General features: G+C 32.9%; 49 protein-coding genes (2 of these 49 cut by a window edge). 30 read left to right on the top strand and 19 right to left on the bottom strand.

Annotated features, from left to right (window positions below):
• From VB796_RS18650 to VB796_RS18675, 6 genes are all read left to right on the top strand, one after another.
• Positions 1-1,325 carry the 3' portion of a sodium:solute symporter family protein gene (locus tag VB796_RS18650; protein WP_323348099.1) on the top strand. Its footprint begins 502 nt before the window's first position, so 1,325 of the gene's 1,827 nt are visible here — the last part of the coding sequence; the start codon falls outside the window, past its left edge; it ends in the stop codon at positions 1,323-1,325.
• 39 nt (positions 1,326-1,364) lie between these two features.
• Complete coding sequence (locus tag VB796_RS18655; protein ID WP_323348100.1) at positions 1,365-2,594, top strand: glycosidase; 1,230 nt, start codon at positions 1,365-1,367, stop codon at positions 2,592-2,594.
• Positions 2,595-2,989: 395 nt separating this feature from the next.
• The gene (locus tag VB796_RS18660; protein WP_323348101.1) at positions 2,990-4,165 is read left to right on the top strand and encodes an AGE family epimerase/isomerase; all 1,176 of its coding nucleotides are present in this window, start codon (positions 2,990-2,992) and stop codon (positions 4,163-4,165) included.
• A 126-nt stretch (positions 4,166-4,291) separates the two neighbouring features.
• Positions 4,292-6,694, top strand: a complete 2,403-nt coding sequence (locus tag VB796_RS18665; RefSeq protein ID WP_323348102.1) for a S8 family peptidase — start codon at positions 4,292-4,294, stop codon at positions 6,692-6,694.
• A 289-nt stretch (positions 6,695-6,983) separates the two neighbouring features.
• Complete coding sequence (locus tag VB796_RS18670) at positions 6,984-7,940, top strand: hypothetical protein (RefSeq protein WP_323348097.1); 957 nt, start codon at positions 6,984-6,986, stop codon at positions 7,938-7,940.
• 241 nt (positions 7,941-8,181) lie between these two features.
• Positions 8,182-9,054: an AraC family transcriptional regulator gene (locus tag VB796_RS18675; RefSeq protein WP_323348103.1), complete on the top strand. Its 873-nt coding sequence runs from the start codon at positions 8,182-8,184 to the stop codon at positions 9,052-9,054.
• 51 nt (positions 9,055-9,105) lie between these two features.
• Here the strand turns inward: VB796_RS18675 and VB796_RS18680 are convergent, their stop codons facing one another.
• The 13 genes from VB796_RS18680 to VB796_RS18740 form a co-directional block, all read right to left on the bottom strand.
• Entirely contained in the window at positions 9,106-9,951 is an 846-nt protein-coding gene (locus VB796_RS18680; RefSeq protein ID WP_323348104.1) for an IS5 family transposase, read from the bottom strand.
• Positions 9,952-10,086: 135 nt separating this feature from the next.
• Positions 10,087-12,798, bottom strand: coding sequence for a PKD domain-containing protein (locus VB796_RS18685; RefSeq protein WP_323348105.1), 2,712 nt, complete (start codon positions 12,796-12,798; stop codon positions 10,087-10,089).
• Between the two features lie 450 nt (positions 12,799-13,248).
• Entirely contained in the window at positions 13,249-14,646 is a 1,398-nt protein-coding gene (locus VB796_RS18690) for a 3-oxoacid CoA-transferase (RefSeq protein ID WP_323348106.1), read from the bottom strand.
• 15 nt (positions 14,647-14,661) lie between these two features.
• Positions 14,662-15,420 (bottom strand): 3-hydroxyacyl-CoA dehydrogenase, encoded by a 759-nt coding sequence (locus VB796_RS18695; RefSeq protein ID WP_323348107.1) that lies wholly within the window; start codon positions 15,418-15,420, stop codon positions 14,662-14,664.
• A 244-nt stretch (positions 15,421-15,664) separates the two neighbouring features.
• Positions 15,665-15,889, bottom strand: coding sequence for a hypothetical protein (locus tag VB796_RS18700; RefSeq protein ID WP_323348108.1), 225 nt, complete (start codon positions 15,887-15,889; stop codon positions 15,665-15,667).
• Positions 15,890-15,915: 26 nt separating this feature from the next.
• A complete protein-coding gene (locus VB796_RS18705) occupies positions 15,916-16,668 on the bottom strand; it encodes a cyclase family protein (protein WP_323348109.1) in 753 nt (250 codons plus the stop codon).
• 24 nt (positions 16,669-16,692) lie between these two features.
• Entirely contained in the window at positions 16,693-17,595 is a 903-nt protein-coding gene (locus VB796_RS18710; RefSeq protein WP_323348110.1) for a fumarylacetoacetate hydrolase family protein, read from the bottom strand.
• Between the two features lie 177 nt (positions 17,596-17,772).
• The gene (locus VB796_RS18715; RefSeq protein ID WP_323348111.1) at positions 17,773-20,664 is read right to left on the bottom strand and encodes a TonB-dependent receptor; all 2,892 of its coding nucleotides are present in this window, start codon (positions 20,662-20,664) and stop codon (positions 17,773-17,775) included.
• A gap of 516 nt (positions 20,665-21,180) precedes the next feature.
• Positions 21,181-21,792 carry a helix-turn-helix transcriptional regulator gene (locus VB796_RS18720; RefSeq protein ID WP_323348112.1) on the bottom strand — a complete coding sequence of 204 codons (612 nt, stop codon included), beginning with the start codon at positions 21,790-21,792 and terminating at the stop codon, positions 21,181-21,183.
• A 299-nt stretch (positions 21,793-22,091) separates the two neighbouring features.
• A complete protein-coding gene (locus VB796_RS18725; protein ID WP_323348113.1) occupies positions 22,092-23,414 on the bottom strand; it encodes an MFS transporter in 1,323 nt (440 codons plus the stop codon).
• A gap of 272 nt (positions 23,415-23,686) precedes the next feature.
• Positions 23,687-24,346, bottom strand: coding sequence for a hypothetical protein (locus VB796_RS18730; protein WP_323348114.1), 660 nt, complete (start codon positions 24,344-24,346; stop codon positions 23,687-23,689).
• Positions 24,347-24,356: 10 nt separating this feature from the next.
• A complete protein-coding gene (locus tag VB796_RS18735; protein ID WP_323348115.1) occupies positions 24,357-24,920 on the bottom strand; it encodes a hypothetical protein in 564 nt (187 codons plus the stop codon).
• An 85-nt stretch (positions 24,921-25,005) separates the two neighbouring features.
• Entirely contained in the window at positions 25,006-25,581 is a 576-nt protein-coding gene (locus VB796_RS18740; RefSeq protein WP_323348116.1) for a Crp/Fnr family transcriptional regulator, read from the bottom strand.
• Positions 25,582-26,137: 556 nt separating this feature from the next.
• Between VB796_RS18740 and VB796_RS18745 the strand changes: the two genes are divergently transcribed.
• From VB796_RS18745 to VB796_RS18820, 16 genes are all read left to right on the top strand, one after another.
• Positions 26,138-26,659: a phosphoheptose isomerase gene (locus VB796_RS18745; protein ID WP_323348117.1), complete on the top strand. Its 522-nt coding sequence runs from the start codon at positions 26,138-26,140 to the stop codon at positions 26,657-26,659.
• A gap of 429 nt (positions 26,660-27,088) precedes the next feature.
• Positions 27,089-27,706, top strand: a complete 618-nt coding sequence (locus VB796_RS18750; RefSeq protein WP_323348118.1) for a hypothetical protein — start codon at positions 27,089-27,091, stop codon at positions 27,704-27,706.
• A 51-nt stretch (positions 27,707-27,757) separates the two neighbouring features.
• Entirely contained in the window at positions 27,758-28,045 is a 288-nt protein-coding gene (locus VB796_RS18755) for a YciI family protein (protein ID WP_323348119.1), read from the top strand.
• Between the two features lie 849 nt (positions 28,046-28,894).
• The gene (locus tag VB796_RS18760; RefSeq protein WP_323348120.1) at positions 28,895-29,317 is read left to right on the top strand and encodes a single-stranded DNA-binding protein; all 423 of its coding nucleotides are present in this window, start codon (positions 28,895-28,897) and stop codon (positions 29,315-29,317) included.
• Positions 29,307-30,428, top strand: a complete 1,122-nt coding sequence (locus VB796_RS18765) for a tyrosine-type recombinase/integrase (protein ID WP_323348121.1) — start codon at positions 29,307-29,309, stop codon at positions 30,426-30,428. Before VB796_RS18760 ends, VB796_RS18765 begins: the two co-directional genes overlap by 11 nt.
• A gap of 10 nt (positions 30,429-30,438) precedes the next feature.
• The gene (locus tag VB796_RS18770; RefSeq protein WP_323348122.1) at positions 30,439-31,590 is read left to right on the top strand and encodes an ISL3 family transposase; all 1,152 of its coding nucleotides are present in this window, start codon (positions 30,439-30,441) and stop codon (positions 31,588-31,590) included.
• A 32-nt stretch (positions 31,591-31,622) separates the two neighbouring features.
• Positions 31,623-32,051, top strand: a complete 429-nt coding sequence (locus tag VB796_RS18775; RefSeq protein WP_323348123.1) for a transposase — start codon at positions 31,623-31,625, stop codon at positions 32,049-32,051.
• 205 nt (positions 32,052-32,256) lie between these two features.
• The gene (locus tag VB796_RS18780) at positions 32,257-32,445 is read left to right on the top strand and encodes a hypothetical protein (protein ID WP_323348124.1); all 189 of its coding nucleotides are present in this window, start codon (positions 32,257-32,259) and stop codon (positions 32,443-32,445) included.
• A 102-nt stretch (positions 32,446-32,547) separates the two neighbouring features.
• On the top strand, positions 32,548-34,545 hold the full coding sequence (locus tag VB796_RS18785; RefSeq protein ID WP_323348125.1) for an adenylate/guanylate cyclase domain-containing protein: 1,998 nt from the start codon (positions 32,548-32,550) through the stop codon (positions 34,543-34,545).
• Between the two features lie 598 nt (positions 34,546-35,143).
• Positions 35,144-35,473, top strand: coding sequence for an NHLP leader peptide family RiPP precursor (locus tag VB796_RS18790; protein WP_323348126.1), 330 nt, complete (start codon positions 35,144-35,146; stop codon positions 35,471-35,473).
• A gap of 37 nt (positions 35,474-35,510) precedes the next feature.
• Positions 35,511-35,828 (top strand): NHLP leader peptide family RiPP precursor, encoded by a 318-nt coding sequence (locus VB796_RS18795; protein ID WP_323348127.1) that lies wholly within the window; start codon positions 35,511-35,513, stop codon positions 35,826-35,828.
• A 55-nt stretch (positions 35,829-35,883) separates the two neighbouring features.
• Positions 35,884-36,201: an NHLP leader peptide family RiPP precursor gene (locus tag VB796_RS18800; protein ID WP_323348127.1), complete on the top strand. Its 318-nt coding sequence runs from the start codon at positions 35,884-35,886 to the stop codon at positions 36,199-36,201.
• Between the two features lie 53 nt (positions 36,202-36,254).
• Entirely contained in the window at positions 36,255-36,572 is a 318-nt protein-coding gene (locus VB796_RS18805) for an NHLP leader peptide family RiPP precursor (RefSeq protein WP_323348128.1), read from the top strand.
• 196 nt (positions 36,573-36,768) lie between these two features.
• On the top strand, positions 36,769-38,619 hold the full coding sequence (gene lanM, locus VB796_RS18810; protein WP_323348129.1) for a type 2 lanthipeptide synthetase LanM: 1,851 nt from the start codon (positions 36,769-36,771) through the stop codon (positions 38,617-38,619).
• A 161-nt stretch (positions 38,620-38,780) separates the two neighbouring features.
• Complete coding sequence (locus tag VB796_RS18815) at positions 38,781-39,611, top strand: hypothetical protein (RefSeq protein ID WP_323348130.1); 831 nt, start codon at positions 38,781-38,783, stop codon at positions 39,609-39,611.
• A 74-nt stretch (positions 39,612-39,685) separates the two neighbouring features.
• Positions 39,686-40,429 (top strand): DUF3667 domain-containing protein, encoded by a 744-nt coding sequence (locus tag VB796_RS18820; protein WP_323348131.1) that lies wholly within the window; start codon positions 39,686-39,688, stop codon positions 40,427-40,429.
• Between the two features lie 55 nt (positions 40,430-40,484).
• Here VB796_RS18820 and VB796_RS18825 read toward each other — a convergent pair whose 3' ends face one another.
• Together VB796_RS18825 and VB796_RS18830 are read right to left on the bottom strand one after the other, a co-directional pair.
• A complete protein-coding gene (locus VB796_RS18825) occupies positions 40,485-41,201 on the bottom strand; it encodes a LytTR family DNA-binding domain-containing protein (protein ID WP_323348132.1) in 717 nt (238 codons plus the stop codon).
• A gap of 284 nt (positions 41,202-41,485) precedes the next feature.
• Entirely contained in the window at positions 41,486-42,571 is a 1,086-nt protein-coding gene (locus VB796_RS18830) for a histidine kinase (RefSeq protein ID WP_323348133.1), read from the bottom strand.
• Positions 42,572-43,017: 446 nt separating this feature from the next.
• Here VB796_RS18830 and VB796_RS18835 point away from each other — a divergent pair, with 446 nt between their 5' ends.
• The 8 genes from VB796_RS18835 to VB796_RS18870 all read left to right on the top strand — a co-directional run bounded on the left by VB796_RS18835 (position 43,018) and on the right by VB796_RS18870 (position 54,299).
• Positions 43,018-43,770 (top strand): hypothetical protein, encoded by a 753-nt coding sequence (locus tag VB796_RS18835; RefSeq protein WP_323348134.1) that lies wholly within the window; start codon positions 43,018-43,020, stop codon positions 43,768-43,770.
• 87 nt (positions 43,771-43,857) lie between these two features.
• On the top strand, positions 43,858-44,511 hold the full coding sequence (locus VB796_RS18840) for a helix-turn-helix transcriptional regulator (RefSeq protein ID WP_323348135.1): 654 nt from the start codon (positions 43,858-43,860) through the stop codon (positions 44,509-44,511).
• A gap of 128 nt (positions 44,512-44,639) precedes the next feature.
• Entirely contained in the window at positions 44,640-45,161 is a 522-nt protein-coding gene (locus tag VB796_RS18845) for a cyclic nucleotide-binding domain-containing protein (protein WP_323348136.1), read from the top strand.
• Between the two features lie 28 nt (positions 45,162-45,189).
• Positions 45,190-46,761, top strand: a complete 1,572-nt coding sequence (locus VB796_RS18850; RefSeq protein WP_323348137.1) for a TolC family protein — start codon at positions 45,190-45,192, stop codon at positions 46,759-46,761.
• Between the two features lie 12 nt (positions 46,762-46,773).
• Entirely contained in the window at positions 46,774-48,039 is a 1,266-nt protein-coding gene (locus tag VB796_RS18855) for an NHLP bacteriocin system secretion protein (protein ID WP_323348138.1), read from the top strand.
• 18 nt (positions 48,040-48,057) lie between these two features.
• Positions 48,058-50,253 (top strand): NHLP family bacteriocin export ABC transporter peptidase/permease/ATPase subunit, encoded by a 2,196-nt coding sequence (locus VB796_RS18860; protein WP_323348139.1) that lies wholly within the window; start codon positions 48,058-48,060, stop codon positions 50,251-50,253.
• 8 nt (positions 50,254-50,261) lie between these two features.
• Complete coding sequence (locus VB796_RS18865) at positions 50,262-53,168, top strand: NHLP bacteriocin export ABC transporter permease/ATPase subunit (protein WP_323348140.1); 2,907 nt, start codon at positions 50,262-50,264, stop codon at positions 53,166-53,168.
• A 9-nt stretch (positions 53,169-53,177) separates the two neighbouring features.
• Complete coding sequence (locus tag VB796_RS18870; protein ID WP_323348141.1) at positions 53,178-54,299, top strand: DUF7005 family protein; 1,122 nt, start codon at positions 53,178-53,180, stop codon at positions 54,297-54,299.
• Positions 54,300-54,535: 236 nt separating this feature from the next.
• Here the strand turns inward: VB796_RS18870 and VB796_RS23795 are convergent, their stop codons facing one another.
• From VB796_RS23795 to VB796_RS18885, 4 genes are all read right to left on the bottom strand, one after another.
• Complete coding sequence (locus tag VB796_RS23795) at positions 54,536-54,835, bottom strand: integrase core domain-containing protein (protein ID WP_416233530.1); 300 nt, start codon at positions 54,833-54,835, stop codon at positions 54,536-54,538.
• Positions 54,823-55,473, bottom strand: coding sequence for an IS3 family transposase (locus VB796_RS18875; RefSeq protein WP_323348147.1), 651 nt, complete (start codon positions 55,471-55,473; stop codon positions 54,823-54,825). The genes VB796_RS23795 and VB796_RS18875 overlap by 13 nt, the downstream gene beginning before the upstream one ends.
• A gap of 8 nt (positions 55,474-55,481) precedes the next feature.
• Positions 55,482-55,778, bottom strand: coding sequence for a helix-turn-helix domain-containing protein (locus tag VB796_RS18880; protein WP_323348142.1), 297 nt, complete (start codon positions 55,776-55,778; stop codon positions 55,482-55,484).
• A 210-nt stretch (positions 55,779-55,988) separates the two neighbouring features.
• Positions 55,989-57,671 carry the 3' portion of an ATP-binding protein gene (locus VB796_RS18885; RefSeq protein ID WP_323348143.1) on the bottom strand. 45 nt of this gene lie beyond the right edge of the window, so only the last 1,683 of its 1,728 coding nucleotides appear in the window; the start codon falls outside the window, past its right edge; its stop codon occupies positions 55,989-55,991.

Here is a 57,671-nt window from a genome sequence, read left to right on the forward strand (position 1 = left end):
TTGCTCCAGAATATGTAGCTCATTTTTACGGAATAATTTTTACATTATTTACAGTTTTTTATTCGCTTTTAGGAGGAATGAAAAGTATCGTTTGGGCAGATTTGATACATTATGTTATTATGGTTTTTGTGTCAATCGCAGTGGCAATAATAGCTATGCAGGCTTTGGCATCACATCAATTAATAGTACCCCAAGGTTGGGATGATATTTTCTTTGGCAGAGACTTAAATTTAGATTGGTCTGGTATCATTAAAGATGCTAATGCAAAAATCAATAATGACGGCTTTTCTCCGTTTGGATATTTCTTCGCACTCATGACAGCAAAAGGTATTTTAGCAAGTTTAGCAGGGCCAGCACCGAATTATGATATGCAAAAAATTCTATCTACCAAATCTCCAAGAGAAGCTGCCTTAATGAGTATGATTGTAAATGTAGTATTGTTGCCCACTCGCTATTTATTAATTATCGGAATTGCGATTTTGGGTTTATTATTTTTTAAGGACATTGATATTTCTACTGCAACAGGAGCTGATTTTGAACGAATTTTGCCTGCAGCTCTAAATACATTCATTCCATCAGGGCTTTTAGGACTTATCTTGGTTGGATTAATGGGGGCATTTATGGGGACATTTGCAGGAACATTCAACGCTGCTCAAGCATATATGGTGAATGATATTTATCTAAAGTCTATCAACCCCAAGGCTTCAAATAGTCAGATTTCCAAAATGAATTATTTAACAGGTCTATCAGTGGTATTTATTAGTATCATGTTAGGCTTCTTGGCTAAAGATGTTAATAGTATTTTGCAATGGATTGTATCAGCACTTTATGGAGGATATATTTCTGCAAATGTGCTTAAATGGCACTGGTGGCGATTTAATAGTTATGGTTTTTTCTGGGGGATGTTTGCAGGAATTGCTTCTGCCATGATTTTACCAACTATTTTTCCAGAAGCTTTACCATTATATTATTTTCCTATTATTCTTTTACTTTCTGGAATAGGTGCAATCTTAGGAGCATTGTTAACCCCTGCAACAGATATTGAGGTATTAAAGGAATTTTATAAAAATATCCGTCCATGGGGGTTTTGGAAACCAATTGAGGATTTAGTGAAAATAGATGAACCAAATTTTGAGCCAAATCGTGAATTCAAGTCTGATATGTTTAATGTATTGGTAGGAACAATAGCACAAACTTCAATTACAGCTTTACCCGTTTACATCGTTTTAATGATGCCTTTACATATTGGAGTGTCTGCGGGCATATTAGCTATTTGTTCGTTAATTCTTTGGAAAACATGGTATATTAAATTACCTAAACATTAATTAAATTCTGTATAAAACCTTAAACGCATTAATTAAGTTATGAGTATTTTTAAACAAAGACTACAAAAATTAGAAACTAATTTTGAATCATTAATTACTAAACCTAATCAAAAAGTTTCATTAGGAAACGGTATTTATGACCGCTACGAAAACGCAATTCTTACTGCTCAACATATACCATTGGCGTGGCGATATGACCTAAACCCAGAAACAAATCCATATTTGATGGAACGTTTTGGGATTAATGCAGCCTTTAATGCGGGAGCAATAAAATGGAATGGCAAATATATCCTTGCTGTTAGGGTTGAAGGCTTAGACCGAAAATCGTTTTTTGCTATTGCTGAAAGTAATAATGGTATTGATAACTTTAGATTTTGGAAGTACCCTATCCGTATGCCTGAAACTGAAAATCCAGACGGAAATATTTATGATATGCGATTAGTGGCTCATGAAGATGGATGGATTTATGGGCTTTTTTGTACTGAAAGAAAAGACCCTAATGCTAAAATTGGCGATGAATCGTCGGCAATAGCTCAAGCAGGTATGGCTCGTACTAAAGATTTAATTAATTGGGAGCGTCTCCCTGATTTAAAAACCCCATCTCCTCAGCAAAGAAATGTTGTATTACATCCAGAATTTGTAAATGGGAAATATGCTTTTTATACCCGTCCTCAAGATGGTTTTATTGAGGCAGGAACGGGTGGGGGTATAGGATTCGGTTTTGCTGATTCAATGGAAAATGCAATAGTTGAAAAGGAGTTTATTGTTGATGAAAAACATTATCATACCGTTTATGAGGTTAAAAATGGTCAAGGTCCAGCACCAATAAAAACGACTTATGGTTGGTTGCATTTAGCTCATGGTGTTCGTAACACTGCGGCTGGCTTACGATATGTCTTGTATATGTTTATGACAGATTTAACTGAACTTACCAAAGTAATTTACAAACCCGCTGGCTATTTTATTGCTCCAGAAGGGATTGAAAGAGTCGGCGATGTGTCCAACGTAACTTTTGCTAATGGTTGGATTTTAGATGATGATGGAAAGGTCTTTATTTACTATGCGTCCTCGGATACTCGTATGCATGTTGCCACTTCTACTATCGACCAATTAATTGATTACGTAATGAATACATCGCCAGATGGACTTCGTTCTGCAACGTCGGTTGAAACTATTTATGACATCATAGATAATAATGAAAGTTTTACAGAGTCAAAATATATGCTTGAGGATATTCTTGTTTCAGAAAATGGAGTAACTGTTTCATAGAATTATTGAAGCGTACTTCTTAATTAAAATCAAACTAAGAAGTTTTATAGACCTTCTTGATTATTAAAATGACCAAAAGCTAAATTCTAAAAGTAAATTTTCTCAGAACACAATGAAGATTATTATCCATTTGGGATTTGATTATCGGAGCTGTTTAAACTTTAGGTATCGTTTGAAAATTTGTTTATTTAAAAATGTCTTCATTAAATAATAGACAATCTAAATTAGTAGCGAAAGTTTAAATAGCTTCATTATGATGTTTTATCAAAGTTCTTCGTTTAACGCTATAATTATACACGGGGTTTATATTTGGACTAACATTATCCAATCGTAAGCCAATTTCTGAGGGTTATCTCAATCAGATAAATATCAAACCCCGAATACAGATTAATAAAATGACCCCACAGGAATACAAATTTGAAGTAACTCAAGAATTAGAAAATATACTTGATTATTGGAAAAAATATACAATTGACAATGAATTTGGCGGTTTTTATGGGCAAATTAACGATAGAGACGAAGTTGTACTCAAAGCTGAAAAAGGATTGGTTTTAAACGCCAGAATTTTATGGACTTTTTCAGCAGCTTATGGCAAAAATCCAAAGCTTGAATATATTGAAATTGCTCATCGTGCTTATCAATATTTACGAGATTTTTTTCGTGATAAAATTAATGGTGGGCTTTACTGGTCGGTAAATTATCAAGGATTTCCGCTAAATACTCGAAAGCAAATTTATGGACAAGCTTTTGCCATTTATGGTTTAAGTGAATATTATAAAATCACCCAAAATAACGATGCACTTGATTGGGCAATTGAATTATTTGAGATTATAGAAAAAAATAGTTTGGATACAATTTATGGAGGATATTTAGAGGCTTTAGCAGAAAATTGGCAACCTATTCAAGATTTGAAACTGAGTGAAAAGGATGCGAATGAGAAAAAATCAATGAATACTCATTTACATATTTTAGAAGCTTATTCCAACTTGAAAAGTGTTTATGAAAATGAACACTTAAACAATAGTCTTGAACAAATTTTAAATGTCTTTTTAAAACATATCATCAACGCTAAAACAGGACATCAAGCGTTATTCTTCGACGATGATTGGAGTATAAAATCTGACATTATCTCTTACGGACATGACATTGAGGCATCTTGGTTGTTATATGAAGCTGCAGAAAGAATTTCGAACGAGCAGATTATCAAAAAAGTACATGAGCTTGCCATTAAAATGACCGATTCTGTACAGATTGGCTTATCTCAGGATGGAGGGTTAGCGTATGAATCGGAAGGTGAACACCATGATGCTGATAAGCATTGGTGGGTGCAGGCTGAAGCAATGGTTGGATATCTAAATACATATCAACTATCAAAAAATGACAAATACCTTAAACAATCAATTAAAAGTTGGGAGTTTATTAAAAAATTTCTAATTACAAGTTCTGGGGAGTGGTTTTGGGCTACTCAAGGTACTGAAAATATACCAATGCCAAATCAAGATAAGGCTGGTTTTTGGAAATGTCCGTATCATAATGCTCGAGCTTGTATGGAAGTTATAGAACGTTTATAAATATAAAAATGGTTAGTGGTGAAAGTCGAAGTCTGATAGGTTTCGGCTTTTTTGTTTGGAATATTATTTGCTATATTCATGTTTATGAGGAATAAATACTATTTTATCTCGATATTTTTTTATTTTTTGGCAACTTTTTTATTGCCAAATATAAATATTGATGAGCAAAAAGTAACAACTAATTATGATAGAAAAATAAAAAATCATTCCGAAGGAGTGACAGAAAATATAAAGGATACCGACTTCGGATTGAATGAAATTACATTATTAAAGTCCACTTATCCAGATTTGGATGGCTCAGCAATCAATATTACTCAGAAAGAACACCGTCCAGAGTTATCAGATAATGATATTTCGAGTAGTATTTATCGCTCTTTTCTCGAATCAACTACAACAACTTTTCATGCTACTCAAGTTGCTACTATTATGGTAGGTCGAGGAATTTCGTCTCCGATGAATACAGGAGTTGTTCCAAATGCAAGACTATTTTCTGTTTCTTTTGATAAAACAAGTCCTGAAATTGATAAGTTTTATCTTCAAAATAAAGTCTCAGTTGTTAATAACTCTTTTGGAACAGAAATAGAACCTTTTTATGGAAAAAATGCCGCAGATTATGATGCAATTGTACAACGTATCTCCTCATTATTTTTTATTTTTTCAGCAGGAAATTCTGGCTTTTCGAATAGTGTTAATGGTAAATATGCAAATCTAAAAGGCATCTCAAACTTAACAGGTAATTATAAAATGGCAAAAAATATTTTGACCGTCGGAGCAATTAACCAGTACCAGCAAATAACAGATATTAGTTCAGTAGGTCCAGCTTATGATGGGCGAATAAAACCTGAAGTTGTGGCTTTTAGTAATGGTGGAACATCACAGGCTGCTGCATTAGCTTCGGGGATTGTAGCGATGGCTCAACAGTTTTTTCAAAAAATGTATAAGGAAATGCCCTCGGTTGCTTTATTAAAAGCACTTTTGATTAATTCTTCGGATGATGTTGGAGCTATTGGCATAGACCATAAAACGGGTTTTGGCAGTATAAATGCCTCAGCAATCATTCAGGATATAGAAAAGAAAACTTTTTGGGAAAGTTCTTTATCTACAAACGAACAAAAAAGTATATTTATAAATATTCCTGAAAATATTGAGCAAATCAAAATTACATTGACTTGGTCTGATTTGCCTGCTAATTCAAATGCTCCTAAAGCCTTAGTCAATGATTTGGACCTATCATTAACGACGGAAAATCCAATTTTTACAATTTGGCAGCCTTGGGTTTTAAGTCATTTCCCTCATCAAGATTCTCTACTTAAAAAACCAATTAGAGCTCATGATAATCTTAATAATATTGAACAAATTACGCTTGATAAGCCCAAAGCTGGTAAATACAAGATATTAGTTTTTGGGAATAAAATATTGAGCCCATCTCAAAATTTCGCAGTAGCATATCGCTTACAATTATCAAAACAATTTTCTTGGATATTTCCAGTACGAGATAGTAAAATTATAAATAACCAACCTAAAATTATTCGGTGGAAAAGTACATTGACCGATGTCAGAGCGAAATTAGATTATTCCCTAAATGATGGTAAAACTTGGATAAACTTAAAATCTGATATTAATCTTAAAACAGGTTTTTATAGTTGGGAAACACCCAATATATTTTCAGAAGTTAAACTTCGACTTAGTACCAGCAATCAACAATTTATTAGTGATAGTTTTATTATTTCTCCAATTATCCAAGCTAATTCCCTTTTTTTCTGTGCTGATTCTACTCAATTATTTTGGAATGAACCACAATTTGGGTTAGATGGCGTAAAGTATAATGTTTATCAGTTAGATAAAATGAATAATAGTTGGAAAAGAAAAATCACCCTCACCAAACTAAATACAGTTCTGCATAATACATCACAAAACGATAGTTTTTCCATAGAACCCATATTACCTTCAGGAAAAACGGGGATAAGAAGTGATATTATTAATACTAAAAATTCTGGCGTATCATGTTTTTATAATGATTTTAGTTCTGTTCTGGAGGATGAAAAAGGTAAGCTATTATTAAAGTTGACGACTACTTTAGGGATTAAGAATCTAAATTTTCTAAAAGTAACAGATTCTGGGTTAAAAAACCTATCAACAGTAACAGTTAATCCAAATATTCAAGATTATACTTTTTTTGATATGCAACTTCAAGAAGGCGTTAATAAATATCAGGTACAACTTAATTTTAAAAATGGTAAGACTATTTACTCAGATATTAGCGTTTTATTCTACTCAGATACAAACTCATTTTGGCTTTTTCCCAATCCATTACAACTAAATGAACATCTAATCGTTCAGAGTAACTCCCCTGAGGTCTCATCATTCACACTATTTAATGTTGTAGGTTCAACAGTTTTAGAACAACCTATTTATTATGGAAGAAATCAACTAAATATATCTTCACTTTCTGCTGGGAATTACTATTTCCGCATTTATAATCCAGAATCCCTTAAAATTAAAAAAGGCAAGATAACTGTTATTTTCTGAGTACAAATTGTATCATTTTTATTTATAATAACACCTGTATTAGTAAATACATGAACGCAAAAAATAAAATATAAAAATATAATTAATGATTTTATTTATGATTTAGTTTGATTTGTAGTTATTGAGAATATCTATGTATATAAATTGTACAACAAAAAGGCAAAATAGTATCACTTGTTATAAATTGTATTATAAATGGATAATATTGTATTATATGTCATGTTTGAGAAATGTCTTACTTTGTACTGAGCTCAAAAAAACAATATCTCAATTTTAAAAACAATTTATTATGCTAACTCAAAAGACTTTAGTAAGAACATTATGTTTATTTGTCGGAACATCAATGTCCTTTTTTTTCACAAGTTGTTCAGAAGACATTTCAACTGAACCTAAAAACACCAATAACATCAATACCGTTGTTAATGAAGAAGGTATCTATGGAAATGGTGTAAATCTTCAGCCATCTTATTATAACGGAGGTAATTGTGACTTAGGTTGGAATTTAATGAAAGCTAATACCAAGATTAAAACCGTAAGAATTGAAATTGAACCCAATCAGGTAACGAATGCTAAAAGATGGATTGCTGAAGCTAAAGCAAATGGTTATACCGTGATTGCTACTTATCACAAATCAACTGTTTTAGGTTCAGATAATACCTCAGAATTAACAGCGGCAGCTAACTGGTGGAAAACCAATTACAAAACCTTAGGGGGAAATTTTGTTATTAATCTTACCAATGAATGGGGAAGTCATAACATAACATCTAATGCTTATGCTTCAGCATATAATACAGCAATCAGTATTGTACGTACTGTTTATTCAGGTAGAATAATTATTGATATCCCAGGTTGGGGACAAGAAACAGCAACTGCCGCTGCAGCAGTAAAGGGAACCAATGGAACAAAAATCAATGATACCAACATTATTTTGTCAGCTCATATTTATCCTGGTGCATATAATCAAGGAAAAGGACGCTATATGAATACCTCTGATATAGATGATTTGGCTTCTTCAGGAAGAGTATGTATAATTGGAGAGTTTGGACCAATAGGAGGCTCAGGAGCGGATTGGTATGCAATAACAAATTATGCGAAAAGTAAAGGATGGACAGTTCTGGGATGGGCTTGGGCAGGAGACGGAATAGGAATGAATATGATTACTCCTCAATTCCAAGCTTATACTGCTGGTAGTCCTAAAACATACTCAAAGTCTACTTACTTTAATACAGTTTACAATTTATTGTAGAAGCGAAATACATAAAATAAATAGTCCAGACTCTCTGAGGCAATATTGCTTTAGAGAGTTTTTTTGTAAATTGTAAATACTAATACAATTGGTACAAAAAAAAGATTGTGTATATATAAATACCATAATTGTCTTTTATATTATTGCTTTATAGCGTTAAATAATGCTATTTTATAAATAATACAAGAATTTAAAGTATGATACTATATTATCAAAATCGTAAAAATAATTACTGAATAAAATGACTAAGATTTATCGTGAAATAACCCCATTAACTTCCAATGATTGCTTTATGGTATTTGCAAGAACCAAAAGTAAATTCGATTTTCCCCTCCATTTTCATGAAGAATTCGAACTTAATTTTATAGAAAATGCTAAAGGTGCAAAACGTATTGTTGGCGACAATATAGAAATAATTGATGATGCAGAATTAGTTTTGGTTGGTTCAAACACTCCTCATGGATGGTTTACAAATGAGTGTAAGAGTCAAAATATTCATGAAATTACTATACAGTTTCATAGAGATTTGTTCGATAAAAAATTCTTAAATAGGAATCAGATGAGTTTCATCCGAACGATGTTTGAACGTTCAACAAGAGGGATTTTGTTTTCTTCAGAAACTATCAAATTAATCAGACCTCGATTAATAGATATCGCTCAAACAAATGGTTTTTGTTCGATTATGGAGTTAATGTCAATCCTTCATGACTTATCAGTATCTCGAAATATGAGAACGCTCGCAACATTATCATTTGCTAATGAAAATGCAACTTATGATAGTAGAAGAATCGAAAAAGCATTTGAATATATGAGGAATAATTACGAGAAGGAAATATCATTAGAAGATATAGCCAAAATTGTAAATATGACGGTTGTAAGTTTCAGTAGATTTGTTAAAAAAAGGACAGGGAAGACATTTATTGATAGCTTAAATGATATTCGTTTGGGTCATGCCTCTCGATTGCTTATAGACACACGTTTGTCAATAGCTGAAGTTTCTTATAAGTGTGGGTATAATAACTTATCCTATTTTAATCGAATCTTTAAGAAAAAACATAATAGTACCCCAAAAGAATTTAGAGAAAATTACTCTGGAACACGAACTTTTATTTAAAAAAAAACTGAGTAAGACTTTGTCCTACTCAGTTTTTACGGAAGAAGCTGTTTAAACTTTCTTTTTTTTATTGATTTTACGTAAGAAAATGACTGAGAATGCCATAAAATGAAGGGACATCCAATTTCTGACTGAGAATTCAAACCTCACAAGCAATGCTTTAAAACCATCAATCCAAGCATTTGCGTGTTCAATTACGGTTCTGTCTTCGTATAATAATTCATCGAAAATTGCTGTCCCAATTGGGGCTAATTCAGCTTCTTTATTTCCTGAATTACGAGAATTGGATTTAACATTTGGAATAATATTTTCTTTTTCACAAGCCTCTCGGAACAAAGCTGAATCAAATCCTGGGTCTGCGTTTAAAAATAATCCATCTAAGTTAATGCCAGCCTCTTTTAGCATGGTACAAATTTCGTCAAAGAGAAATTGTATTTCAAATAAGTCATGATGTTGCCCTTCTTGTGGGGTGGACATTGCCAACATAACCCCTTGATTGTCAGACATAAATAAGGAATTGGTTGTTTTGCAAGCCTTACGACCTTGATAACCCACTGCATCCCCACCATTTTTACATGGAGTATGGCTACCATCGAACTCAACACTTGATAAGTCTAAATATTTGCGATTTTCTTTTAAAATATTAATCCAAATTTTAGCCCAACAACCCGACTTTGCCCATTTATTGTAATGGTAAAATACAGTATTCCAACTCAAAATAGTACCACTGAAAAATTGCTTCGTTGGTAATTCTCGCCATTGACAGCCTGTTTTTAAACGATATAAAATGGCTTCAATTATCTCATGAATTGATGCAGTAGGGTCAAATCCTCTACTGCCAACGGTTAAATGTGGGATAATCCACGTATCAATTGTACTTTTACCGAGTATTCCCATTGCGTGATGTTTTATGATTTAGCACCACAAAATTCTCACTTATTTGGGAATACTTTTCAAAAGTTTAAACAGCTTCGAAGTTATCGTATGGAGTTGTCTCATTTATTTAGGCTAAAACGAAACATATCACGATTGTTAATTTGATAAAATAATTTTCCTTGACAAAATGCTATTTCCCACTTTTAAAGTAATTAGGTATAATCCCGCTCCGAGATTTTTATGTAATTCAATCCTCACTTCGTTGTGCTTTTTGGGTAAAAGAGAAAGTGTTTCGCCATGTACTACTTTCCCGAATAAATCTGAGATAACAATATCCGCTTTAGCATAATTTTCGGTAAAGTAATCAATTATTACTGTGCCTTTTGAAGGATTAGGATATACATTAAATTGAATATCTTGATGTTCTTCCGAATCTATTGCTAACGGTTTTTCTATAATTTCACCCATATATTCTAATTCAACGACTATCCCTTTTGAAAAGGTAGGTAAATTTACCACTTGGCTTGAATTTTTTGCCAAAATATCTAAACTATCAAATTGTATTTTACCAGACAAAATATCTGTATAAATAATCTTATATTTTCCATCTTTCAAACCATAAAAAGTAGCCCCAACACCTGATAAATCATCACGTCCATTGCCATCATAAATAATAACGTAAGCTCGTTTTGAACTTTTAAATCCACGTGCTGATAGTGAAGAATAATTAGTAATATTTACATTAAAATTAGTTATTGAACCTTCTTTAACGAAGTCTTTGTCTTTCAAAAAAACAGCTGCACTTTTAAATAAATTAGCCCATTCTGGTTTTGTATAATTATCCCAAAGCCACATTAAATGTGGTACTTGATTCATAATTCCCGTCCAAATAGATATTCTTTGTGTTTCAAAAGGAACATCTGCCGTGTTGATATCAAGTCCGTATTCTCCATTGATAATTGCCGTTCTTGATAGTTTTTGTTTAAAATCTTCATCCTTAGTATTTTGAGCATCCAATAATTTAGTATCGTACAAATGGTATTGAACTACATCCAACCCTTCCAATTTATCCATTTCTAACAGTTGTTTGTCTTCGGCACTGGTTGTGATTATATGTTTAAATGGGTCGATTGATTTGATGTATTTTCCCATCTCATTATGCCATGATAAAATACCTTCTTTCCAAGCGGCTGATTGATTGGGGTGTATCCCCGTAAATTGTACTTCATTAAATAACTCCCAAGCAAATAATTGAGAAGAATACCCCCAACGTGCAACGGTGTAACGCAGTAATTTTTTTACACTTTTTTTAGCTGTTTCATTGTAGAAAAACTCTTCAGCTTTGGTTAATGGCCCTCCTAATTTGGCATTATAAGGATTATCATTCCAGTTAGAATTGACGTTTTCAGAAAACATTCCATGCTGAAAAAGAACCAATTGAAGGTATATGTTTTTACTTTCAGACAATGAGAACAAAGAATCAGAAATTGCAGCAGCTTCTTGACTATAAACCCCGATACCTTTGTTGTAACCATCATTTTTCCACTCTAATGCTTGACGGTTGAAAGGTACTTGCCAAAACCTTACTAAATTAGCTTCTGCATTAGCTAAATTATTGATGATAGTAGAATAATTTTGAATAGAATTCCAACCCACATTTATTCCTAAGGGATAGTAAGGTTGTCCTGAGGTATGGCGATAATATTGATAATTGTCTGGATCTAATTTGATAATCCCCTTTTTTATATCTTGTTGAATATCAATGGTGTATTCCTGAGAAGTGACAGTTCCGTTTTTGTCAGTAAGTTTAAAGTTAAATGTATGAATTCCTGCTTTTGGAGAAGAAAAGCGTAGCATCCAATATTGATTAGTAGTATCTGTTCGCCAAGTATTTTGACTAAAAAAACCTTTCACAAAATAAAAACATGGAACTGTTATTTTTTGTTGGTCTGGTAATGTAACGATAGCATCAATCGAAATTTCTTCATTATCAAAAGCATTTTTATATTTATCTTTAACAACAAATCCAAATTCTACTTTTTGATTTACTTTGGGAACGGCACTTAACAAAAAAGGTTGGCTGATTTTATCATTTTTGGGCAAAACAAAAATTAAAATTTCCTTTCTACTGACTTTTTTATCATTGTCTGTTAGTGTAAGGGTGGTTTTAAAATTACCACTTTGAGTAAAAACTTTGGTCACTTTTTTTCCTGACAAAGTCGTTCCATCACCGAAACTCCATACATAATCAGTGATAATTCCATCATAATCTACTGATTTTGAGGCGTCAAAATCTACACTTTCGCCAACATTAATGATTGATTTTGAAACTGACAGTAAAGGCACGGCTTCTCCTCCGAGTGAATTGGAGTTACTTAATTTTAAATCATCAAGATACACCAGTGCCTCTGCTTCGTTGTCAACACTAACTGCAATTTCTAATCGAGTAAAGTCTTTATTTTTGATTGTTGATAAGTCAACTTTACATTCAACCCATTTATTAGCATCTGGCTTGAAATTGTATTCGGGTGCCCATTGTTCAAATGGAACAATGTTTCCATCCCAAAATTTTGCAAATACTCTTCCAATAGTGGTAGAATAAATTTTGAAGGTAAGTAAATCGTTTTGTCCAATATTACGTTTATTATCAAACTCAAAACTAATGTATTTCCAATTTCCCGTTTCCTTTTTATAAGATACTATTTTGGCACTTGGATTACCATTTTTAACAGGGTTATCAATAATTTTGGCTTCGGTTGCCACAATTTTTGGAGTTGTAATTGACGTTTCAAAATCGGCTAAAACTTGTGTTTTAGCCTGAAAATGAACGAATAGAATCAGAAAAGCGAGAAAATGAATAGATTTCATAATGATGTTAAAAATCAATTGTTTACAGATTTGTAAATTTTAAAGTTACAATCGAAACTATAAGATTAATGACACTATTAAATCATATTATTGTCTAAAAAAGACCATTTGCTACATTTAATATATGAAGAGTAATAAAAAGACTTTTATTTATGTGAACCGCTATTGAAAATTATAACTCAAATTTTGGTAATTTATTCAAAAAATCAACTTGAACGCTTTATTCAGTTAATAGCGTTTTACTTCAAAATCAGCAGTTTTACTTCGTCTTTAACCCTGAGTCTTCAAAATCTTTGACTCAACGTTCAGCGTAATTAGTGGAAAATCTGTTCCAAATAATATTCTATTTTTCAGCATAGTATTGGCATATTGTACTAATTGATTTGGGAGATATGGGCGACTACAAACATTGAGCTACTTAAAATGCTTCGTCTTGCCCAGTCATCTATATTAAAAATCAAAAGTTATATCTGGAGTGTGTTCATCTACTATTAACCGACCTAAGGTTACCTCTTTTATGTATTCAATTGACACGCCAGGTGCTTTTTCTAATAATTTAAAACCTCCTTCAGGAAGAACTTCTAAAACTGCCAGTTCGGTAACTATTTTTTTGACACAATTAATACCAGTTAAAGGTAAAGTGCATTCTGGCAAAAGTTTCGATTTCCCATCTTTACTAAGATGTTGCATAGCGACAATGATATTTTTGGCTGAAGCTACCAAATCCATTGCACCACCCATACCCTTTACCATTTTATAGGGTATTTTCCAATTGGCAATATCTCCACTCTCAGAAACTTCCATCGCTCCCAAAATAGTTAAATCTATGTGCTCTCCTCTAATCATATTAAAACTTTCGGCAGAATTAAAAAGAGAAGCCCCTTTTTGTAAAGTGATTGTTTGTTTGCCAGCATTGATAAAATCTGCATCAATTTCACTTTCATTTGGAAAAGGGCCAATACCGAGTAAACCATTTTCAGATTGTAAAACAACATTAATTTGGGGAGATAAGTAATTGGCAACTAATGTTGGAATGCCAATTCCTAAATTTACATAATACCCATCTTTTATCTCTTTGGCAATTCTTTGTGCTATTTGTTTTTTACTGATACCAAGAGTTTGTAGCTTTTCTAAATTTTGTTCATTCCTATTTTGTTCAGTAACCATCCTTTGTTCAATTTTTTTTGTGTATTGACTTCCTTTGAATATTCTTTGAACGTATATACCAGGAAGTTGTACTTCGTTAGGATTGAGTGTTCCAACCTCAACTAATTCTTCTACCTCTGCGATTGTTATTTTACCCGCAGTAGCCATCAAAGGGTTAAAATTCTGAGCTGTCCCTCTAAAAATTAGGTTTCCTGCCGTATCTCCTTTCCAGGCTTTTATAATAGCAAAATCTGCTTTTAACCATGATTCCATCAAGTATTTTTTTCCTTCAAACTCTTGTAGTTGTTTACCATTTTCAATTTCGGTACCTACGCCAGCTGGGGTAAAAAAAGCAGGAATTCCCGCCCCTCCAGCTCTGATTCTTTCGGCGAGAGTTCCTTGTGGAATTAGCTCAACTTCCAATACTCCCGAAAGTAACTGTCGCTCAAATTCTTGATTTTCGCCAACATAAGAAGAAATCATTTTTTTTATCTGCTTATTTTTCAACATTAGCCCAAGCCCAAAATTATCCGTACCTGCGTTATTTGAAATACAAGTAAGATTTTTTACTTTTTTGGCAATTAATTCAGTGATTGAGTTCTCTGGAATCCCACAAAGCCCAAAACCTCCAAACATTATAACAACTCCATCAGTAACATCTTGAAGTGCTTTCTGTACATTTTCAACAACCTTATTCATCATAATTTTAGTTAAATATTACTTTAAATTCATTCTGATAGCACCATCCAAACGAATGGTTTCTCCGTTAAGCATCTGATTTTCAAAAATATGCTTTACCAATAAACCAAATTCACTTGGCTGTCCAAATCTGGAAGGAAAGGGAACTTGCAAACTGAGTGAGTCTTGAATTTCTTGCGATAAGGATGCCAATAAAGGCGTTTTGAAAATTCCTGGAGCAATTGTCATTACCCGAATTCCAAATCTTGCTAACTCTCTGGCAATTGGTAGAGTCATTGCAACAATACCTCCTTTTGAAGCCGAATACGCCGCTTGCCCAATTTGTCCATCAAAAGCCGCAATAGATGCTGTATTGATAATTATGCCTCTTTCGCCATCTTTATTTGGTTGGTTATTTTGCATTATATTCGCTGCCAAACGAATGACATTGAAAGTTCCAATAAGGTTAATTTCGATAATTTTAGAAAAAAAATTCAAAGAGTGTGGAATACTCTTTCCAATAACTCTTTGAGCGGGACCAATACCTGCACAATTACACACTCCTTGTAAGCCACCAAAGGTATTTATGGCTAAATCAATTGCATTTTGAACTTGCATTTCATTACTTACATCGGTTTTTACAAAAAGCACTTTATCACTTTCGATACTTTTACCAGTTTCTTCATTGATGTCTAAAATGACAACATTACCGCCATTCTCGACAATCATTTGAGCGGAAGCAAGCCCTAATCCTGATGCTCCTCCTGCTACTAAAAATGTATTGTTTTTAATTTCCATGATAGTTTATTTTGGGTATAAAAATTCTACTAAATCTGGGCGGTGTTTCAAAATTGTCCTTTGGTTTAGTAAACCCTTATCCGTGATTTCACCTAAATCAATTGAAAGTGGTTCTTTGGCTATTACATATTTTACCACTTCATTGAAGCTCCCTGTGGCTTCCTGATGAATTTTTGTATAACATTATTCCCTCTCTCTGTCCTTATTCTGGAGTGTGTTAGACCTTCAACAATGTCTCTTTCTCTTAATTCTGAGAGGTCAAGTCCTGCACTAAAATACTTTCCTTCTCCATGAATAATGACACATTTAACTTCATCAGGATAGATATTTGATTTTTTTCAATACCTAAAATGAGCTCATCATTGACTGCATTACGTTTTTCAGGACGATTAATCAATACCAAAAGTAGATTATCTTTTAGCTCTACATTTAGATTTTTATTGGAAAGATTTATATTTTTTGATTTCATTTCAAATCAAAAAATATCTATTGTAGTTATTGAAGTAATGCGACAGCACGAGTCCAACCTGCACTGGCTTTTTCAATTTTCACAGGAAAACAGGCTACTTTGAATCCTTTTGATGGTAGTAAATCTAAATTGGCTAATTTTTCTATTTGGCAATATTCTTTCTCACGTCCAACCAAATGAGCCGCAAATAAAACACCATTCCGTGGGTTTTTATTGAATTCTTGAGCTTGAAAACGAAGAGGAATATCCCAACCCCATGTATCAATTCCCATCACTTTTATGCCTTGGTCAATAAGCCAGTGAGTAGCCTCTGCCGACATTCCTGCCCCTGTTTTGGCATAATCGTCTTCGTGTTTTTTTTTGTCGTGGTTCGTGCGAATTAAAACAATGTCAAACGGTTTTAGCTGATAGTTTATATTTTGTAAAGCCTCTTTTATTTCATTCGTTGTAATCGCATAACCATCAGACTTATCTAAAAAACTTAATACCACGCCATCCGAAAAAAACCACTCTAAAGGTAATTCATCTATGGTTTTGGAGGGTTTTCCATTACACGTTGGCCAATAGTGCCAAGGGGCATCAATGTGAGTTCCTGCATGAGTGGTTAAACTCAAATGTTCGCCTGCTAAAGCTTTTCCTTCTTCAAAATCAGTAGGTTTTACGCCTGCTATTTTTGCCATCATATCAACAGATTCTTCGTGGTTTTCGTAACGGATTGAAAATGGCAATGGGTCTTTAATATTGCTTCCTATTGAGACAGAAAGGTCTATGATTTTCATAATATTCTTAATGTAAAATGATTTCTATACAATTTTGTTTTGTAATGTGCCTAATCCTTCGATGATTAATAAAACTTCATCCTCAGGTTCAAGCCAAGTATGTATAGTTGCCCCCGACTCCATTAAACATCCCCAACCAACTGTTCCTGAACCAATTACATCTCCAGCGAAAAGCATTGTGTCTTCAGACGCTCTTTCTATCATTTGCCCAAAGGTGAAATGTATATCTTTAAAATTACCATCGGATACTAATTTTCCATTGATATATGCTTTCATTGGCATATCAAATCGGTTGTTGGCGATTCTGAATGGCTCTAATTCGTCCTTCGTAACAATATATTTTCCAAGTGAAGTTGCAAAATCCTTACCCTTCGCAGGGCCTAACATACATTTCATTTCTTGAGCTTGAATATCTCTGGCTGTCCAATCGTTCAAAATAGAGTATCCAGCAATATATTCTTCTGCTTCCTCTGCTTTGATGTTCATCCCATTTTTACTAATTATACAAGCTATTTCAAGTTCAAAATCTAATTTTTGACACTTTGAAGGGCGTTTGATATTTTCTTTGTCTCCTTTAAATGACGAATGATTTGAAAAATAGAAGATTGGCATTTCATACCACACATCGGGTACAGGGTCACCAAAACGTGCGGTAGCATTTTTTAAATGTGTTTCGAAAGCAATAAAATCTCTAAAACTATTTGGATTAGGAATTGGAGCAATTAGTTGAACTTTATCAAGAGGGTAATGTGCATCTTGATTCACTGAATTCTTTATTATTTCAATATTAACTTCATAATCCTGTAAAAAAGATAGCATATCAATGGGCAGTTGAGCATGAGCCAAAGACATATCTACAACGCCGTCTTCTTGTAACCAACCTGCTCTTTGCAACCCCGATGGATTTATAAATGAGATAAATTTCATAAATGAAGAATTTTAATAGTTTAAAATTTATATGTATGTTGATTTCACTTTCTCTCAGTATAAATTTTAGAGAAGGTGAATAATAATAATAAAATACCATTGTTTTTCTAACGCTACCTAAAGACGGTTGTTGGGTAAAAACAAAAAAGATGTTAATTTATTTTAATGAAATAACTTCTAAAATTTATAACTAAGCGTCAAGAAATAAGCTCTTGGTAGAATACCCAGTGTGGAGTAAATACCATTTGGATTTTTATTAAGCATTTCTTTAGTAAAGCCTTGCGTATCAAGAGCCGCAGGGAAGCCTCCTGGGGCAGCCCATCCCATAACTCCATAAGTATTTGCTAAGTTATTTATGCTTGCACTTAATTGTATGTGATTTGAAATTGTGTAGCCTGCATTAAAATCTAAAGAACTAAAGTCTGGTAATTGGAAGGCATTTGCAACATTTGCCCAACGCTTACCCATATATTGAAAGATTAAAGATGTATAAAAACGGTCTGAGTTATACGTTGGTGTTATGGTAAACATAACTGGAGCAACATTATCAGTCTTATTGCCAGAGTAGTCAACTTTTACATCATCTGCGGAGCCATTCGCATTTGCTAAATATACTGTAAAGTCTGTGGCTTTTGAATCTTGGAAAATCCCGACTGCTCTCAAACTGAAACGTTTTGAAAAGTTATAATTTGCCTCAATTTCTAAACCTGTTGTTTCAAATTTTTCATAAACTCTTGGCGGACCATAATACGTACCATCCGTATTCTGAAAAACCTGAAAATTGGGAACATTACTCAAGCGTGTATAAAATGGAGTAACAAACAAATTCAATTTGTCCTTTTTAACTTTTAATCCGAACTCAAGCATTTGTGTACTTTGGGCTTCAACGGGTAGTTCTGCGGCAAGATTCTGATTTGAAAAATCTAAAAACAGACCTAAATCGGGAGATTTTCTACCCTGTGAAAAACGACCATAAAACGCTAATTCATCATTCATTTTATAGTTCATCCCCGCTGAATAAGAAACGGTGCTGGCATTTTTAGTATAGCTAATTGTTGGGTTCTTTGACCAAATTCTATTGTCATATAAAGTTAGGGCATTTCCATCAATACCTGTTTGACTATCAGTACCTCTTTTTGGTGTTGAGAAAGAAGCGGAAATATCAAATGTTTCATAACGAATACCCCAATCAAAGTTTACTTTTGAGCCTATTTGCCAATTATGACCAACGAAAAAAGCTAATTTATCGACGGTTGCTTTATTATCATAATAACCTCCAGCCCCATAGTTAGCAATTCCTTTCGAATCTGTAAAGTCAAAAATTTGTCCAGCCAGATTGGTATATTTTATTCCCACCAATTTAGGTTGATTTTCAACAGTGGCAAAAGCTTGTGCCGAAGGAACGGTAGCAACTCTTGTTACCGTTGAGGTTGAATAATACACGCCTGCCGTCAAAGACATATTTTTTAGTTTTTTAGAGATGGTTGCTTGGTCTATAACTTCTGTTAAATCTATATTCGTATATGGATTAGGGTTATAAAACAAAGCATTTTGTAAAACCTCAATACCAGGTAAATTTAGGTTGTTGGGAATAAATCTAATACCACCACTTGTTGGGGTTGGAGGCAATTGAGATACACTTCCATAAGATGCACCTGTTGCAGGGTTATAAAAATTATACGTTCCAAATTTTCCTGCCATACCTGCTACACCATAAAAAGTAACTTGGTCAACTCTAAATGGGAACACAATTTGAGTCGTATTTAGCTCATTGTTCTTAGCGGAAAAACGGATATTATTATTAAATGTCCAGCCTTCACCAAAGGTTTGTTCCCAATTAAGACCAATCGCTTTATCGGCATATCTTCCAACATTACGAGTATTGTAGTTTATATCAGCACCTGCAAATGGAGTTCCCAAAATAGAAAATTGCACATCTTGTACTAAGGTTGATGATGTGTTGTCAAACCCTTTAACAATTTGCGGGTTGTCAAAACCAATAGTTGGTGTCTGCTCAAATTGTGCAGTTCTATCATCCAAAAACTTAGTATAAAGTTTTAATGACCCCGAACGGTAATTTTTAACGATATTTGCTTTAATCTGTCCACCTCTGCTCAATGGGTATCCCGGATATTTTGGTCCATCGGCATATCGATAAAAGCCCCCCACATTAAATGTTAAATCCTTTGTTTTGTTTAGCGGACCTCCTACATTAAAATCACCTCTATAATATGGTTTTTTGCCATTACCTTCTAAACCCATTTTCAATCTAAACTCAGTAGATAAAGCTGTCGTTCCAACTTTTGAAATATAGTTAAATATCCCTCCTGGTGCGTTTGCCCCTAAAATTGAAGCCGTACCACCTCTAACTGCTTCCACTTTCAATATAGTAGCATCAGCTCTTAAAAAACCATCTGCTTTTAGTGTAGGGTCTGTTGCAGTAGCTCCTGGGTTTGCCATAATTGGGAGTCCATCTTCTTGCAAAGAAATGTATGCAGAGCCACCGCCATAATTTAATCCACGAGTATAAACAGATGCGTTGACCTCCCCTCTTGAAGTATTTACATAGACACCAGGAACATTTTTCAGTAAATCTACCGAACTATTCACAGCCATACGTTCAATTTGCTTTGCACCAATACTTGTAATGGCAACAGACGCTTCCATTCTTGTTCTTTTATCCAGTACACCAGTAATTACAACCTCTTCAAGAGCAGTATCATCATCTTCTAAAATAATATTCAGTGTATTCATATCTCCAATACGACGTTCTACCGTCCTGTAACCAATAAAGCTAAAAACTAATATAGAATTTTCGATGATACCTTCAAGCAGATACTTGCCGTCCTTATCAGTAACAGTACCTCTTTTTGTTCCTTTTATAGAGATATTGACTCCTATTAAGGGTTCTCCAGCTTGAGAAGATACTTTTCCTGAAATACTGTTTTGTATAAACTTCACATTAGATGAAATAGCCGTTTGGGTTGCCCCCAACAGTTGAAAAGTACCAACGAGAAATAATAGAATACATAATGAAGTTAATTGCAGAGTGGTTTGTGTTGTTTTCATGACATGATTGTTTATGGATATTTCTACATACTTTTAAATATAGAATGTTCTTTGTCTGGAGACACGTAATTTTCTATTTTTAATCTGTAAAAACTATATCACAAAGGTGATGAAAATCAACATCATGCCGTTAGGCAAAAAACAGGAGTTATTATGCAAAAACAATCAATTTTTATTTTTTCAAGAATAAATAAAGTAATTCTAATTAATCGTACAAGGTGGACTTAATGTTTTGATACTTTGTATTAGGAGTTAGTTATTGGAAATTTGTATTAAAGTCGCTAATAATCAGATTATTACTATTAATGCAAACCTAAATTGTTTTTTTACGGGTTTAAAAATATTAATTTCTATTAATTATCTGGGTATTATGGAATAAGTGGAGAGACTATTTAAGAATTACTATGACCATAAGGTTGATTATTAATGACTTATGGTATTTCGGGATAGTATTTTTATTTTGATAGTATTCAAACAAGCTGATTAATAGAGGATTTCAATTGTAAGCCCTATTTATTAGACTAATCCTCTATATTCAGTTGGGGTAAAACCCGTTTTGTTCTTAAAAAATCGTGCAAAATCACTTGGGTCTTGTTTCCCAATTTTAAAGGCAATATCGCTAATAGATAAGGTAGATTGTTTTAATAAAACTTTAGATTCCAGTAAAACCATTTCATCCAGCAACGTATGGGCTGATTTCCCTGTGATTGATTTTACACACTTTTGTAGATGATTGGGAGAGATTGATAGTAAGTCTGCATATTCAGAAACAAGCGTTTTTTCATATATAAACTGAATGAGAGCATTTTTGTATTGTTGTGTTATTCTGAGTGCTGCGTTTTTATGTTGAATTAAATCTGGTTCTGCAAATCTCTTAAGTTCAACAAAAAGGCATAGTAAGTTCATTTTAATGACTTCAAATTTACCTTTATGATTATTTAAAAACTCTTTTTCAATTCTAAATAAAATATTCAAAATATCCTGCAAGTTTTCTTGAGGTACAACAAGCATAGGGTTGCTTGCAAAGTTCAAAAAACTAAACTCCTGTACAATTGCCCTATGCCCCAAACTATGTTGCAATAAATCAAGTTCAAAATGGCAATAGAACCCTTTTGAATCTTCTGACATTTTTTCGTGCGTTGAGATTTGATAAGCTGGGAGAAAAAAAAATGTATTTTCTCCCAAAGCGTAGTTATCTAATCCTTTACTTCGGGCAGTAGAACCATGAGTGATAAACTCAAAATCAAAGACCGTTTTACGATGTGGTAAAAGTGGAAATTTCATCGAGTCTTTAAAATTTTCTATTCTACTAATATAGAAAAAATTTGACGGCGGATGCAAGGAGTTTTTTTGTTCAGAATCTTTGAAAAAAAAATTCCTTATTTCAAATGCGTTCAAAGTTGGTATTTCTACACCTTTTTCTTCCATTATATTCGTGATTCAATGATTTGTCTATACGGTTTTAGTACCAAAATTGATAGGGTTAATCCAACCGTTCCACCGATTAAAAATAGCCACATTAAGGAGTAACGAATCATATTTTCATCTTTAAAAATATAATCGGTAAAAATAGCTACTAATGCTGGTCCTAAAGCTAAACCGACAAGATTTAGAATAAAAAGCATGATTGATGATGATAACGCTCTGACTTGATTGGGCATAATTTCTTGAACTGCTGCCGTTGCTGCTCCAAAAGGTGCTGAAAGTCCAAATGCAGGTAGAGCCATCAATAACAACGACCACTCTGCATGAGGCATAAGAACTGCAATTGCCCCAAAAAAGCAAAGTGTAGCACCAATAACACTAATCCGAAGTCTACCATCTGTTTTGCCTTGTTTCGTAAGTCTATCTGCATACCAGCCACCAAATAATACACCTGTAATTGAACAAATTACTAAAACTGTTCCATAAAATGCCCCAGCACGAGGTACAGCCCAACCATAGGTGCGTGACACGAATGTAGGAACCCAAGCATTACATCCAAAATTAACTAATGCTTGTGAAGAAGTAATAAAACATATCATTAAATAAGTTTTACGATACTTGAAGATTATTTTTATTGCCTCTGAAAAGGAAAGTGTTACATCTTGTCCATCTTTTTGTAAAAGGTTTTTTCGAGTAGGTTCTTTTATCGTAAATAACAGTAAAGTAATGACTAAACCAGGTAATCCTACATATAGAAATATAATTTGCCAAGGGAATATTTGCCCTAAAATCGGTACAATTATCATTCCTTCAGTTGGTAAATTAGCAACAATTCCTGAGCCAATCAGTGTTGCCAAACCTGAACCCAAAAAGATTCCCATTGTAAAAATACTCATGGCGGTTGCTAATTTATTTTTAGGAAATAAATCCGCAATCATAGAATATGCCGAAGGAGATAGAGTTGATTCTCCAACGCCAACGCCCATTCTGACCAAAAAAAATTGTAAGTAAGTACCGATACCAGCACATAGCGTTGTCATAGCCGACCAAACAGTGATGCCAATCATAACAATATTTCTACGATTACTTCTATCTGCTAAACGCCCTATGATGACTCCAAATAATGTATAAAATATGGCAAATGAAAGTCCCATCAATAAACTTACTTCCGTATCAGAAAGCATCAAATCTCTCTTGATTGGTTTTACTAATAAACTTAGAATTTGTCGATCTATAAAAGAAGATATATTGGCGAGTGTGAGTAATACAACGATGTACCAAGCATGGGTATTTGAACTATTTGATTTGAGGGAGTCTTCTTTCATTGATTTTGACTTTATTTTAATTCATAAAATATGAAAATATTATATTTGAATAGTGCAAAATTTGCACTATTCATTGAATTAAAAAAGGCGAAAAAACTCTAATACTATGCAAAATCAATTAAAATTGAAAAAGAATAGACAAAAATGAGTGTTTTAGCTTGAGATAATTGTTAATCATTCAACACATCTTAACCATAAAAAATAGATTGAAAATACAATGTTTAACCCAACTGTTCTTTAATTTTAAAAAACCTTTTGAGATAACTTAAACGTTATTTTCCTCCAAAAGTATAGCCTACGGATATATTAAAAATTAAAGGTGAATTATCAATTCCTACGTTGGCAACTTTTTGATTCTCGGTTTTTTGGGTGGTTTTGTTGTGGTAACTAAACGAATCATCGCTTAAAGAACTACCTACATTAGGCCAATATCGTAAACTTGTAGCAGTAGTTATGCCTTGCAAAATCTTCTTCTGACTATTTCTGAACGGGAAATAACGATAATAGACACCCGCCCCCAGCGTAAATGTTTTATAATCTTTTATCCTATTGTTGATATTTTGTGGCTCATCTTTATAATACACTTCCCAGCTATGTAGCTTGGGTTCAAAGCGGACATCAAGATTTGAAGTGAACCTATACCCAATGCCAAAACCCGTTGAAAACGGCAAATATAAATCTACATTTTGACTTTTATATTCTCCTCCCGATGCCGATGGAGGGTTTAGATTAAAACCATGTGAATAATCAAAAATCATTCGATTTGTGGTATAATTCACTTCTATATTGCCGCCTTTTAGAGCTATGGGCTGAATTAATCCCGCCACAATCGAAAGTTTATAACTATACAATAGCTCTTTCTTGGTTTTCTTTTGAGCAAAACATTGAATTGTCAAAGCCAGTAATGCTATACTTAAAAATATTTTTTTCATAGTTTCGTTTTTAAAAATTAATTCCTAAAAGGATGTTTCCGTGGAGAAAATTATCTGGTTTGCCACCACGTGGGCCAATATCAGCGATAATATTACCAAGACCTCCAAATTGTGGCGTCAGGTAAATGATATTTTCCCCTTTTTTGATTAAATTTAATTTGTAGCCCACATTAGTTTCCCAAAACCAAGTTGGTGTTTCGTAGTTTTTCCCATCAATTAGGTTTTTGGTTCCCCAAGCATAACCCATGTTTGACTTGGCTTCGATATGGAGTCCCTTCCATAAGTATTGTCTGTAACCAACTACAAGCATATATTCATTGATTTTCTCTACCACATCATGCTTTACATTTGGACGAATGTAAACTCCAATAATCAATTCGCCATGATTTTTGAAATTAATAGGCGTTAATCGTTTAGTGGCTTGAATACGAATGATTTGAACTGTTGGATAAAAGGGTTGGAATAGCTCAGTTTCTACTCCCCATTTTTGGGATGAAGGCATTTCGACTACTTGGGAAAAGGCACTAAAAGTATGGCAGATATATCCACCAAAGAAAAGAAGGATTGTTTTCATTTTATACTTATGTGTTTGATACAAGTACAAAATTACGCTCACAAGAAGCTTCGAATTCTTAACCTACGTTAGGAAAATGAGCAAATTATTTTTCCATAATATTTTTACGGATTCGACTCAAGGACTCAGGCTTTATGCCAATATAAGAAGCAATATAGTGCTGAGGAATACGCTCCATCACTTTGGGTCGTTCTTTTATTAGGTTAAGGTAACGCTCTTCGGCAGTGAAGTTTTCGAGCATTTCATTTCTACTCCTTACACCCAGAAAAGCATTTTCTGCCATTTTCCTTCCTAATTTTTCAAATTTTGGCATTTCATCATAAATTTCATGTATATTTTTGGATGAAAGCATCAATACATCTGTTTTTTCGAGTGTCTGAATATTTAGTCTGGACGGGCGACCCGTAAGAAAACTATCGAAGTCTGTGTACCAAGTATTTTCAAAGAAAAACTGTGCTGTATTTTCTTCTCCGTCAATGTTATAAAAGTATCTTAAACAACCTTTATTGATAAAATATACATTATCACAAACTTGTCCTTCTTGTAAAATCAATTCTTTTTTCTTGAATTGTCTGACCTGCAACTTATTCACAAAATAATCTTGCTCGCTTTTATCAAGCAAAATAAACTGTGCAAGGCTATTTAATATTTTGTCAAACATACTTAATGGTTTAATATTCAAATGGTTTCGCAAATATAGCAAAACTATAAAATGCGGCTCGTTTGATTTCTAAAAATAGAATGTTTTGTTTTATCTCAACAGTTTGTATGAGCATAAATCTTGCTTTTTTACATAGCTTGGTGGACTCATAAATTCTTTTGTATTGTTTGATACTGCGGTTATTTCAGTAGGAATACACCTTATTTTTCCTATTGCTACTTTTCTTAGTGTAACCAATTTCTCTTTCAAATGAAAATGGTTGTAGGCTAAAATTTATTTCGGAATTATATACTATTTGACGCAAAACCTCACCTCCGACCCCTGGAGGGGGTGAGGTTTTTATTGAAAAAACTTGACTTACGTCAAAGGGTATATACTTCCGATTTATTTTAAGGGTATATAAATTTGAATGTCATATCAAAAATGTACTAAAGAATACCAATTTCAATAAAAATATATTCAAATCTAAAATTTAAAATAACTTTTGCCTACCTCCTAAATCCAATTTATCTTTATACTCTATTTTTAATTATTCCAATTTATTTAAAATCTATTTATGAATTTAACAATTAATCCTACGATTGAAAAGGCTGACCTTTTCAATCAAATCGCCTCTGAACTCTCAAAATTAGGTCTTTCAATTTCTGTTCAAGATCAAACTCGCCCATGGGGAGGTTTTTTTGTATTAGAAGAAAGTCAAGCTACTGAATTTGCAGCTCGATATTTTCCTCAATTAGAAATGTCTGAAATTCAAATTACGAATAAGCTATCACCTAAAATTTTAGTAGTTTCTCCAGATAAACGTTTATCATGGCAATATCATTTCCGTCGTGCCGAAATTTGGAAAGTAATTGCAGGAACAACAGTTGGTGTAAAAGTGAGTGATAATGATGATGAACCCGAAGAAATTCAAGTTTTAGAATCAGGTAGTTTCATCCAATTGAATAAGGGTGAGCGTCACCGTTTGATTGGATTAAATGGTTGGGGAGTTGTAGCGGAAATTTGGCAACACACCAATTCTGAACAGCCATCTGATGAAGAAGATATTGTAAGATTGCAAGACGACTTTGGTAGATAATTTTTAGGGATAAAATACAGCACTGACCAAACTTAATTGTTCAAGTAATAATTTAACAGACTTAAATGTTAGTAAAGTTTTAGCGTTGTCATCCTTAGATTGTAGTTCCAATAAAATCAAAACTATCTGTGTAAGTAGTCTAAACCAGCCCTCACCAAACAATTGGGTGAAAGACGCAACAGCAACATACTCAATTTGTAAATAAATATAGGGAATGATGGGAGACACCGCAAACAAAACTACCGATAATAACTAAGCCTTGATGGTTTGGCATTCAGTCAAACCATCAAGGAATGAAGGACGCTTAGTGTTGAACTTAACCTCTATTGGCGGTCTGCTTCAATGGTTGCTTTTATGGATTGTTTTTCGACTTGAAGATATTTGGAAAAGCAGGTTTTCGAAACACCACAAATTTTAAACAGTTAAAAAATGACAATCAAGAAAATTCATTACCTATCAGGACTAACGATTACGGTTTTTATCGGATTACATTTATTCAATCACTTTTGTAGCATTTGGGGTGCGGAAAAACATATTGAAGTAATGAACACTTTGCGATTATTCTATCGTAATATTTTTATTGAAACAATTTTATTAATTGCGGTACTTCTACAAATTGTATCGGGGTTGAAACTTTTCAAAACGAACAGAAAAATAGCCACAAATCTATTTGATAAACTTCACATTTGGACGGGATTATACTTGGCTATATTTTTCATGATTCATTTAAGTGCAGTTTTAGGTGGGCGACTTTTTTTAAACCTTGATACAAATTTTTATTTTGGTGTAGCAGGACTGAATTCGTTTCCTTTTAATTTGTTTTTTGTTCCATATTACGGATTTGCCGTACTTTCATTTTTTGGACACATGGCTGCTATTCACTATAAAAAAATGCAACAATCTGTATTTGGTTTGACACCCAAAAGACAATCATTTGCCATTTTGATTTTAGGATTGGTTATGACAATTATAATCTTGTATGGTTTAACAAATCATTTTATCGGGGTAACAGTACCGAAAGAATACAATGTACTAATTGGGAAATAAAAAACAGACAACGATTCAATACTATTAGGCAAACAAAATATAAAACATACAATGTATATCGTTACTTTAACATACAAGAAAGACATCAGCGAAGTAGAAAAATTTATTGAACCGCACGTGCAATTTTTAAATAAACATTATTCACAAAAAAAGATTATTTTTTCTGCCCGAAAAAATCCAAGAACAGGAGGTGTCATTTTATTTCGCAATGTAGAAAAAGAAGAATTGATTAATATACTCAGCCAAGACCCCTTTTATGAAAATGAAATTGCTGATTATGACATAACAGAAGTAATTCCAACTAAATATGACGAAGACTTTGCTTGTTTTATTGAATAACCGAAAAAACTACAAAAGGAAAAGATAACATCTTCCAGATAAAGCAAGTAACGACACCACATCAAATTGGATATCCACAAAGATTGGAAACATGATAGGACTGTCATTTTGGAGTATTGAAAATGACTTACTCAAAAGCATTGCGATATAAAATTCAGCATTTATACGTAAATTAAAAACGAACTTCAAGAACATAAAGTCCTGACTACTTGATTCAAGTGGTCAGGACTTTAAACTTAAATATCTCTGCATTAATTCAAAAGTTGTATTGCTTCAAATACATGGCTGACATGAACTTTATTGGTAACATGACAAGAAAAACAATTTGATGCCGATTGTTGATATGTTTCCATCGTTGTTACGGCGTATGTCTCCAACAATCAATTTATTTCTAATATTGTTATTCATCGAAATGACTTGAATGTTTGACATACGCAATACTCTTTCATATTCCTTATTCGGTTGATTCTTGGGATTCTGATTCTTGATTCTTGGGATTCTGACTCAGATTCTTGATTCATAGGATTCTGATTCTTGATTCTTGGGATTCTGATTCTTGATTCTTGGGATTCTGGTTCTGATTCTTGATTCCGATTCTTGATTCTTGGGATTCTGATTCTTGATTCTTGGGATTCTGACTCAGATTCTTGGTTTCTGACTCAGATTCTTGGTTTCTGGGATTCTGATTCTTGGTTCTTGGGATTCTGAATCGGATTCTTGGTTCTTAGATTCTAAATTTTGCAATCACGCTCAGGTTCTGTCAATTCTAATATTATATTTACCATCAAGCAGATTCCAAAATCCCCAACTTATTAATTCAAGCGTTCTCTAAAATGAATTGGTTAACGTATGCACATTAAGGTTCATTCACTTTTGAGAGATTTTATGTTTGACCGTTTGATAAATCAGAAGATAATTTACCCTATGAGAGGACTCAACAAAGTAACACTGATTGGCAATTTGGGCAACAACCCCATCATCCAAAATCTCGAAGGCAATGTAAAAGTTGCCAAATTTTCCTTAGCTACTTCTGAACATTACAAAGACGCTAACGGGCAAAATCAAACTATTACCGACTGGCACAATATTGTCTTATGGCGAGCTTTGGCAGACCTTGCCGAAAAGTACCTACACAAAGGCAGTTTAATTTATCTGGAAGGGAAACTCAAAACCAGAACTTACGACGACAAAGACGGACAAAAAAAGTATGTTTCAGAAATCGTAGCTGAAAACATTTTGCTACTTGATAAAAAGGCAACAGATGGCAATTGAGATAAAATACGAACTCGCAAATCACAAGGGTAAAGACGTTATTTATATCCATTTTGAAAGAGATTTGGAAATGAATCAGCGTGTCCGAAAATTAGTTGGTGTAAAGTGGAGTAATTCTAAAAAGGCTTGGTACGTGCTGGATTCGGCATTTTATCGTGAAAAATTCAAGTTGTCTCCTAAAAGTCCCATTGGAAAAGAAGTTCTTTCTAATATAGATGATGTCAATCAACCTGCTTTACAAAAGTTCGTTGAAACACTCCAATTGAAGGCATACAGCCCGAGTACCATCACAACATATAAGAATGAGTTTGCACAGTTATTGTACATACTGAAAAATATTCCTGTGGACAGCTTAGATGCTACTCGGCTGAGGAGTTATTTCTTATATTGTATAAACACCTTAAAACTTTCTGAAAATACCTTGCATAGTCGTATCAATGCTGTTAAATTCTATTTTGAGACAGTTTTGAGAAGGGAAAAGTTTTTCTTTGAAATTCAAAGACCTAAAAAACCGTCATTATTACCAAAAGTTATTAGTATAAAAGACATCAAGAAACTTTTTGAAGTAACTACCAATCTTAAACATAACACCATGCTTAAACTTTGCTACGGCATGGGCTTGCGAGTGAGTGAAATTGTGGCAATAAAGATAGAAGATATTGACAGTGAACGGATGCAGGTTTTTATAGAAAGAGCAAAAGGTAAAAAAGACCGTTATGTAAATCTCCCAGAAAGTATTTTATGGCAAATGAGAGAATATTTTAAAGAATTTAGACCCAAAGTTTATCTATTTGAAGGGCAATTTGGCGGACAATACAGTGTAAGAAGTGCCCAACAAGTTTTTTCTGATGCCCTCCAAAAAGCGAAAATCAATAAAACAGTAGGAATTCATGGTTTAAGACACAGCTATGCAACACATTTGATGGAAAGTGGAACAGATGTAATGTTTATCCAAAAATTATTAGGCCATAGCGATATTAAGACCACTTTACGTTATGTACACGTTAGTAAAAAGGAAGTAAAAAACATTAAAAGTCCATTAGACACCATGTGTATATTCTTGCGAATGAGGTTCTTCGTCAATTTTGGTGAAAACTACCATTTTAAATAAGTTTTGGATAATGGAACAATCTCTATTTCTCCCCATTGCACTGGATTTAACCCTTTCCAATTTTCAGTATACCGACACTACCATAAATTTGAATGTTGTCAGCAGTCGAGTATCAAGTCAATGTCCTATTTGTCAGGAGAGCAGTTCTAAAATTCACAGTAGGTATTTAAGAATTATTGGTGATTTACCTATTTCTGGAAAAATTACCACAGTACATTTACAAGTTCGCAAGTTCTTTTGTGAAAATACATATTGTGTTCGTAAGATTTTTAGTGAGCGATTCCAACAACATCTTCAGAGTTATTCAAGAAGATTTGACCGCTTCAATGAATTATTATCATCTATGGGGCTTGAATTAGGGGGTAATCTCACACGTCGTATCGGAATTTTATCTTTTGTAAAAGTAAGTGCTTCGACGATTTTAAGGCTCATCATTAAGTGTCCATTTCAGCCAATAATTCTGCCCAAAATCATAGGAGTGAATGATTGGGCTTTTAAGAAACTTTTTGACTATGGGACAATCATTGTTGATTTAGAGAAGAATAAAGTAATTGATTTGCTACCTGATAGGGAAGCTAAAACGCTAACAAAGTGGCTTTTAGAGCATCCCTCAGTAGAAATCGTAAGTCGAGACCGCTCATTAACTTACATCAGTGCTATTACTGAGACCAGCAAAAATATTGCACAAATAGCTGACCGCTGGCATATTCTTAATAATCTGATGGAAAGTTTTGAGTGTTTTTTGAATACCCAACGACAAAGTATTAAGCAGATTGCAGTTGAGTTAAAATCTGAGGAAAAAATTGGCTCATCAGATAATTTATCATCGCCAATTCTTGAAATTGAGCAAAATATAAAGCCTTTCCCAAAGCAAAATCACAGTAAATACCTTGATAATTTTGTTAAGGCGAAGCAGCTACAAAGCGAAGGACATAGCAAACGAAAAATTGCTAAATTACTTGGGATGTCAAGAAATACCTTGAATAGATATTGGGAAAGAACAACATTCCTTCCCAAAGTAAACCATAAGAAAAGTAATATTCTTGATTACGAAGAATACCTCATAAAACGCTGGAATGAAGGAGAACAGTCAGCCAAAATCTGTATAAAGAAATTCAAGAAAAAGGCTTTAAATATAAAATTAGGGTTGTTTATGAGCTGATGAAAGGCTACCCTAAAACTATGGTTGAAACTATGCCTGAAATAGTAAAAGTGAAATATTATCCCTCAAAACAATTAAGTATTTGGTTAGGGTCTGTTCGTAAGGATTGGACGGATGAAGTACCCAAAGCATATTTAACTCGGTTAATTGACGCTAATCCTGTCATCAGAAAAGTAAGGAATGCCGTTTTGAATTTCAGAAGATTTATGAAGGATAAAACAGGTGAAAAGCTAATGCCTTGGTGCAGAAATATCATCAATGATGAAGAAGAGCATATAAAAGGTTTTGCCAAAGGAATTCTCAGTGATTATAAGGCTGTTTTTGAAGGTTTTGAATCTAAATGGAGCAACGGTCCCGTAGAGGGTCAGGTCAATAGGCTCAAAACTATCAAACGGCAAATGTACGGTCGGGCGAGTTTTCAGCTACTTAGAAAAAGAGTAGTGATAACCAGCAAATGGTAGTTTTCACCAAAATTGACGAAGAACCAATTTAATCCGCATTTCTCATATAGTATGTTTTATCAGTCTATTTGTCAGTTTTGTAGTAGTAAATCAAGTTAATTTTACGCTGTACTTATGAATACAGTTAGACTGATTTGTGTACCCTCTTATTCTCCTGTGATTCTATGTACATAAAATAATCAGTTTCAATAAATTATGATAAGTCATGGAATTAACAAACAAACACAAAGACTCCCATTCTCCAGAAAAGAAAAATACATCTGTTGTAGATAAGACAGACAAATCAAATCATTTGAATAATAATCCAGTTATTGTTGATGATGTGGAGTTAAATGAGGATCAATTAGATACAATTTCTGGAGGGGGGGATTTGCCTCCTACTTTTGTTAGATAATATCTATTGAAAACAAGCATTATTACAAAGTATTGAAGCGTGTATATTCTTTAAATGAATACACACGCTTTAATGTTTTTTCAAACAAACCTTTTAGAATACGTGAAAAGTGGTAAAATGTACATATTATTTTTTCTTTTTCTAATTGCTGGAACGAAACCGAAAGTATTTGGTCAAAATAATAATACTAATGGAGAAAATTCTCAAGATAAGAAAATCGCAGACAGCCTTGTTAAATGTGCTACAAAGTATCAGGATACCGGTAATCTGAAACAAGCTTTAGCTCTATTTGAGAACAGTTTAACTATTTATAAGAGCATTGGGGAAAATCAAAAGATTGGAGAATGTCTTAATAATATTGGAATATTACATTATTACCAAGGAAATGTATTAAATGCACTGCGTTTTTTTAGAATAAGTTTGAATGCTTATAAGAAAGCAGGATATAAAAAAGGTATATCGGCACAATTGAATAATATGGGAGGTGTTTACTATTATCTTGGAAATTATCCCAAGGCTTTGGAGTATTACAAGCAAGCGGTTATAGTGCAAGAAGAATTGGGAGACAAAAAAATTACAGCAGCTCTCACAAAAAATATTGGTGGCATATATTCCAAAGTTGAAGATTACATAAATGCTATGAAGTATTTTAACAGTGCCTTTTTAATTTATAAAAGTTTAAACGACGAGAAAGCAATTGCTCAATGCTTGAATTCTATGGGCTTTGTTTATAGCAGACAATCCAATTACAAAAAAGCCTTCGAGAATCTCAGTCAAGCATTAACAATAGCGGATAAGGAAAAAGATAAACAAATAAAAGTTGAAGTACTTTCTAACTTAGGAGAATTATTTTACAAACAATCAGATTTCAAGAAAGCATTGTCCTATTATAATATTTGCCTAAAAGATTCCAAGGAAATAAACAGTTTACAGTACAAAAGCGATTCTCATATCGCCATTGGTAATATCTACCACCAAATAGGGAAAAACAAAGAATCTGTTGATAAATGTAAAGTGGGATTATCAATAGCAGAAAAATTAGGTGCGGTTTCAGTAGAAAAAGATGCCTGCGAATGTCTGTACAAATCTTATAAATCTTTAGGAAAAAATCAATTAGCACTTACCTATTATGAAAAAGTGAATATTTTTGAAGATAGTTTGCATTCCGAAGAAACTTCCAGTAGAATGATGAACATGGAGTTTCAAAAGCAGCAATTAGTAGATAGCATTGCGTATGTAAAGAAACAAAATCTTATTGACCTTAAACATAAAGAAGAAGTACAAAAAAAGGAAAAGCAAAGAAATATCATTATTGTTTCTTTGCTTTTTATGCTTGTGGTAGCGGGTGGCTTATGGAGTAGTTTAAATTTTGTCCGAAAATCAAGGGAAGCATTGAGAATAGAAAAAGACCGTTCAGAAGAATTGTTGTTGAATATTCTTCCAGCAGAGATAGCGGATGAACTGAAAGAAAAAGGAAGTGTAAATGCCCAAGAGTTTAATTTGGTCTCAATTCTGTTTACAGATTTCAAATCATTTACACAAACTGCCGAAAAAATGACTCCACAAAGTCTGGTAGAAGAAATAAATGTATGCTTTAAGGCGTTTGATTTGATTGTCGAAAAATACAAAGTTGAGAAAATCAAAACCATCGGTGATGCTTATATGGCAGCAGGCGGTATTCCGCACCCCGACGAAAACTCAACTAAAAACATTGTATTGGCAGGTTTAGAAATGCAAGAATTTGTTACAAAAAGAGTAATTGAGAATGAGCAAAAGCAAATTCCTTTCTTTGAAATGCGGCTTGGTATTCATGCAGGACCCATTGTTGCAGGTATTGTGGGCGTTAAAAAATTCCAATATGATGTTTGGGGTGATGCTGTAAACACTGCCAGTAGAATAGAAAGCAACGGAATGGTGGGAAAAGTTAATATTAGTGAGACACTTTATGATTTAATAAAAGATGATGAGTGTTTCACATTTGAATATCGAGGAAATATTCACGCAAAGGGCAAAGGAGAAATTAAAATGTATTTTGTAGAGAAAAAAAAGCCCATGAATGCAAGGGAACAGCTACAAGCAGATGAATTAGTATTTAATTGAAATATCAAAATCCATAAAATCCTGTGCAAGCCGCATGGGATTTTATGTTTACCGCCAATCTATATTTTATCTATTTGGCAATTTCACCAACTCATAACTTTACTACATAAAATCGGAGAGCCATCTAAAAATAGAACTTGATTTTAAGAAAGAATAAAATCAGATTGGCGATTTTGACAGTTTTTTAGGCAATTCTCTCAACATTCAATCTCTTAACTTTAATAAATATAAATCAAAGGATTGCGTAAAACGTAAAATTTGATTTTAAGAAAGAATAAAATCAGATTGGCGATTTTGACAGTTTTTTAGGCAATTCTCTCAACATTCAATCTCTTAACTTTAATAAATATAAATCAAAGGATTGCGTAAAACGTAAAATTTGATTTTAAGAAAGAATAAAATCAGATTGGCGATTTTGACAGTTTTTTAGGCAATTCTCTCAACAATTAACCTTTTAATTTTAGAACATAAAAGAACGTCTATAGATAGACGTTGATTTTATGAAAAAAACAAAAGATTTAAGTTGGCAATTTTGACGGTTATTTTGGCAAATTCATAAGAAAATACCTCTCTAAATTTACATCATATTAACAGAGACATGGAACAGAGAAAACAAAAAATCATACAGACGGTCATTTCCAAGGCTTGGGAAGATTCTAATTTTAGGAAGGAACTAATAGCTGATCCTGTAACTGTAATAGAGAAGTTGAGCGGTGTGAAAATAGTGTTACCAGAAGGAAAGACTTTAGTAATTGCAGACCAGACCGACAAGTCAAAAGTATATCTGACTATTCCTGCAGAACCTGAAATGGAAAATATGGAATTGACAGAAGAGCAACTTGAGTCAATTGCTGGTGGTGGTAAACCGATTTGGAATGATTTAGTGAAGAATTTATTCCCTGCATTACAAGATTATATAAAAATTTAATGCGTAAACAAATTTAATTAATATAACTTTTAACAAAATGGACTTTAAAGAAGCACAATCAAACTCAGAGAAAAATTTACAAACAATCATCAACAAATGTTGGGAAGATGATTCATTCAAGCACGAATTAGTGGCAAATCCAGTTCAAGCAATTGAGAAATTATCTGGAAAGACTTTGGATTTGAAAGGTAAAAAATTAGTAGTAATGGATCAAACAGATCCTTCAACTGTATATATCAACGTTCCGGTGAATCCAGAGAATATGGAATTAACGGATGCGGAATTAGAAGCCGTTGCTGGAGGAGCTTTCAAATTAGAGCTTACGTGGACTGGAATTTGTGTAGAATGGAGTTAATCATTCAAAATATATAACCTAAAATAATTAATATAACATTTAAACCTTTAACAAAATGGACTTTAAAGAAGCACAATCAAACTCAGAGAAAAATTTACAAACAATCATCAACAAATGTTGGGAAGATGATTCATTCAAGCACGAATTAGTGGCAAATCCAGTTCAAGCAATTGAGAAATTATCTGGAAAGACTTTGGATTTGAAAGGTAAAAAATTAGTAGTAATGGATCAAACAGATCCTTCAACTGTATATATCAACGTTCCAGTGAATCCAGAAAATATGGAATTAACGGATGCGGAATTAGAAGCTGTTGCTGGAGGAGCTTTCAAATTAGAGCTTACGTGGACTGGAATTTGTGTAGAATGGAGTTAATCATTCAAAACGTATCCTAAAAATCAAAAAACAACACGTAAACCTTTAACAAAATGGACTTTAAAGAAGCACAATCAAACTCAGAGAAAAATTTACAAACAATCATCAACAAATGTTGGGAAGATGATTCATTCAAGCACGAATTAGTGGCAAATCCAGTTCAAGCAATTGAGAAATTATCTGGAAAGCCCTTGGATTTGAAAGGTAAAAAATTAGTAGTAATGGATCAAACAGATCCTTCAACTGTATATATCAACGTTCCGGTGAATCCAGAGAATATGGAATTAACTGAGGCAGAATTAGAAGCCGTTGCTGGAGGAAAATTCAGTTTAGAACTTACATGGACAGGGATTTGTATCGGATGGGGTTGATACTTTAAAAGTAAAATCATGTGGAATTACAGTACGTAACTCCACATAATTTTGCTTTTACTTAAAATAGATTGGAGTTAAAATTGTCTAAACCTAAAAGAAATTTACGCATTTATTTAAAAGTATTTGAGGTGTTGTTAATTCAAAGTTGACAACACCTTTTCTGATGATTTTATTGAAATTATATCAAAATAATATGGAACATTCATCATTTCTTAAAAGATTATATTTTAAATCGTTAACCCCTTTTGAAATCTTAGACTGTAGCAAAAAGGTTGAATGTTCTTATGAAAAGAATGAAAATTTTGACTATTTAGATTATTGGAAAAAAAGTATTTCCAAAGATGGCTCTAATAATACTTTTGAAAAATATTGTCTTATCAATAATCTAAATCCCGATGATTTACCTACAATGATTTCTGAAGTTGTTTGTCTGGAAAATTTTATTGATTTTCCTATTTGGATAAATGTACTGGACAATATTATGAGCCATATAACCGAGGAAAATATAGTATCTACCATAAATGATAACTTTCAAAAACCATTTTATCATTTGTTTCTGCCTTATGTAAATTATTTTTCTAAAAAGTTAAATGAATCAACATTAGGCATCAACAAAAAAGTTGTAAATCAACTAAATATTCTACTCTATGAAGATTTATATAATTTAGCATATTCAGTATTATTTAAAGAGTTTAAAACTGGAGTTTTAGCTGAGGGAATGCCCGAGGATTTCTATTATAAAAAATTTGTTTTGAGTATCTTAGATGATAAGTATCAGCACCTTTTTCTTAAGTATCCAATGCTTGCAAGAAAGCTTTCAGAAAAAACACATAGCTATTGTAGTTTTGTTATCAATATTTATACAAGGTTTTATTGCGATAAAAAGGAGTTAGAATCTCTTTTTAATCGAAAGCTTGGAGAAATAAGCAAACTTCATTTGAATTCAGGCGATTTACATAATGGAGAAACCACAGTAATTATTGAATTTGATGATTGCTTTAAAATAGTTTATAAACCTACGAATGTAAGTATCACTAAAGCCTATAATTCATTTATTACTTGGGTTAACGATAAAATTGAAGAAAAACTATTAACATTCGAAATATTAGACAAACAGACTTATGGTTGGATGGAATTTGTGGAGAATTCTCAATGTAATAGTATTTCCGATGTTAAACTTTATTATGAAAGAGCAGGTATCATATTGGGGATAGCATATTTACTGAATTCAAAAGATTATCATTATGAAAATATAATTGCTTCAGGTAATAGTCCCGTATTAATCGACCATGAAACGATTCTTAGTCCAGCATTGAATAGTGTAAAACAAGAAACTGAAAATAATATCTCCGGAACAGTTTTAGAAACATCACTTATACCCACTAAAAAATTAGATTTGCCTTTTTTTATGTACGGATTTGGCTCTTCTTCACTGTTAGAGTCTACCGTTGAGACTTTAACAGTAAAGAATCCTAATCAAGACAAAATGTCAATAGAGTCTGATTTTAACATAAAAAAACTTTATAAATCAAATAAGCCTATTTACAATGATAATGTAGAAAATCTTATAAATTATCAAGCAGAGTTCAAGCAAGGGTTCCAAAAGTTTTACGAATTGATTGTTCGTAATAAAGTATATTTATTATCTCCACAATCACCAATAAATAGTTTTTGGAATAGTAATATTCGCTTCATAAATCGTCAAACAAAAGTTTATCATAAAATTTTAAAATACCTCAATAAGCCAGAGTATTTATCAGATTCTCTTAAATATGGTATCAAACTTGAAATTTTGGCACGAGCATATACAGTTTTTGATAAAGGGGCAGCCCTACTTACCTATGAAAGAAAACAGATGCTACACGGAGATATTCCCGTCTTTCATATAAAGTCGTTAGACAAAGACATAAATCTACCCGACAAGAAAAAAACTAACTTAATAAAATTTAATGCAATTGAAAATATATTCAAGAAAATTGAAAGCTTCACCTCGGAGGACTTCGATTACCAAATGTCATTAATCTCAGAATCTTTAACACTTTAATATACTTGTTCATCAAACCTGGGTCTATCAACAAAATATATTTCCTTGCATAAGGAACTCAAACACAAAACTTATCTTCAAAATTGGATATTCAGAATAAAAACAAATTGATAAAATTTCACTATTATCTTCATACATTTTGCCGTTACTTTTTAGCGACAATGATTCTTTCCTATGCTTTTGCGAAAATATTAGGAACACAATTTACTACTCAGCCGAGTACTTACGATAAGCCTGTTGGTCTTTTAAGTGGTTTTGAGCTAACATGGTATTACTTTGGATACTCACGGTGGTATGGCATATTAATAGCAAGCTTACAAATCATAAGCTCCTTATTACTATTTTTCAGAAAGACGACTAGAATAGGCGTAATTTTATTTTTATCCTTCATGGTAAATATCTTGTTAACAGATTTTGCCTACAATATTGAAGGGGCAAAAGGTATGGCAAGTGTATTAACCATGATGGCTCTATTTATATTCTTTTCGGAATATCCACTTCTTTATAAGTATTTAATTGAAGAACCACCCTTATTTGCTACTATGGAAAATCCAAAATGGATTGGCAAATTCAGAAAAATAAAATGGATTTATATTCCTTTAGTATTTATTGGTTTCTTCTTATTGATTAGCACCCTAAAAAATAAATACATGGAGACAAATAAGTTTTATGGCACATGGCAAAATGTTGATAATGCAAATCAATTTAATAGAGTACATTTTGAGATTGCCAACACTTTTAAAGTCAACGGATTATGCAACAACCCTGAAATGATAAAAGGTACATACACTTTTACTAACGATTCAATAGTATTAAAATCATTTGACAAGAAATATCAAGTAATATTAGATAGTAACAAAGCAAATGATTTTTTGAAACGTGATACCACAAAAATGGCAACTTTGTTAAAAGGGAAATATCAAATTAATAAGAGCTTCTTAATTATTCAAATAAATGAAAGTACCAATATGAGGTTTAAAAGAATTAGATAAGAAAGATAAACTATAGGAAGGGGAAATACTATTTCATATCAATTGCATTTAAAACAATTTTAATAAAAATACACATGGGAAATAAACGTAATACTCAGATAATAAATGGAAATTACTGTTCTAAATGTGAAGAGTCATTGGAGCTACCACGAATTGATGGACATTATATGTTGCATGAGATTCAGCATATAATTCATTTTGAAAAAGGTATTTTTTATACGATAAAAGAATTGTTACTAAGACCAGGACAAAATGTAAAAATGTTTATCACCAAAAATAGAAGCAGACTTATAAAGCCTGTTGTATTTATTATCATAACCTCTTTGATATATACAATAATCAATAATATTTTTCACATTGAATCAGGTTATATTAATTTTGAAGATACTAATAACGTAAATAACAGTTCTCAAAGCTCAATTGGTGGTATTTTTAATTGGATACAGGATCATTATGGATATGCAAATATTGTTGTGGGAATGTTTATTGCATTTTGGTTGAGATTATTTTTTAAAAAATATGACTATAATTTTTTTGAAATATTAATACTTTTATGCTTTGTAATGGGTATTGATATGTTATTATTTGCGATTTTTGCAATTCTTGAAGGGTTGACACATTTCCATTTAATGCAAATTTCGGGTTTTATAGGGATCGCTTATAGTACATGGGCAATAGGACAATTTTTTGATGAGTATAATTTAGTGAGTTACATAAAATCATTTTTTGCCTATTCGATTGGAATGCTTACTTTCTCTTTTTCTGCCCTACTACTTGGGGGTGTGATAGATTTCTTACAAAAAATAAAAATTCCATAAAATATTAACTTAGAATAATATTGCTGAATAGATGCCTCTGGACGAGAAAATAGTATTATCTGCTTTTTTTCTTATTCATAAACCCTCCAAAAAACTCATTAACTTTCTGTCGATAAGATTCTCCAACTAATACTGCCTTGTTATTTTCAAGAACAAGCTCATTGCCTTCCAGTCCAGTTATCTTTGCAATAGCAACAACATAAGATTTTTGTACCCTCATGAATTTTTCTGAGGGTACTAATTCTTCAAAATCTCTTAGGGTTAAATAGGTAGTAATTTTTTCAGTGATCGTGTGAATAGTAATATAATTCCCGGCCCCTTCTATATATACGATATGGTCATACAAAATTTTTTTTAACCGATTCTTGGTTTCAAGTTTTACAAAAATAAAATCTTCTTTTGTGTTTGTAGTTTCTTTGGTTGTAGTATTAAAAACTTTTTGAACAACTTTCAAAAACCGTTCAAAACGGATTGGTTTCAAAAGAAAATCAAAGACTTCATTTTCATAACCATCAGCAGCATAATTACGATTAGCACTCGTAATAACGACTTTACTTTTTTGGGTAATGCCAGCAAGTAACTCCAAACCTGTAATTTTGGGCATCTCAACGTCCAAGAAAATTATATCATAGTTTCCTTCATTTATAAGTTTCAGCCCGATGATGGGGTCATTGGTAGTGTTTTCTAACTTAAGAAAACTAACATTTTGAATGTAATCAGTAAGAAGCTCAATTGCATGATTTTCATCATCAATGATTAAACATTTCAACATTTTAATTACTATTTGTAGGTTTAATTTCTAACATTAGATGAATATCTGTGGGTCAAGAATGATTATGTTTACTGTTTTTTATTTAGTAGTCATGTATCGATAAAGAATCTTCATTGCAAATATAATTGCTTTAAGCTGAAAACTATTACTATTTAAGAAAATGAACCTTAATACATGAACCTTTATTTGTGGCTCTTAAATATTATATTGGTTTTTTATCAATATTCAAAGGTAGCAATCACGCAAAAAGGATCGTATCTCTCTTTAAATGGATTACCATTTTTTCATCTAAAATCAAGATAAAAATTAACAATATATTCATCTCTTTCAGCTCTGTTAGATAATGTATATCTTCCTGAATATTTTAGTTCCAATCTTTTTTGAGTGTTGGCAATTCCAATTTTATTTGATTTTTTGGCAGTGGATAATTGTTGAATCACGTTTGAGCAGTAAAAAGTTAATCTATCCTCATCAATATTGATTTTGATAGTTATGGGTCTGTCTGGGTTATTTCTATCTCCGTATTTGAAAGCATTTTCTATGAATGTTAATAATACAAGTGGAAGAATTTGGTCTTCTTTGTCAGGGCTACCATTTACATGAAAATCTATATCAAGATCACTTCCATATCTATATTTTTCTAATTCAATGAATCTTTCAATATTTCTAATTTCTTCTTCAAGTGGTACTTCATCATCTGATTTAGTAGCACTTGTTGAGTATGACATTATTTCTGATAAGAGTAAAATAATCTCTCCAGTATCAGGCATTTTTTTGTACACCTTAAAATAAACTGAACTAAGAATATTATAGACAAAGTGAGGGCTAATTTGCTGTCTTAAAAAATCTAATTCGAGTTTATTAAGTTGCAGTTTATACTCTAAAACTTTAACCGCCAAACTCTTATTTTCTCTTTCTTTTTCTATACCTTGAAGAGCATACCAATAACCAAAACTTAAGAGAAAGTATTGTGTTGCAAACCATCCAGAATCAGCAAAAAATTGATTTGATAATGTTTTATATGTAATATATTCTTCTCCTAACAGAGGGAATAGGTAAAAGTTAGAGAGGTAGCGGAAAAATATATAGATGGTTAGTAGTAAAAGCATCCCAAGTAATTGCCCCAAATATTTTTTTTTTGCCAAAAAATTAGGGATAACTATGTAAATATTTGCATAAAAAAGTATAATAGCCACCAGCAACATCCCAATAAAAATACTCAAGACACTTGTATTACCACCAGTACTTAAGTAAAAATTGAAATTGGTAAGAGTAAAATAAATTCCCCATACTAATAAATGATAAAGGTATTCATTTTTGATGAAAGTGTTTTTTAGTTTTTTTTTGACAAAATTTATCAGTTTAAGCATTTCACATAATATTTAATAGTGTTTAAATAATGTTTTTTTTATGGGGTATTCTATGTAATACTTTTGAATCAAGAAACCAATTAAAACAAATTTACTATGAAAAATTCAGCAAATCTTATTTTGAAAAAGAGTACTATTGTCCGTTTCAACATAGAACATTCTTTGAGCAATGTACAGCAAAAATCATTTGATATTCTCAATACTTATAAGACCAGTAAAATTTAGTATCTACTTATTGATAAAGATACAAAATATAGAAAATCTATTCAAAAAGAGGGTTTGACATAACATTTTTGGATTTTTACATAATAAGTTTTCTAAAATTTATCACATCCTATACCTTTAGATTCAGTTTTATCAAACAAATTTACTGAAAAAGCCATTTTGCACGCACGTCATTACAACACATAAATCAAAGTAAGTATCAATTCCCTACAAACCTCGATATGAATAATAGGTTACTCCATATTGAAAACGAATATTTGAATTACTGCAATCGTATATTAGATAAACTCTCAGAAGGAGAACACTTGCATATTTCTTTGAACATGACGGGGTTTAATCTTGATTTATATCATCTTGTTCAGTCTTATTATTCGAGTGATTATTCTCAGCAGAAAGAAATCAAAAGTGTACTTAGAAAGAGTATTGATATTATCTGGCATTATCTAATTCCTTTAGATTTATCTGACGAAGATAATTCTATTCTTCCTGTAGAGTTTGAAGGTGATATACTGGTGACAAACAATGTTATTTCTTTTCATGAAGGAGAATTGCAAACAGCTTTATTGTTTGTAAAAATTGCACTCATTTTGGAAGATAAAAAATTATTTAAATCAGCAAATTTGATTGCTTCTTTCTCGAAAATTAAAGAAGAAAGAGTTAAAGAAGAAACCTTAAATTTTGATTTTAAAAATGGAACAATCGGGGTGGCTCTACTTTATCAAACAATTTATTTTTTGACACACGAGCCTGAATATTTAGAAAGAGCTAATCACTGGTATGAAAAATCTGAGCGTTTGAAGTTATTTTCCTTACAAAAAAAGGCTACTTCAAATTATCAGATTGACCAAGAAACGATTGCCGCATTTGAAGCTTTTAAAAATCCTAAAGATACTATTTGGAGAAAAAATAATTTTCTAGAATTTGAAATATTCATGCGAAAAAAGAATGAAAGTGCGAATACGTATATATATTAGGGTTATACAAATAAGTACACATTATTAGACATATTTGAATTCTAAGTATTTCTTAAATCTATTTTCAAACTATAAATGTTTTTGATAATGAACCCAACTAAAAACTTATCTATCGATTGGTATTCCCCTGATGTACTGGAACAGATTGTTCAGAATATCAAAAATCCATTAGAGAACATAATTGCTGCCAATCAAAATAATACCCTTGAGAATAAAGAGAGATTAGAAGAAATAATATTTTCAAACACGAAAGAAATTAGTGATATAGTAGAAGAAATAATGTTGAAGGCAAGGTCAAAATCTTTGAATTTAACTTTTCAAGGTCGTCCTGATATTTTTGAGATTTATGAAGATAATGAATGTGTAAGAGAAATGTGTGCAGACGAAATAAAACCGCAGAAAATAACGAAACAAGACCAAGAATGGTTAATGAATCTTGAAAAAGAGATTTACGGTTCTATTACGAAAGATTTCTTGAATTTAAACGAGTTATCTTACAAAATGGCAGTAAGTGAAAGGCAATTACACAGGAAAATTGCGAACTTGGTTTATCTAACCCCCAATAAGTATATAAGAATACTTCGTCTGCATAAGGCTAAGCAAATGATTGATAGTTATATTCATCGTTCTATTTCACAGATTGCCTACGCCGTTGGATACAATGACGTACATTATTTTTCAACATTATTTTCAGGACAATACAAAATTACCCCCAAAGATTTATTGAATTCTCTACGTTAGAATTGTATAAATTCTACCACTTCTGCTCTTTACTAATTCCTACAAAACGTCAGTAATCACGGTGTTTTTGTCTTAATTATCAGTGTGAAATAAAATAAATTTGTTCAAACATTTTAAACAACATTCTTATGAAGCGTGTACTTTTTTTCTTAGGTCAATTAAACGATAGAGATGTGGAATGGATGCTAAATAATGGCACCAAGTTGGATTTAGAAACAGGAGATAGATTAATCACTAAGGGTGAACCTATCGACAATTTATACATTGTGTTATCTGGGCAATTAGCTGTCTGTTCAAGTAGTAATCCTCATGAAAGTATTGCGAAATTGGAAGCAGGTGAAATTGTTGGAGAAATGTCATTTTTAGAGTCAAGACCACCTTCTGTCTCGGTTATTGTTGCTAAGCCATCAGTTGTTTATCGAATGTCAAAAGAAGCGATTAATTCCAGGCTTAAAACAAATATGGAATTCAAATCGAATTTCTACTATGCATTAGCATTATTTCTTTCTAATAGATTAAGAAAAACTACCGACCAATTAGGCTATGGAAATCCAGAAGAAGAGGATATAATAGATTCTAATGTGCTTGATGGAGTGGCTCAGGCGGGGTCACGCTTCGGGCAAATCCTCAACAAATTCGCTGAAGTATAAACTAAGCATTATTAAAATGGAAATCAATATGAATTCTTGGAAAATCATATTCACATTGTTATTTGGGATATATTATACTCAATTGCATGGCCAGTCAAAGATCAAATGTGATTTACTCGAAATCACATCGAAGGCATTTGTACATAACCCCACCTTGAAAAGGAGTGCTTATGCTATACAGGATGCTGAGGCTAATTTGAAAGTACGAAGGAGCGTATTTGACTTTAATTCTTACTCAAACCTTGGTGTTAGACACAGTAACTATTCTCTTTTTGAAGCCGACCCAAGAAATCAGTTCATCGATAAAGTGTTGAAATCAAATACGACCGACTTTTCGGCGGGTTTTCGGAAATTACTTCGTACTGGCCAAACTACAGATATTAGTTTAAACTATAGTTTTAATAACAGTAACCTACCTTTCAATGGTTTTAATGAGAACGTTGCAGCGTACTTGGGGAATCATTTAAGTACGGTAAACTTCTCATTAACCCAACCCTTGAAGCGAGGGAAAGGGCGTGATATAGCAACAACAGGAGAAAGAACGTCTTTTTTGTACATAGAAAATTCGAAGAAGAATAACGAGTTTGTCAATTCCTCTGAGATTTTACAAATTGGGTTCGCTTATTGGAATTACTATACAGTTTTTAAAAATTTAGAAATTTACAAACAGAACGAAAGCCGAGTAAGAAATGTATTAGGTATTACAAATGAATTGGTGAAAGCAGATAAGAAACCAGCGGGAGACATTGTACAGATAAATGCAGATTTATTAAATCAAGAAAAATTGACAATCTTAGCTGAGCAAAATCTGTATGAAGCAAGGCTCAACTTAGGAAGAGTAATCGGGTTAAGTAATGAAGAAAGTTTACTGTTGGATGTTCCTTTAAATGAATTTCCAACCATTGCTACATCTGAATATCGAAACAATTTTGATAAATATGATTTTATCAGAATTGCCAAAGAAAAAAGGGCTGACTTAAAAGCGGTAAGAAAAATATCAGAAGCTTTGGAGTTGCAAAATAAATTGGCAGAAAATAATACAAAACCGCAATTAGATTTAACTGGATTTGCGTTTCATAGCAGTGCCAGTACAGGCAATGGAATAGGTGAAACGTTTTCTTCATTTATGAACAATCAGGGGAGAAATATGGGAGTTGGTGCTAAATTGACCTTCACTTTTCCAGTCAATAATAATTTAGCAAAAGGTAATCTTGCCAAAAGTAACATAGCTGTAAACGACCAAAAAATAGCTAACGATAATCTTCAAAGAAACATTGAAATAGACATAACCAACGCTTTGTACAACCTCAATAATAGTGTTCTTGTTTTAGAAAAGGCCAAAAAAGCCTTAGATAATTACAAAGAAGCATTCAACAATGAGCAAGTAAAATTTCAAACCGGGTTAACTACCATTTTAAGTTTGATATTATTTCAAGAACGTCTCACTACTGCTGAATTGCAGTATTTGCAAGCCTATCAACAATTTGCTAATGCAATTGTGAATCTTAGACACCAAACTGGGACATTAATTTCGCAAGACAACAATGGTTTCACTGTGGATTCAAAAGCATTTTATCTAATACCCAATACTGATAATTAAAAACTAAAAACTATGGCAGCAGGATTCTTTAGAAAGTCAGCTTTAGAAAAACTTTCGACTCCAGAGAAATTAGACCAATTAATAAAAGTTACCGGTCCAAAAGCATGGATTGCACTCTTAACCGTTTCATTAGCCCTTAGTACAGGACTTGCTTGGGCTGTTTTTGGTAAAGTAAAAACAAAGCTTAATGCCATTGGTGTTGTGTTGGGCGGACAAGTACATGAGGTTGTTTCTACATCAAATGGACAACTGATAAAGTTAAAAGTGGGTATTGGTGATAAAGTTAAAGAGGGCGACATTATTGCTGCCATACAGCAACCAGAGCTTTCTCAGCAAATAGAAGGTGCAAAAGCTGTATTGACTGACAGAAAGCTGGAAATGGGTAAATTGATGTCTTACGGTAGCCAAGGGTCACAGTTGGAAGGTGAATTAATTAGCCAAAATAGGGTTAGTATTCAAGGGGAAATTGAAGCAGAAAAAAAGAAGTTATCATTTCTTAACAATCAATTAGAATCAGAAAATAATCTACTTACTAAAGGATTAATCATAAAATCGCAAGTTGCCAATACAAAGCAACAAATAGATGCTTCACTGAATACCATTGAAAGACTGAAAGGTCAATTGGTTGAAATATCAAACCGTAAACTAAATATTGGGTTTGATTTACAACAAAAGATTACCTTACAAAACCAACGAATTGCCGAAGCAGAGAGAAATCTTCAGTTTTTGACAGAGAGATATGACAAGCAGTCGAATATCCGTAGCTCTTACAGCGGTGAAGTTGTAGAGGTTTTGACAGATGTAGGTGTTGTGGTCGGTGCTGGAACTCCGTTGTTTAAATTAAAGAATCAGGATGAGGCAAAACTGTCTAATAAATTGAAAGGTGTTCTTTATATTCCATCGCAAGATGGGAAAAAGATTAAGAAAGGTATGGAAGCATTTGTGGTTCCTTCGACTGTACAGCCTCAAGAATACGGTTTTATCAAAGGAAAAGTTACTTATATTTCAGATTTTCCAATTACTCAACAAGGTATGATGACATCAGTCAAAAATGATCAATTAGCTAAAGGTTTATTATCATCAGGTCCTCTCTTTGAAGTACACGTCGAATTTGATAAAGATTCTAATTCATATAGCGGATTCAAATGGACATCAGCCAAAGGCCCCGATATTGCTATAAAGGAAGGAACTTCATGCACAGGTAAAATCACAATAAAACAAGAAAACCCTGCTTCAATTGTGGTACCTGCCTTTAAAAAATTCTTTGACTTGTACTAATAAATAGCCTTTCAAAAAATGGAAAGTAAGACAAAATTTGTTATTGAAAAACAAGCAAGACCAGTCAAAGTTCCTACGGTATTGCAAATGGAAAGTGTAGAGTGTGGAGCTGCGGCATTGAGTATTATTTTAGGGTATTTTGGAAAATTTGTTCCATTAGAAAAACTTAGAATTGCTTGTGGTGTTTCCAGAGATGGTCTTAAAGCTACCAACATTATCAAAGCTGCGAAAGAGTTCGGATTAGAATCAAAAGGCTACGCAAAGTCGCTTGAAAAATTAATGCAAATTCAGACACCGGCTATCATATTTTGGAATTTTAACCATTTCTTGGTTTTAGAAGGATTTACCAAGAATAAAGTATATTTAAGCGACCCTGCCCAAGGAAGATACCACGTAACACATAAAGAGTTTGATGAAGCCTATACGGGCGTAGTACTTACATTCAATCCTTCAACAACATTTGAAAAAGGAAATGAGAAACGAGGGTTGATGTCATCTCTGGCATCAAGAGTTGCCAACTCAAAAGGAAGTATTTTGTACATACTTTTAGTAAGTTTCTTTTTAGTAATTCCAGGGTTGATTATACCATCATTTATCCAAATATTCATTGATAAATATTTAATAAATGGTTATTCGAGCTTCGTTATGCCTCTGTTATTGATTATGGGTGCTACCTTAATCATTAATGCAGTTTTGGTTTATCTACAGCAATATTATCTACTGAAATTAGAAACAAAACTTTCTCTTGCCACTTCCAGTAAATTTCTATGGCACGTTTTTCATCTACCTATTGCATTTTTTACACAACGATACAGTGGTGAAATTGGGAATAGAGTTTCGTTGAATGACAAAGTCGCCCAATTATTGAGCGGAAACCTCGCCAATTCATTATTAAACGTAATAGTGATTATATTTTATGCTCTACTAATGTTTTCTTATGATGTCTCGTTAACACTTATAGGTATATGTATGGCCTTGCTTAATGTGGTCGTACTAAAATATGTATCCAGAGCCAGGAAAGACGGAAACCGCCGTTTGAGTAACGAAACTGGTAAATTATTAGGAACAACCACTTCTGGAATCAGTATGATTGAAACCCTAAAAGCATCAGGAAGAGAAAATGATTTTTTTGCCAATTGGGTAGGGTATTTAGCCAAAGTGATGAATTCTCAACAAGAGTTAGGTTGGCTAACCATAAAACTTAATACGTTGCCACCATTACTTACTTCACTTACCACAACGCTAATTTTGGGAGTAGGAGCTTTAAAAATAATGGACGGAGAAATGACACTTGGGGCTTTGGTTGCTTTTACTTATTTGATGGGAAATTTCATTTCTCCTGTTAATCAATTGATTTCGGTGGGAACAATGTTACATGAAACCGAAAGCGATATGAGTCGTATTGATGACGTTATGAACTACGAAGTAGATGAACAATTCAGAGAAGAAAACGTAAAGAAGAATGACATTCAGCGAGAAGCTTTCAGTAATAAACTAATCGGTTACTTTGAAATGAAGGATGTAACCTTTGGGTATAACACAACCATGCCCGCTTTGATTGAAAACTTTAACCTAAAGTTAAAACCTGGTAGTAGAGTTGCCTTAGTTGGAGGCTCAGGTAGTGGCAAATCAACGGTAGCAAAAGTGGCTTCTGGCTTATATCAGCCATGGAAAGGCGAGGTTTTGTTTGACGGAAAATCGAGAAGCGAGATACCAAGGCATATCATCACAGAATCGTTGGCTGTAATAGACCAAGAAGTATTGATTTTTAACGGTACAATTAAAGAAAATATTTCTTTCTGGGATTCTACCATTTCTGATAAAAATATAATTCAATCTGCCCGTGATGCGGCCATTCATGACATCATAGCAGTAAGAAAAGATGCCTATGATAGTACCGTGATGGAAGGTGGAAGTAATTTTAGTGGTGGACAACGCCAACGTTTGGAAATTGCCAGAGCTTTAGCCACCAATCCATCCATTTTAATTATGGATGAAGCAACAAGTGCCTTGGACCCGACGGCCGAAAAAATAGTGATGGATAATATCAAAAAAAGAGGTTGTACATGCTTGATTGTAGCTCACAGACTAAGTACTATTATGGACTGCGATGAAATAATTGTGATGGAGTATGGTAAAATTGTTGAGCGAGGAACGCATCAAGAATTGCTAAAAAAACAAGGAGTATATGCCCAATTAGTTGAAATAAAATAAATATTGTTATGTCAACAAATCAAAAAATATATATCAGAGTTGAAAAACCGTTCATTTTGAATGAAACAGATAGGTTTTGGATGATACTGTCGGGTGAAGTAAATGTTTTTTATACTAAAGTTGACGAAAAAGGAGAATATCTGAATACATTAAAACATCTATATACTGCTCAAAAAGGAGAGATTATATTTAGTTTATTGACTCCGGAAAATACTGATAATACCAGACTTATTATTTCCTCTAACGAAGCTACGCTTTTACCTATCGACAAAAATAATCTCCTTGAAATGGATCATTTCTTTCTGAAGAATATGATTAATAAATGGATTTTAAAAACGTCATCAATTGTAAATACTATTAATAGTCCAAGAGTTTATAAAGGACTTGATGAATATAAAATTACATCCTTAGAAAAAAATACGGTTGCTTTTCCTTCAAACGGAATCAATTGGATTCATTTACTCAAAGGCGAAATTGAAATTTTCTGTGAAAGCACACTTATCAATCATGAAAAATACCCTGATTTTGTTGCTCCAGTTTCGAATAAATTATGGATAAAGTCAATAAGCAGAAATACCGAAATTAGGGTTCTAAGCACAAGAGAGGTTTTAGTTGAAGACGAAATCTATTTTCTGTTAGCATTAATGAAATTGGAAGAGTACTTTTATGCCCAACTTAATAAAATTATAGAAGCCCATAAAACGGAGGAAAGTAATCATTTTAAAGAAAAATTTATTATTGAAGAACAGGGGCTGAAAAGCACCATTGATAAAATAAAATCTGTTATATCGGGTAATGATGCTACTCCTTTGCTTGTACAAAATTCAACTAAAGCAAATGTTCTTTTTGCAACTTGTCAGTTAATAGGCAATAAAATTGGTTTTGATTTAGATGAACCCAAACACATAGATTCCTATCAGAATAGTACTACCAATCAATTATACGCTATCGCAAAAAGCTCCAAAATAAGGATTCGTAAAATTATTTTAAGAGATACTTGGTGGAAGGAAGAAAATGGGCATTTATTAGCATTCACTAAAAAAGATAAAATACCTGTTGCTCTATTGCAGAAGACTTCTACAAGCTATATATTAAAAGATTTATCAACAGGTATTGAATCAGATGTAAATTATGAAATTGCAGATACTTTAGAGCCGATTGGCTATATGTTCCTTGCTGGTTTTGATAGCAAAATGAGTTCTGTAAAAAAAGTGTTTGCTTTTGCACTCAGAGGAGTAGAAAAGGATGCGAAGATATTGATGTTTTCGGCATTAATAGGTAGTTTAATTGGATTATTAGTACCTACGCTGTCTGGAATGATGTACGATGATGTTATCCCAACGGCTGACAAATCACTTCATTTGGAGATTTTTTCAATCATGATTATGATAGGCTTCGTAACAGCAGGCTTACATTTAGCAAAAGGAGTTTTACAATTGAGGGTTGAGTCTAAGTCCAGTATTAATCTACAAGCAGGAGTAATGGACCACATGCTCAGACTACCAGTAACTTTCTACAAAAAATACTCCACAGGTGACCTTACTAATCGAGTTTTGAGTATTAATGCCATCCGTCAAATTGTGTCAAGTACCTTAATGACTGCGGTATTGAGTGGTGCGTTTTCTTTCGTCAACTTAATACTTTTATTCTACTACGACTCATCATTAGCTTGGGTAGGCGTCGGCTTAGGACTGATTGCAGCAGTCTTTATGGTCTCAATCGGATTGTTTAAATTGAAGTTTGATAGACAAGTTTCTACTTCTCAGGGCAATATACAAGGTTTTCTTTTCGAATTTTTATCAGGAATTACTAAAATCAGAATAGTAGGAGGTGAAAGAAGAGTATTCACACTTTGGGCGGACAAATTTTCAAAATTAAAACAATTGGGTTTTAGCTCAGGAGGTTATCAAAACTTTGTGGAGACTTTCAACGCCTCATATCCTCTTTTCACCAATATTTTATTTTTCTCGTTTCTGTATTACACAGTCTTGCATGCAAGCACTGAAACCAATATGCTATCTGTAGGAGCTTTCATGGCATTTGTTTCGGCATTCAACCAGTTCTTAAATGATAGTTTACGATTAAGTATGGCGTTAATTACTTCTCTTAATGTCATTACTTTATACGAAAGAGTTAAGCCGATTTTAGAAGAAGAAACGGAATCCGCTGAACAAAGCATAGATCCTGGTGAATTAGCAGGAGAAATAGAAATGAATTCCGTTTCTTTTAGATATAAAGAAGGTTTGCCTCTTGTATTGAACAATGTTACCTTCAAGGTTAAACCCGGCGAGATGGTTGCTTTCGTAGGTGCTTCTGGTTCAGGAAAATCTACTATCATGAGATTATTGTTAGGCTTCGAACAAGCCGAAGCAGGTTCTATTTATTATGATGGTGATGCTTATGAATCAATGAATAAAGAGTTGGTAAGAAGACAAATAGGAGTTGTTTTGCAAAATGGAGCATTGATGTCTGGTAGTATTTATCAAAATATTGTGGGGAATTCAGAATTGACTTTGGATGATGCCTGGGAGGCAGCACGTATGGCAGGAATGGAAGAAGATATTAAGCACATGCCTATGGAAATGCACACTGTTATAAGTGAAGGTGCAGGGACTTTCTCGGGTGGACAAAGACAAAGGTTGATGATTGCCAGAGCCATTGCTCATAAGCCAAGATTGCTATTTATGGATGAAGCTACCAGTGCGTTGGATAATAAAACTCAAAATATAGTCTCAGAAAGTTTGGATAAACTTCAAGCTACTCGTATTATCATCGCCCATAGATTAAGCACTATCAAAAATGCTGACCGTATTTATGTGATGGAAAAAGGAACTATTGTAGAATCAGGAACTTACGATGACTTAATGGAAAATGATGCCTTATTTGCTCAACTTGCCAAACGCCAAATTGCATAAACGATGTCAATGTCTTTAATAAATATTATCAGAGAAGATAAAATCATTTTGCCTGAAGAACTAAATCTTTATTTTAAAAACAAATTCAAGTCCTCAGTCAAACTACCTACATTTTTTGCTGATGAACCTTATATACATTCATGGGAAACTTACTGTGAAAAATCTTCCAAACACGGTACTTTTCAAACTTTAAAAAATTGTTATCCTCAATTACATTTTCCCATAGAAGAAGGAATAAATAAAACACAGGCTTATATTGATGCAGTGTTGAAGGGTAAAACAGAGTCAATAAATCTTGTAAATAAGCTGAAACTCAATAATCCAGATGGGATAGAAATTTGCATTCATAAAAGTATCGCTGGGAAAGTTCCTGTATTGAAGATACCTGACGGTCAAGACTTTATAAAAATTATTCAATGTCTTCTTCACAAGAATAACCCTATTTCAGTTCCACTTTCAATGGGTGCTATCTTAATTAATGGAATAAATAATTGGGATAGGTTAAATAATTTGAAGAATGATTGGTTAAAAAATAACCCAACAGGTAATTGGAGTAAGGAGTTTTCCAACAATGTCCTTTCTAATCCAGACTTATTCAAAGATAAAATAATCATTTTGAGTACAAAACCTTACAGTAATGTAAACGCAAGCCAACTAGGAATGTCAGATATTGAGTGGGGACAATATTCTTATTCAATTAGGCTCGAGCATGAATGTACCCATCTTTACACCCTAAAAAAATATGGTTACGCTTCCAATAATCTTCACGATGAACTAATTGCAGACTATATAGGAATCGTCAAAACTAATGGAAAATATAATATAAATTGGATGCTATCTTTCATGGGATTAGAGAATTATCCAAACTACCGTAAGGGGGCAAGACTTGAAAACTATCTAGGAAATTCAGATTTATCTTTTGAGAATTTTTCAACCTTAACCACCATTATAAAAAATGCTATAGAAAATATTGCAAATTTCGATAGTAGATTAGGGAAAATCAATTCTGACAAAGACCGGGTGTCTCGAATTAAGACATTGTGTGAAACAGGTGTTTTAGACATTGCCTCGAAAAGTGGAGTAAACCTACTTGTTGAAAAATACTATAAGATTTCAGAACAGACTGCGTAAATTATTTATGTCTCATAGAAGTCAAGATGGCTTCATATTAAACAATGTTTACATTGTAAGTTAATAAGAAAAAATTAGCGAGGAATTTTAAATAAAATTAGAAGATAGGTAGCAATGTATTCCCCGAAACCGCTTGCTTACTATGTGTCGGGGAATTTGTTTTTGGGGGAGTTGATTTCTTAATTACTAACGTACTAATGGCTTAACCCCCTAATTTTAGGACAGATTTTTCAGTTTTATAGTTTTAGTTTTTTCATGTCTATGCCTCTATTTAAGAGGAATCTATATGGACTTTTGTACTTGACTCCCGAGTGAATTCTTTTAAAATTATAGAACTCTCTAAATTGATTCATGGTAAGAATTGCATCTTTTAAATCATCAAATTCGTAACGTTTGCAGACCACACTTTCCATGATACTATGATAAGATTCAATATGAGCATTTTGCTCAGGTGTAGCTGGTTTAGCGGAGTGCCGCCCAGTAAACTCTTGGATGATATTTTTATCTTGAAAATACTGTTGAACTAAGTCAGCGATAAAGCGGTTCGCCGCCCGTTGCTACCATTGTCATTTCTGACGTAAAAAGTATCAGGTAGTTCATAAGTTTCAAAAATTTTGTCGAATAAAATAATGACATCTTCTTGACGTATATTCCACTTGATAATATGCTCCATATTCCAACGAGAGAACACATCAATGACTGTCAATACCTGGGCATTAGTCTTTTTTCCTTGAACGTAAATATACTTAATGTCAAATTCAAAATAAGTAAATTCCTTGATAGGCTTTGGTACTAATTCTTTCACCCATTGGCGTTTAGTAAATTCACGAGAGCCTTTTTCAGTGCATAAAAGGCTATTGGCGTGCATCAGACGATAAACTTTCTTAGGATTGATGATATAGTTTTTCTCATCTCGTAAGAAAAAAGTTACTTTCAAGTACCCATAATCAACGAACGGTTCGGCTAATAAGGTTTTGATATATTCAACAACAAGTTCATTATCATCATATCCACCAGTCGTTTTTTTAGTAGTTGTCGAGAAAAATCTCCCTACTTGTTGAGTCCCTAATTTAGGTTTATAGTAAAAAGAACTTCGACTAATTTCACAGATTTTCAGAACTAAACTCTTGGTAATTCCTAAGTTGATACAACGCTGAGCAACTGCAAGTCGAATCGTTTTAGCTAAGGACTTTTTTTTAGCAACTCGTTTTGAACTCTTATAATTAGTTCTTTTTCAGCCACTAACATTTTGAGTTCATGGTTCTCTTTTTTAATTCTTTCGAGTTCTGGATTTTTATCAGAAATAGGTTTTGACAACATCCCTTGTTCTCCATGTTTATCAAAATGGCGTTCCCATTTGTATAGCGTTGTACTCGAAATTTCAAGTTGGCGTGAGGTTTTGCCGACCCCTTCTTTTTTCATTAATTGGACCGCTTCGAGTTTCTCGGAAAGACTCCAATTGCGTCTGTGATTGCTCATAATTTCGTAAAGTTATTAAAACTTGTTTTACGAAAAATTTGTCCAGTTAATTAGGGGGTTCGGGAGACTCAACGAGAATAAAAGATAATCAAATGAGTAATGAATTGATGAAGACATCATCAATAATTAATAATTGTAAACCCAATCAGCATTTATAATTGTCGTAAAAATGTAATGACATTCTACGAACAAAAACTTCGTAAAATATCATTACGCTAACTGCAAAGTAACTGTAAAGATACTTCCCGAACCAAAATCACTCTCTACCGAAATTTGACCACCTTGAACTTCAATAAATTCTTTACTGATGGCTAAACCAAGTCCAGTTCCTTCTTTTTTTGTCCCTGGAACACGGAAGTATCGGTCAAAAACTTTGTCTTTATATTGTGGAGCAATTCCTTGTCCAAAATCTTTGACGACGTATCTAATTTGTTGATTATCAGCTATAATTGATAAAATTATCGTGGAATTATCATGAGAATAACGAATGGCATTGGAAATTAAATTGATTAAAACCCATGCCGTTTTTTCGCTGTCTGCCAAAACTTCGGGCAGGTTGTCTTTGTAATGAGTTTGTAATTGTATTTGTTTCTGCTCAGCTTGCGTTTTATTGGCATTAATGGCATAAGTTAAGATAGATTTAGGGTCGGCGGGAACAATAGAAAGTTGAATATTACCCGTTTCGACTTGTGTAATATTTAATAACTCGCTGGTGGTATTTAATAATCTTTGAGTGTCATCTTTTATACTTTTCAATAAATTCCGTTGCTCTTCATTCAATTGCCCAACCCTTTCATTTTCAAGCAATTGCAAACTCATTTTAATGGAAAAAATCGGTGTTTTAAACTCATGAGAAACCGTAGCGATAAAGTTCGTTTTAGCAAAATCCAACTCTTTGTATTGGGTAATATTCCGAAGAATTACCACAAAGCCAATGGTCTTTTTGGTTTGTTCGCCCGTTGGAATAATTAAAATATTATGGGATTCTTTTTCAAAATAACTCTCTTTATTGTTAGCAAAAATCTTTATCATTTCGGCATTTTCTCGCTTATTATTCGTTTTTGGGATGGTTATATCTTGCATCAATGAGCGAATCAAATCATTTCTGAAAGCAAGGTTTTGAGCAAATTCTCCCACTAATTCATAGTGAGGTAAACCAATCATTTTTGTGGCTTCTTCGTTTACAAAAATGATTTTCATGCTTTCATCCAGACCAATTACGGGGTCGTGCATATTATTAATGAGCGTTTCTATTCGCTTTTTCTCAATCATTAAGGTAGATAAATTGCTATCATTGTATTCTTCCAATTTTTCAGCCATCGTATTGAAGGACTTCGCTAACTCTCCGAACTCATTATTACTGGAAAAATGAACTCTTTGCGAATAATTTTTCGCAGCAATTTGTTTAATACTTTCCGTTAATTCTTTAATGGGATTGGCAATATTTGACGGCAGATTTATCAATAAAGTGAAGGCAATCAAAAAACAAATAACGCCCGTTAAAGCAATTCTGAGCGTTGCAACTTCGGCTGTTCGTTTGGCAAATTCACTTTTCCGCTGAATCGCACTCATATTTAAGTCAATGATTTTGAAAATTTCCTTTCTGATTAATTGCTTTGTTGCTAAAACAGACCCATTCTTTAAAAATTGATTATAATTTATTCTCAAAGTTTGTGTGGTTTCCTTTTCTCCAATTTCTGAAATATTATTCTCTTGAAGTTTCAAATTCTCTTCAAATTGCAAAAGTGATTTTGATGCATTTTCCTCCAACGAAGCAAGCATTTTATTGGCATATACTAAGGAATTATAATTATCAACCAAAATATTTTCGGTATCACTTTTTAGAGCATTGATGTAAATTTCACCAATGGCACTGAGCAGTAAAATCATTAA

This window comes from Arcicella sp. LKC2W (genome assembly GCF_034931005.1).
Classification (GTDB): domain Bacteria; phylum Bacteroidota; class Bacteroidia; order Cytophagales; family Spirosomataceae; genus Arcicella.

Bases quoted from the DNA above. Each gene is read 5' to 3' on its own strand.
- VB796_RS18655 (WP_323348100.1), top strand. From the start codon at position 1,365: ATGAGTATTTTTAAACAAAGACTACAAAAATTAGAAACTAATTTTGAA.
- VB796_RS18660 (WP_323348101.1), top strand. From the start codon at position 2,990: ATGACCCCACAGGAATACAAATTTGAAGTAACTCAAGAATTAGAAAAT.
- VB796_RS18670 (WP_323348097.1), top strand. From the start codon at position 6,984: ATGCTAACTCAAAAGACTTTAGTAAGAACATTATGTTTATTTGTCGGA.
- VB796_RS18675 (WP_323348103.1), top strand. From the start codon at position 8,182: ATGACTAAGATTTATCGTGAAATAACCCCATTAACTTCCAATGATTGC.
- VB796_RS18680 (WP_323348104.1), bottom strand. From the start codon at position 9,951: ATGGGAATACTCGGTAAAAGTACAATTGATACGTGGATTATCCCACAT.
- VB796_RS18685 (WP_323348105.1), bottom strand. From the start codon at position 12,798: ATGAAATCTATTCATTTTCTCGCTTTTCTGATTCTATTCGTTCATTTT.
- VB796_RS18690 (WP_323348106.1), bottom strand. From the start codon at position 14,646: ATGATGAATAAGGTTGTTGAAAATGTACAGAAAGCACTTCAAGATGTT.
- VB796_RS18695 (WP_323348107.1), bottom strand. From the start codon at position 15,420: ATGGAAATTAAAAACAATACATTTTTAGTAGCAGGAGGAGCATCAGGA.
- VB796_RS18700 (WP_323348108.1), bottom strand. From the start codon at position 15,889: ATGAAATCAAAAAATATAAATCTTTCCAATAAAAATCTAAATGTAGAG.
- VB796_RS18705 (WP_323348109.1), bottom strand. From the start codon at position 16,668: ATGAAAATCATAGACCTTTCTGTCTCAATAGGAAGCAATATTAAAGAC.
- VB796_RS18710 (WP_323348110.1), bottom strand. From the start codon at position 17,595: ATGAAATTTATCTCATTTATAAATCCATCGGGGTTGCAAAGAGCAGGT.
- VB796_RS18715 (WP_323348111.1), bottom strand. From the start codon at position 20,664: ATGAAAACAACACAAACCACTCTGCAATTAACTTCATTATGTATTCTA.
- VB796_RS18720 (WP_323348112.1), bottom strand. From the start codon at position 21,792: ATGTCAGAAGATTCAAAAGGGTTCTATTGCCATTTTGAACTTGATTTA.
- VB796_RS18725 (WP_323348113.1), bottom strand. From the start codon at position 23,414: ATGAAAGAAGACTCCCTCAAATCAAATAGTTCAAATACCCATGCTTGG.
- VB796_RS18730 (WP_323348114.1), bottom strand. From the start codon at position 24,346: ATGAAAAAAATATTTTTAAGTATAGCATTACTGGCTTTGACAATTCAA.
- VB796_RS18735 (WP_323348115.1), bottom strand. From the start codon at position 24,920: ATGAAAACAATCCTTCTTTTCTTTGGTGGATATATCTGCCATACTTTT.
- VB796_RS18740 (WP_323348116.1), bottom strand. From the start codon at position 25,581: ATGTTTGACAAAATATTAAATAGCCTTGCACAGTTTATTTTGCTTGAT.
- VB796_RS18745 (WP_323348117.1), top strand. From the start codon at position 26,138: ATGAATTTAACAATTAATCCTACGATTGAAAAGGCTGACCTTTTCAAT.
- VB796_RS18750 (WP_323348118.1), top strand. From the start codon at position 27,089: ATGACAATCAAGAAAATTCATTACCTATCAGGACTAACGATTACGGTT.
- VB796_RS18755 (WP_323348119.1), top strand. From the start codon at position 27,758: ATGTATATCGTTACTTTAACATACAAGAAAGACATCAGCGAAGTAGAA.
- VB796_RS18760 (WP_323348120.1), top strand. From the start codon at position 28,895: ATGCACATTAAGGTTCATTCACTTTTGAGAGATTTTATGTTTGACCGT.
- VB796_RS18765 (WP_323348121.1), top strand. From the start codon at position 29,307: ATGGCAATTGAGATAAAATACGAACTCGCAAATCACAAGGGTAAAGAC.
- VB796_RS18770 (WP_323348122.1), top strand. From the start codon at position 30,439: ATGGAACAATCTCTATTTCTCCCCATTGCACTGGATTTAACCCTTTCC.
- VB796_RS18775 (WP_323348123.1), top strand. From the start codon at position 31,623: ATGCCTGAAATAGTAAAAGTGAAATATTATCCCTCAAAACAATTAAGT.
- VB796_RS18780 (WP_323348124.1), top strand. From the start codon at position 32,257: ATGGAATTAACAAACAAACACAAAGACTCCCATTCTCCAGAAAAGAAA.
- VB796_RS18790 (WP_323348126.1), top strand. From the start codon at position 35,144: ATGGAACAGAGAAAACAAAAAATCATACAGACGGTCATTTCCAAGGCT.
- VB796_RS18795 (WP_323348127.1), top strand. From the start codon at position 35,511: ATGGACTTTAAAGAAGCACAATCAAACTCAGAGAAAAATTTACAAACA.
- VB796_RS18800 (WP_323348127.1), top strand. From the start codon at position 35,884: ATGGACTTTAAAGAAGCACAATCAAACTCAGAGAAAAATTTACAAACA.
- VB796_RS18805 (WP_323348128.1), top strand. From the start codon at position 36,255: ATGGACTTTAAAGAAGCACAATCAAACTCAGAGAAAAATTTACAAACA.
- lanM (WP_323348129.1), top strand. From the start codon at position 36,769: ATGGAACATTCATCATTTCTTAAAAGATTATATTTTAAATCGTTAACC.
- VB796_RS18815 (WP_323348130.1), top strand. From the start codon at position 38,781: ATGATTCTTTCCTATGCTTTTGCGAAAATATTAGGAACACAATTTACT.
- VB796_RS18820 (WP_323348131.1), top strand. From the start codon at position 39,686: ATGGGAAATAAACGTAATACTCAGATAATAAATGGAAATTACTGTTCT.
- VB796_RS18825 (WP_323348132.1), bottom strand. From the start codon at position 41,201: ATGTTGAAATGTTTAATCATTGATGATGAAAATCATGCAATTGAGCTT.
- VB796_RS18830 (WP_323348133.1), bottom strand. From the start codon at position 42,571: ATGCTTAAACTGATAAATTTTGTCAAAAAAAAACTAAAAAACACTTTC.
- VB796_RS18835 (WP_323348134.1), top strand. From the start codon at position 43,018: ATGAATAATAGGTTACTCCATATTGAAAACGAATATTTGAATTACTGC.
- VB796_RS18840 (WP_323348135.1), top strand. From the start codon at position 43,858: ATGAACCCAACTAAAAACTTATCTATCGATTGGTATTCCCCTGATGTA.
- VB796_RS18845 (WP_323348136.1), top strand. From the start codon at position 44,640: ATGAAGCGTGTACTTTTTTTCTTAGGTCAATTAAACGATAGAGATGTG.
- VB796_RS18850 (WP_323348137.1), top strand. From the start codon at position 45,190: ATGAATTCTTGGAAAATCATATTCACATTGTTATTTGGGATATATTAT.
- VB796_RS18855 (WP_323348138.1), top strand. From the start codon at position 46,774: ATGGCAGCAGGATTCTTTAGAAAGTCAGCTTTAGAAAAACTTTCGACT.
- VB796_RS18860 (WP_323348139.1), top strand. From the start codon at position 48,058: ATGGAAAGTAAGACAAAATTTGTTATTGAAAAACAAGCAAGACCAGTC.
- VB796_RS18865 (WP_323348140.1), top strand. From the start codon at position 50,262: ATGTCAACAAATCAAAAAATATATATCAGAGTTGAAAAACCGTTCATT.
- VB796_RS18870 (WP_323348141.1), top strand. From the start codon at position 53,178: ATGTCTTTAATAAATATTATCAGAGAAGATAAAATCATTTTGCCTGAA.
- VB796_RS18880 (WP_323348142.1), bottom strand. From the start codon at position 55,778: ATGAGCAATCACAGACGCAATTGGAGTCTTTCCGAGAAACTCGAAGCG.